The 56,132-nt window shown below is 71.5% G+C and carries 52 protein-coding genes and 2 tRNA genes (2 of these 54 running past the window's edge); 32 read left to right on the top strand and 22 right to left on the bottom strand.

The window, feature by feature from the left end; genetic code table 11:
* On the bottom strand, nt 1–389 hold the 5' portion of the coding sequence (locus tag FS641_RS12515; RefSeq protein WP_144764267.1) for a GNAT family N-acetyltransferase. The gene continues 148 nt to the left of window position 1, outside the view; 389 of the gene's 537 nt are visible here — the first part of the coding sequence; the start codon lies at nt 387–389; its stop codon lies beyond the left edge, outside the window.
* On the opposite strand from FS641_RS12515, the gene FS641_RS12510 reads away from it, so the two are divergent.
* From FS641_RS12510 to FS641_RS12500, 3 genes are read left to right on the top strand one after another with little or no spacing between them, the layout of a single operon-like run.
* Nucleotides 388–1,017 carry an XRE family transcriptional regulator gene (locus FS641_RS12510; RefSeq protein WP_144764266.1) on the top strand — a complete coding sequence of 210 codons (630 nt, stop codon included), beginning with the start codon at nt 388–390 and terminating at the stop codon, nt 1,015–1,017. The two genes, FS641_RS12515 and FS641_RS12510, sit on opposite strands and share 2 nt — an antisense overlap.
* Nucleotides 1,018–1,027: 10 nt before the next feature.
* The gene (locus FS641_RS12505) at nt 1,028–1,525 is read left to right on the top strand and encodes a ribose-5-phosphate isomerase (protein ID WP_144764264.1); all 498 of its coding nucleotides are present in this window, start codon (nt 1,028–1,030) and stop codon (nt 1,523–1,525) included.
* A 9-nt stretch (nt 1,526–1,534) separates the two neighbouring features.
* Nucleotides 1,535–2,464 (top strand): Fpg/Nei family DNA glycosylase, encoded by a 930-nt coding sequence (locus tag FS641_RS12500; protein WP_144764262.1) that lies wholly within the window; start codon nt 1,535–1,537, stop codon nt 2,462–2,464.
* 64 nt (nt 2,465–2,528) lie between these two features.
* On the opposite strand, the gene FS641_RS12495 is transcribed toward FS641_RS12500, so the two are convergent.
* Both FS641_RS12495 and FS641_RS12490 read right to left on the bottom strand, forming a co-directional pair.
* Nucleotides 2,529–4,007 carry an amidohydrolase gene (locus tag FS641_RS12495; RefSeq protein WP_144764260.1) on the bottom strand — a complete coding sequence of 493 codons (1,479 nt, stop codon included), beginning with the start codon at nt 4,005–4,007 and terminating at the stop codon, nt 2,529–2,531.
* Complete coding sequence (locus FS641_RS12490) at nt 4,004–4,630, bottom strand: FMN-binding negative transcriptional regulator (protein WP_144764258.1); 627 nt, start codon at nt 4,628–4,630, stop codon at nt 4,004–4,006. The genes FS641_RS12495 and FS641_RS12490 overlap by 4 nt, the downstream gene beginning before the upstream one ends.
* 183 nt (nt 4,631–4,813) lie before the next feature.
* On the opposite strand from FS641_RS12490, the gene FS641_RS12485 reads away from it, so the two are divergent.
* The 7 genes from FS641_RS12485 to FS641_RS12455 all read left to right on the top strand — a co-directional run bounded on the left by FS641_RS12485 (nt 4,814) and on the right by FS641_RS12455 (nt 13,378).
* Complete coding sequence (locus FS641_RS12485; RefSeq protein ID WP_260855809.1) at nt 4,814–6,406, top strand: ABC transporter substrate-binding protein; 1,593 nt, start codon at nt 4,814–4,816, stop codon at nt 6,404–6,406.
* 16 nt (nt 6,407–6,422) lie between these two features.
* Nucleotides 6,423–7,853 carry a M14 family zinc carboxypeptidase gene (locus tag FS641_RS12480; RefSeq protein WP_144764256.1) on the top strand — a complete coding sequence of 477 codons (1,431 nt, stop codon included), beginning with the start codon at nt 6,423–6,425 and terminating at the stop codon, nt 7,851–7,853.
* Complete coding sequence (locus FS641_RS12475; RefSeq protein ID WP_144764254.1) at nt 7,853–8,794, top strand: ABC transporter permease; 942 nt, start codon at nt 7,853–7,855, stop codon at nt 8,792–8,794. The genes FS641_RS12480 and FS641_RS12475 overlap by 1 nt, the downstream gene beginning before the upstream one ends.
* Nucleotides 8,791–9,681 (top strand): ABC transporter permease, encoded by an 891-nt coding sequence (locus tag FS641_RS12470; RefSeq protein WP_144764252.1) that lies wholly within the window; start codon nt 8,791–8,793, stop codon nt 9,679–9,681. The genes FS641_RS12475 and FS641_RS12470 overlap by 4 nt, the downstream gene beginning before the upstream one ends.
* A gap of 66 nt (nt 9,682–9,747) precedes the next feature.
* Entirely contained in the window at nt 9,748–11,157 is a 1,410-nt protein-coding gene (locus tag FS641_RS12465) for a serine hydrolase (protein WP_260855808.1), read from the top strand.
* Nucleotides 11,154–11,723, top strand: coding sequence for a GbsR/MarR family transcriptional regulator (locus FS641_RS12460; RefSeq protein ID WP_144764250.1), 570 nt, complete (start codon nt 11,154–11,156; stop codon nt 11,721–11,723). Before FS641_RS12465 ends, FS641_RS12460 begins: the two co-directional genes overlap by 4 nt.
* Nucleotides 11,720–13,378, top strand: a complete 1,659-nt coding sequence (locus FS641_RS12455) for an ABC transporter ATP-binding protein (RefSeq protein WP_144764248.1) — start codon at nt 11,720–11,722, stop codon at nt 13,376–13,378. The genes FS641_RS12460 and FS641_RS12455 overlap by 4 nt, the downstream gene beginning before the upstream one ends.
* Nucleotides 13,379–13,496: 118 nt before the next feature.
* On the opposite strand, the gene FS641_RS12450 is transcribed toward FS641_RS12455, so the two are convergent.
* Complete coding sequence (locus FS641_RS12450; RefSeq protein WP_144764246.1) at nt 13,497–14,096, bottom strand: hypothetical protein; 600 nt, start codon at nt 14,094–14,096, stop codon at nt 13,497–13,499.
* An 83-nt stretch (nt 14,097–14,179) separates the two neighbouring features.
* Between FS641_RS12450 and FS641_RS12445 the strand changes: the two genes are divergently transcribed.
* The 3 genes from FS641_RS12445 (at nt 14,180) to FS641_RS12435 (ending at nt 17,311) form a co-directional block, all read left to right on the top strand.
* Entirely contained in the window at nt 14,180–15,616 is a 1,437-nt protein-coding gene (locus FS641_RS12445) for a sensor histidine kinase (protein ID WP_144764244.1), read from the top strand.
* Nucleotides 15,617–15,794: 178 nt separating this feature from the next.
* The gene (locus tag FS641_RS12440) at nt 15,795–16,457 is read left to right on the top strand and encodes a response regulator transcription factor (RefSeq protein WP_144764242.1); all 663 of its coding nucleotides are present in this window, start codon (nt 15,795–15,797) and stop codon (nt 16,455–16,457) included.
* Entirely contained in the window at nt 16,454–17,311 is an 858-nt protein-coding gene (locus FS641_RS12435) for a DMT family transporter (protein ID WP_144764240.1), read from the top strand. The genes FS641_RS12440 and FS641_RS12435 overlap by 4 nt, the downstream gene beginning before the upstream one ends.
* Here the strand turns inward: FS641_RS12435 and FS641_RS18140 are convergent.
* The gene (locus FS641_RS18140; RefSeq protein ID WP_186317740.1) at nt 17,284–17,436 is read right to left on the bottom strand and encodes a hypothetical protein; all 153 of its coding nucleotides are present in this window, start codon (nt 17,434–17,436) and stop codon (nt 17,284–17,286) included. The two genes, FS641_RS12435 and FS641_RS18140, sit on opposite strands and share 28 nt — an antisense overlap.
* Nucleotides 17,437–18,025: 589 nt before the next feature.
* Nucleotides 18,026–18,337: a hypothetical protein gene (locus tag FS641_RS12430; protein WP_144764238.1), complete on the bottom strand. Its 312-nt coding sequence runs from the start codon at nt 18,335–18,337 to the stop codon at nt 18,026–18,028.
* 141 nt (nt 18,338–18,478) lie between these two features.
* Here FS641_RS12430 and FS641_RS12425 point away from each other — a divergent pair, with 141 nt between their 5' ends.
* Nucleotides 18,479–19,327: an aminoglycoside phosphotransferase family protein gene (locus FS641_RS12425; protein ID WP_144764236.1), complete on the top strand. Its 849-nt coding sequence runs from the start codon at nt 18,479–18,481 to the stop codon at nt 19,325–19,327.
* 16 nt (nt 19,328–19,343) lie between these two features.
* On the opposite strand, the gene FS641_RS12420 is transcribed toward FS641_RS12425, so the two are convergent.
* Nucleotides 19,344–19,643 carry a Dabb family protein gene (locus FS641_RS12420; RefSeq protein WP_186317739.1) on the bottom strand — a complete coding sequence of 100 codons (300 nt, stop codon included), beginning with the start codon at nt 19,641–19,643 and terminating at the stop codon, nt 19,344–19,346.
* A gap of 125 nt (nt 19,644–19,768) precedes the next feature.
* A tRNA-Gly gene (locus FS641_RS12415) sits at nt 19,769–19,842 on the bottom strand.
* Between the two features lie 37 nt (nt 19,843–19,879).
* On the opposite strand from FS641_RS12415, the gene FS641_RS12410 reads away from it, so the two are divergent.
* The 5 genes from FS641_RS12410 (at nt 19,880) to FS641_RS12390 (ending at nt 23,148) form a co-directional block, all read left to right on the top strand.
* Complete coding sequence (locus FS641_RS12410) at nt 19,880–20,185, top strand: hypothetical protein (RefSeq protein WP_144764232.1); 306 nt, start codon at nt 19,880–19,882, stop codon at nt 20,183–20,185.
* 56 nt (nt 20,186–20,241) lie between these two features.
* A tRNA-Pro gene (locus FS641_RS12405) sits at nt 20,242–20,318 on the top strand.
* Nucleotides 20,319–20,353: 35 nt separating this feature from the next.
* A complete protein-coding gene (gene tig / locus FS641_RS12400; RefSeq protein WP_144764230.1) occupies nt 20,354–21,664 on the top strand; it encodes a trigger factor in 1,311 nt (436 codons plus the stop codon).
* A 168-nt stretch (nt 21,665–21,832) separates the two neighbouring features.
* Entirely contained in the window at nt 21,833–22,462 is a 630-nt protein-coding gene (locus FS641_RS12395) for an ATP-dependent Clp protease proteolytic subunit (RefSeq protein ID WP_144764229.1), read from the top strand.
* 26 nt (nt 22,463–22,488) lie between these two features.
* Nucleotides 22,489–23,148, top strand: coding sequence for an ATP-dependent Clp protease proteolytic subunit (locus tag FS641_RS12390; protein ID WP_071298779.1), 660 nt, complete (start codon nt 22,489–22,491; stop codon nt 23,146–23,148).
* 432 nt (nt 23,149–23,580) lie between these two features.
* Here FS641_RS12390 and FS641_RS12385 read toward each other — a convergent pair whose 3' ends face one another.
* Together FS641_RS12385 and FS641_RS12380 are read right to left on the bottom strand one after the other, a co-directional pair.
* Nucleotides 23,581–24,195 (bottom strand): copper resistance CopC family protein, encoded by a 615-nt coding sequence (locus tag FS641_RS12385; protein ID WP_144764227.1) that lies wholly within the window; start codon nt 24,193–24,195, stop codon nt 23,581–23,583.
* 44 nt (nt 24,196–24,239) lie between these two features.
* Nucleotides 24,240–24,968, bottom strand: a complete 729-nt coding sequence (locus tag FS641_RS12380; RefSeq protein ID WP_144764226.1) for a YcnI family protein — start codon at nt 24,966–24,968, stop codon at nt 24,240–24,242.
* Nucleotides 24,969–25,165: 197 nt separating this feature from the next.
* On the opposite strand from FS641_RS12380, the gene clpX reads away from it, so the two are divergent.
* Nucleotides 25,166–26,446, top strand: coding sequence for an ATP-dependent Clp protease ATP-binding subunit ClpX (clpX, locus tag FS641_RS12375; protein ID WP_144764224.1), 1,281 nt, complete (start codon nt 25,166–25,168; stop codon nt 26,444–26,446).
* Between the two features lie 79 nt (nt 26,447–26,525).
* Here the strand turns inward: clpX and FS641_RS12370 are convergent, their stop codons facing one another.
* A complete protein-coding gene (locus tag FS641_RS12370) occupies nt 26,526–28,550 on the bottom strand; it encodes a M3 family metallopeptidase (protein WP_144764222.1) in 2,025 nt (674 codons plus the stop codon).
* A 159-nt stretch (nt 28,551–28,709) separates the two neighbouring features.
* Nucleotides 28,710–29,291 carry a TetR/AcrR family transcriptional regulator gene (locus tag FS641_RS12365; RefSeq protein WP_144764220.1) on the bottom strand — a complete coding sequence of 194 codons (582 nt, stop codon included), beginning with the start codon at nt 29,289–29,291 and terminating at the stop codon, nt 28,710–28,712.
* Between the two features lie 125 nt (nt 29,292–29,416).
* Between FS641_RS12365 and FS641_RS12360 the strand changes: the two genes are divergently transcribed.
* Nucleotides 29,417–30,256, top strand: coding sequence for an alpha/beta fold hydrolase (locus tag FS641_RS12360; RefSeq protein WP_144764218.1), 840 nt, complete (start codon nt 29,417–29,419; stop codon nt 30,254–30,256).
* Nucleotides 30,257–30,331: 75 nt separating this feature from the next.
* Here the strand turns inward: FS641_RS12360 and FS641_RS12355 are convergent, their stop codons facing one another.
* A complete protein-coding gene (locus FS641_RS12355) occupies nt 30,332–30,583 on the bottom strand; it encodes a hypothetical protein (RefSeq protein WP_186317738.1) in 252 nt (83 codons plus the stop codon).
* Nucleotides 30,584–30,612: 29 nt separating this feature from the next.
* On the bottom strand, nt 30,613–33,204 hold the full coding sequence (valS, locus tag FS641_RS12350; RefSeq protein ID WP_144764216.1) for a valine--tRNA ligase: 2,592 nt from the start codon (nt 33,202–33,204) through the stop codon (nt 30,613–30,615).
* A gap of 268 nt (nt 33,205–33,472) precedes the next feature.
* Between valS and proP the strand changes: the two genes are divergently transcribed.
* Nucleotides 33,473–35,059: a glycine betaine/L-proline transporter ProP gene (gene proP, locus FS641_RS12345; RefSeq protein WP_144764214.1), complete on the top strand. Its 1,587-nt coding sequence runs from the start codon at nt 33,473–33,475 to the stop codon at nt 35,057–35,059.
* Nucleotides 35,060–35,152: 93 nt separating this feature from the next.
* Here proP and FS641_RS12340 read toward each other — a convergent pair whose 3' ends face one another.
* From FS641_RS12340 to FS641_RS12325, 4 genes are read right to left on the bottom strand one after another with little or no spacing between them, the layout of a single operon-like run.
* On the bottom strand, nt 35,153–36,751 hold the full coding sequence (locus FS641_RS12340; protein ID WP_144764212.1) for an ABC transporter ATP-binding protein: 1,599 nt from the start codon (nt 36,749–36,751) through the stop codon (nt 35,153–35,155).
* Complete coding sequence (locus tag FS641_RS12335; protein ID WP_144764210.1) at nt 36,748–37,593, bottom strand: ABC transporter permease; 846 nt, start codon at nt 37,591–37,593, stop codon at nt 36,748–36,750. The genes FS641_RS12340 and FS641_RS12335 overlap by 4 nt, the downstream gene beginning before the upstream one ends.
* A complete protein-coding gene (locus FS641_RS12330) occupies nt 37,590–38,636 on the bottom strand; it encodes an ABC transporter permease (RefSeq protein WP_313957800.1) in 1,047 nt (348 codons plus the stop codon). Before FS641_RS12330 ends, FS641_RS12335 begins: the two co-directional genes overlap by 4 nt.
* On the bottom strand, nt 38,621–40,252 hold the full coding sequence (locus FS641_RS12325) for an ABC transporter substrate-binding protein (protein WP_144764208.1): 1,632 nt from the start codon (nt 40,250–40,252) through the stop codon (nt 38,621–38,623). The genes FS641_RS12330 and FS641_RS12325 overlap by 16 nt, the downstream gene beginning before the upstream one ends.
* 32 nt (nt 40,253–40,284) lie before the next feature.
* On the opposite strand from FS641_RS12325, the gene FS641_RS12320 reads away from it, so the two are divergent.
* Nucleotides 40,285–40,971: a TetR family transcriptional regulator gene (locus tag FS641_RS12320; protein ID WP_186317737.1), complete on the top strand. Its 687-nt coding sequence runs from the start codon at nt 40,285–40,287 to the stop codon at nt 40,969–40,971.
* Nucleotides 40,972–40,996: 25 nt separating this feature from the next.
* On the opposite strand, the gene FS641_RS12315 is transcribed toward FS641_RS12320, so the two are convergent.
* Nucleotides 40,997–42,028: a cation diffusion facilitator family transporter gene (locus tag FS641_RS12315; protein ID WP_144764203.1), complete on the bottom strand. Its 1,032-nt coding sequence runs from the start codon at nt 42,026–42,028 to the stop codon at nt 40,997–40,999.
* A 243-nt stretch (nt 42,029–42,271) separates the two neighbouring features.
* Between FS641_RS12315 and ileS the strand changes: the two genes are divergently transcribed.
* Genes ileS through ndk form a run of 4 tightly spaced genes read left to right on the top strand, consistent with a single transcriptional unit; the run spans nt 42,272 to nt 47,866 of the window.
* Complete coding sequence (gene ileS, locus FS641_RS12310) at nt 42,272–45,535, top strand: isoleucine--tRNA ligase (RefSeq protein ID WP_144764201.1); 3,264 nt, start codon at nt 42,272–42,274, stop codon at nt 45,533–45,535.
* Nucleotides 45,532–47,001, top strand: coding sequence for a folylpolyglutamate synthase/dihydrofolate synthase family protein (locus FS641_RS12305; RefSeq protein WP_144764199.1), 1,470 nt, complete (start codon nt 45,532–45,534; stop codon nt 46,999–47,001). Before ileS ends, FS641_RS12305 begins: the two co-directional genes overlap by 4 nt.
* Nucleotides 46,998–47,411: a DUF4233 domain-containing protein gene (locus FS641_RS12300; protein WP_144764197.1), complete on the top strand. Its 414-nt coding sequence runs from the start codon at nt 46,998–47,000 to the stop codon at nt 47,409–47,411. The genes FS641_RS12305 and FS641_RS12300 overlap by 4 nt, the downstream gene beginning before the upstream one ends.
* A 35-nt stretch (nt 47,412–47,446) precedes the next feature.
* Nucleotides 47,447–47,866, top strand: coding sequence for a nucleoside-diphosphate kinase (gene ndk / locus FS641_RS12295; RefSeq protein WP_144764195.1), 420 nt, complete (start codon nt 47,447–47,449; stop codon nt 47,864–47,866).
* A 260-nt stretch (nt 47,867–48,126) separates the two neighbouring features.
* Here the strand turns inward: ndk and FS641_RS12290 are convergent, their stop codons facing one another.
* Together FS641_RS12290 and FS641_RS12285 are read right to left on the bottom strand one after the other, a co-directional pair.
* The gene (locus tag FS641_RS12290; RefSeq protein WP_144764193.1) at nt 48,127–48,993 is read right to left on the bottom strand and encodes a thioredoxin domain-containing protein; all 867 of its coding nucleotides are present in this window, start codon (nt 48,991–48,993) and stop codon (nt 48,127–48,129) included.
* Between the two features lie 102 nt (nt 48,994–49,095).
* Nucleotides 49,096–49,695: a vitamin K epoxide reductase family protein gene (locus FS641_RS12285; protein ID WP_260855807.1), complete on the bottom strand. Its 600-nt coding sequence runs from the start codon at nt 49,693–49,695 to the stop codon at nt 49,096–49,098.
* 338 nt (nt 49,696–50,033) lie between these two features.
* Here FS641_RS12285 and FS641_RS12280 point away from each other — a divergent pair, with 338 nt between their 5' ends.
* Both FS641_RS12280 and FS641_RS12275 read left to right on the top strand, forming a co-directional pair.
* Nucleotides 50,034–52,955 (top strand): Rne/Rng family ribonuclease, encoded by a 2,922-nt coding sequence (locus FS641_RS12280; protein WP_144764191.1) that lies wholly within the window; start codon nt 50,034–50,036, stop codon nt 52,953–52,955.
* Between the two features lie 2 nt (nt 52,956–52,957).
* Nucleotides 52,958–53,824: a hypothetical protein gene (locus FS641_RS12275; protein WP_144764189.1), complete on the top strand. Its 867-nt coding sequence runs from the start codon at nt 52,958–52,960 to the stop codon at nt 53,822–53,824.
* A 135-nt stretch (nt 53,825–53,959) separates the two neighbouring features.
* Here the strand turns inward: FS641_RS12275 and FS641_RS12270 are convergent, their stop codons facing one another.
* Entirely contained in the window at nt 53,960–54,232 is a 273-nt protein-coding gene (locus tag FS641_RS12270) for a DUF4031 domain-containing protein (RefSeq protein ID WP_144764187.1), read from the bottom strand.
* A 187-nt stretch (nt 54,233–54,419) separates the two neighbouring features.
* Here FS641_RS12270 and rplU point away from each other — a divergent pair, with 187 nt between their 5' ends.
* The 3 genes from rplU to obgE form a co-directional block, all read left to right on the top strand.
* Nucleotides 54,420–54,728: a 50S ribosomal protein L21 gene (gene rplU / locus FS641_RS12265; protein ID WP_144764185.1), complete on the top strand. Its 309-nt coding sequence runs from the start codon at nt 54,420–54,422 to the stop codon at nt 54,726–54,728.
* 12 nt (nt 54,729–54,740) lie between these two features.
* On the top strand, nt 54,741–54,992 hold the full coding sequence (gene rpmA, locus FS641_RS12260) for a 50S ribosomal protein L27 (RefSeq protein WP_071298800.1): 252 nt from the start codon (nt 54,741–54,743) through the stop codon (nt 54,990–54,992).
* Nucleotides 54,993–55,084: 92 nt separating this feature from the next.
* Nucleotides 55,085–56,132, top strand: the 5' portion of a protein-coding gene (gene obgE / locus FS641_RS12255; RefSeq protein WP_144764183.1) for a GTPase ObgE. Its footprint extends 491 nt past the window's final position; 1,048 of the gene's 1,539 nt are visible here — the first part of the coding sequence; the start codon lies at nt 55,085–55,087; its stop codon lies beyond the right edge, outside the window.

Here is a 56,132-nt window from a genome sequence, read left to right as displayed (position 1 = left end):
ACGTGCAGGTCCCGCTGCCGGGCGTGCTCGACGAGCGCCCGCATGAGGACCGACGCGATCCCGCGACCACGGAACCCCGCCACCACGTAGACGCTGTGCTCGACCGTGTGCCGGTACCCGTCGTGGGGGCGGAACGGGCCGTACGTCACGTACCCGGCGACGACGCCGTCGACCTCGGCCACGAACACCGGGAGTCCGGCTGCCCGCCGGTCGGCCAGCCACGTGTCGAACCACGCGCGCGGGTTCGGGGACTCCTGCCAGACGGCCGTCGTGTGCAGCACCGCGTCGACGTGGAGCGCGTGCACGACGTCGAGGTCGCGCGGCTCGCAGTCGCGCACGAGCACGTCCGCCGCCGGGCCCGCACCGTCCGTCGCATATGCTGTCGCCATGTCGCAGATCGTAGACGATGTCGAGGCGCACGACGAAACCGCGCAGCGCCGGCTCGGCGAGCGGCTCCGGTCGCTCCGGGACGACCGCCGCTGGAGCCTGACCGAACTCGCCGAGGAGTCCGGCGTCTCCCGCGCGATGATCAACCGCGTCGAGCGCGGCGTCTCGAGCCCGACGGCGACGATCCTCGGGCGGCTGTCCGGGGCGTTCGGACTCACGATCTCGCAGCTCCTCGACGACGGTCACCCCGGCGAGGAGGCGGCGTCCGGCAGCGTCGAGGACGCGACCGGCGTCCAGCGCGGCGCGACCGCCGACCACTGGACCGATCCCGAGACCGGGTACCGCCGCCGTCCGGTGACGAGCGCCGACTTCCCCGTGGACGTCACCGAGGTGTGCCTCCCGGCCGGCCGCTCGGTCACCTACCCGGCGTCGGCGTACGCGTTCCTCCGGCACTGCATCTGGGTCGTCGACGGCGAGCTCGTCGTCGACGTCGGCGGCGAGCCGACGACGCTCGCCGCAGGGGACCGGATCGAGCTCGGCGAGCCGGCCGAGGTGACCTACCGGAACGACTCTGCGGACGCCTGCCGGTACGTCGTCGTCGTGGCGAGGGGTGCGCGCGGGCGGGAATAGGATCGATGCCATGCGCATCCACCTCGGAACGGACCACGCCGGCCTCGAGTTCAGCAAGACCCTCGCCTCGCACCTGACCGACGCCGGTCACGAGGTCGTGGACCACGGGCCGACCGAGTACGACGCGCTCGACGACTACCCCTCGTTCTGCATCAACGCCGCCCACGCGGTCGTCGTCGACCAGCGCGCGGGTGTGCAGGCGCTCGGCGTCGTCTTCGGGGGCTCCGGCAACGGCGAGCAGATCGCCGCGAACAAGGTCGAGGGCATCCGGGCCGCGCTGGTGTGGAACGAGTCCACCGCGCTCCTCGCCCGCCAGCACAACGACGCCAACGTGATCTCGATCGGCGCCCGCCAGCACACCGAGGCCGAGGTCATCGACTTCGTCGACCTGTTCATCGCCGAGCCCTTCTCCGGCGAGGAGCGTCACGCCCGCCGCATCGCGCAGCTGGCGGAGTACGAGCAGACGGGGCACATCGCCGGCAAGCAGATCGACGGCTCGGCCGAGTAGACAGGTCGCATGCCCGAGGGTCACTCCGTCCACCGCATCGCCAACCAGTTCACCCGGCACTTCGTCGGCAAACGCTGCGAGGTGTCGAGTCCTCAGGGACGCTTCGCCGCCGGCGCCGCGCAGCTCGACGGCAAGCGCCTGATCGGCTCGCGCGCGGTCGGCAAGCAGCTGTTCCTGGAGTTCGAGGACGACCTGTTCCTCCGCGTGCACCTCGGTCTCTACGGGGCGTGGGACTTCGCCGGCGTGATCTCCACCGCCGAGGCGCTGTCGGACGACGACGACCGCGAGGAGTCGCTGTCGTCCATCGGTGCCCCGCGGCTCGCCCGCTACCGGATGGCCGAGCAGGAGAAGACCGAGGACCCGATCGAGGCGTTCCCGCCGGACCCCGTCGGCCAGGTCCGCGTCCGCCTGCTCACCGAGGACACCGTCGCCGACCTGCGCGGCCCGACCGCCTGTGTCGTCGAGGACCCCGCCGGGGTGCAGCGTGCGCTCGACAAGCTCGGACCCGACCCGGTGAACGACGACGGACCCGAGGCCGAACGGGCCTTCGTCGACAACGTCCGGAAGCGGAACGTCGCGATCGGGCAGCTGCTCATGGACCAGTCCGTGGTGAGCGGCATCGGCAACATCTACCGTTGCGAGCTGCTGTTCCGGCAGCGGATCGACCCGTACAAGGTGGGCAAGAAGATCACCGTCAAGCAGGCGAAGGCGCTGTGGGCGGACTGGTCGAAGCTCCTGCACGACGGGGTCCGCGACGGCCTGATGCTGACGATGGACGGTCTGTCCGAGGCCGACCACAAGAAGGCGCTGCGCTCGCGGAAGGACCGCCACTGGGTGTACCACCGCCAGGGCGAGCCCTGCCGGGTCTGCGGGACCGAGATCCGGATGGCGGACATGGCCGGACGGAAGCTCTACTGGTGCCCGAAGGACCAGAAGTAGTCGTCTGGAGCACTGCGGCGTCGCCAGTCCGGGGCGTCTCGGCTCACGAGCGCGTCGCCACCCGTCACAGCTCGCGGTGGGTGAACCGCCCCTCGATCGCCGTGGCGAGCACCTGCGTCCCGCGCAGTGCCGACGACGTCGCGCCGGGCGCCAGCGGGTTCGCGGCCAGGAGCACGACGTCCGCGACGTCGCCGACGCCCACGCCGACGCGACCGCCCTCGGTCGAGCCCCGCCACGCGGTCAGCGCGGTGAGCCGTTCGGCCGGGTGCCACGGCTCGCGGCCGTCGCGGTCGCGCCCGACGGCCGCCGCCATCGACACCCACGGGTCGAGCGGCGCGACGGGAGCGTCGGAACCGAGCAGCAGGGTGGCCCCGGCACGATCGAGCGACGCGAACGCGAACGCCCGGTCGGTCCGTCCCGCCCAGTGCAGCTCGGCGATGTCCCGGTCGTCCATCGCGTGCTCGGGCTGCACCGAGGCGGCCACCCCGAGCCGCGCGAACCGTTCGACGTCGGCGCCGTCGAGGAGTTGTGCGTGCTCGATGGTGCCGCGGGCGCCGACGGCCTCGAACACGTCGAGTGCGACGCTGTTCGCACGGTCCCCGATGGCGTGGACAGCGGGGGTCAGGCCCGCCGCGACGGCGCGTCGCGTCATCGACACGAGGTCGTCGAAGGGCCACGCGAGCACGCCCTCGCCGGAGTGCAGCGCCGCGGTCCGCGTGCCGAGGGACCCGTCGGTGATGACCTTGAACGGGCCCATCCGGACGAGTCCCCGCGTGCCGCCGACCACGTCGCCGGTGCGCAGGCCGCGGGCGATGACAGCGTCGAGCTCACCCGGGTACACGCCGGAGCCGACCCGGAGGCCGTCGGTACCGGCCCGGACGCGTCGGGTCCAGCGGTCCAGGCCGAACACCATCTCGAGGTCGACCACGCGGGTCACCCCGCGGGCGCTCGCCGCGTCGACGGCATCGGCGACCCAGCCGTCGAGCACGTCGTCGGTCACGCGCGACAGTGCGCCGGTCACGTCGAATGCGTCCTGCTCGCGCAGGACACCGTCGTCGCCCGCCGCGAGCGGGCGGCCGACGGCCTGCGAGAAGAGTGCGAGGGCGAGTGCGTTGCACCAGACCGCGTGCAGGTCCCCGCTGATGACGACGACCGGGAGGCCCGGTACGGCCTGGTCGAGCAGCTCGCGTCGCGCGGGACGCGGCCACAACCCGTCGCGGTAGCCGTGTCCGACCAGCACGCGGTCCGCCACGCCGGTCCGTGTCACGTCCGCCAGGAGGGTGGCGGTGGCCTCGGCGGAGTCGCAGGCGGAGACGTCGACCCGGCGGCGGACGAGCGCCCACTGGTCGAAGTGCACGTGGTGGTCGACGAGACCAGGACCGAGCCACGCGCCGTCCGTCTCGACGACGTCGGTGTCGCGGCCGGCGGGGTCGAGCGTGCCGGCGGGGGCGATCGCGGCGACGCGCCCGCCGACGACGTGCACGTCGCACGGGGCGCCGGACGTGCCCACGCGCCGGACGGTCCGGAGCAAGACGTCCGTCATCGCGCCTCCCGGCCGTGCACCCGGGCCATCTCGTCGGCGAGCGCCGTCGACGCGTAGGGGCCGTCCCCGCGCAGCCCCGCGATGATCCGTTCGACCACCTCGGGCGACTTGTTCTGCGACAGCTTCGCGCGGGCGTCGAACCGGGTCACGCGGAGGCGGATGCCGACGGTGCCCTTCGCCATCCGGCGGGCGGTGTCCTCGTCGACCTCGAGGGAGACGGGCGACGGCATGACCCGCTCGAAGTGGTCGACGAGCTCACCGAGGACGCGGAAGTTCTCCTCCTCGGACAGGATCTCCGGCGTGCCCCACAGGTGCGCCGTGACGTGGTTCCACGTCGGCACGAACTGTTCGGGCGGGTACCAGGCGGGGGAGACGTACCCGTGCGGCCCCTGCACGACGACGAGCACCTCGTGCCGTCCGAGCTCGTGCGCCTGCTCGTCCGGACGCCCGACGTGCGAGACGAGGACGATCGCGTCGTCGTCCGCCTCCTCGAGCAGGAACGGGTAGTGCGAGGCGACCAGACCGGCTTCCGTGTGGGAGACGATCGTCGCCCACGGGTTGTCCCTGACGAGGCGCCGCACCTCGTCGACGTCGGTCATCAGGAAGTGCGGAGTGTGACGCATGGGTCGAGCGTGGCACAGGTCGCGGAGCACGCGCGACAGGTGTCGTTTCGAGCCTGTTTCTGACGGGTAAAGGTTTCAGAGATCACTGAAAGAAGTCTTGTGCTCGGAATTGCGCCGCCCCTACCGTCTCGGACAACGACGACCGGTCCCGAACCGGACGCGCTTCGACTCGAGGAGCTCACAATGCGACGCAGGACGATCGCCGCGGTGGCCGCAGCGGCCACGCTGGCGCTGGTGGCCACCGGCTGTTCCGCCACCGGCACGGCGGACAGTCAGTCCGGTTCGGGCGGGAGCCTGGTCTACGCGACCGGCGAACCGGACCACCTGACGCCCGGCCGCCAGACGGTTGCCTTCACCCAGACGATGAGCCTCTTCGCGCCGCTCACCGAGACCGACGCGAAGGGCGACCTGCACGACGTCGCCGCGAAGAGCGTCGAGTCGAGCGACAACACCACCTGGACGATCACCCTCCGCGACGGCTGGACGTTCCAGAACGGCGAGGCCGTCACGCCCGAGAGCTACGTGAAGGCCTGGAACCACACGGCGTACGGCCCGAACGCGTGGGAGAACAGCGGCGAGCTCGCCGCGATCGTCGGGTACGAGGACCTCAACCCGACGTCGGGCACCCCGAAGACGAAGGAGATGTCGGGACTCAAGGTGACCGGGAAGGACACCTTCACGGTCACGCTCGACCACGCGGACAGTCAGTTCCCGCTCCAGCTCAGCCAGGCGCAGACCGCCTTCTACCCGATGCCCGAGGCGGCCTACGCCGACCTCAAGGCCTACGACGCGAAACCGATCGGGAACGGTCCGTACGAGATGGAGGGCGCCTGGAAGGCCGATCAGCCCTTCACGGTCACCGCGTGGAAGGACTACCGCGGCACGAAGGCGAAGACGAAGGACATCACCTTCAAGAGCTACGCGGACCAGAACACCGCCTACACCGACGTGCTCGCCGGCAACGCCGACGTCCTGTTCCTGCCCACCGACAAGATGACGAGCGCCGCGGCCGACTTCGGTGACCGGCTGCACTCCTTCGACGCCCCGGGGATCGACTACCTCGGCTTCCCGCTCTGGGACGACCGCTACTCGAACCCCGACGTCCGTCGTGCGATCTCGATGTCGATCAACCGCGGGCAGGTCAACAAGGCGATCTACGGCGGCCTGTACGAGCCCGCGACCGCACTCACCCCGCCCGGCATGTCCGGCACGCAGGAGGGCATCTGCGGCGACGCGTGCGAGTTCTCCCCGTCGAAGGCCAAGGCGCTCCTCGCGAAGGCCGGCGGCTTCGACGGCACGATCACGCTCGTCTACCCGGGCGGCAACGGCCTCGACTCGCTGTACCAGGCCTACGCGAACCAGATCCGGCAGAACCTCGGCGTCGACACCGAGGCGAAGGCCACGACCGACTGGGCGTCGTACTACTCGGAGCTCACCGACAAGAAGATCGAGGGACCGCACTTCGGCCACTGGGGTGCGCTGTACGCCAGCCAGCAGAACACGCTCCGGGCACTCTTCACCAGCGCCGGCGGCTGCGCACCGTGCACCGGCTACTACCAGTCCGACGAGGTCGACTCGCTGCTCGCGAAGGCCGACTCCGCCGGCTCGCAGGACGAGGCGAACGAGTACTACGCCCAGACCCAGAAGGCGGTGCTCGAGGACTTCCCGGTCGTCCCGACCTTCTTCGACAAGTACTCGTACGTCGTGAGCGACAAGATCGCCTCGCTGCCCGCCGTCGACGGCAGCCCGGTCGTGCCCGCGATCACCGTCAAGTAGCGGCGTGCAGCACCGCATGGACCAGCGCACCGTCCTCCGCCTCGTCGCGGCGGTCCCCGACCGCGACGGCTTCCCCCTCGTCGACGACCTGCACGCCCGGTTCGACGCACTCGCCGCGGCACACCCCGAGCAGGTCACGGTCACCCGGATCGGCACCAGCAGGCTCGGGGAACCGCTCCACAGCTACCGCATCGGTTCCGGGTCGCACGCCGCCGTCGTCGTCGGCGGCGTGCACCCGAACGAACCGATCGGGTCGTGGACGGCCCTGCACCTCGCCTCCTGGCTGCTGAGCACCGACCAGGACGACATCGCGGCGGCTGCGTCGCTCGACACGACGTGGCACATCGTCCCGACGATCGACCCGGACGGCATGCGGCTGAACGAGGCGTGGTTCCACGACCCGCACGACCGGGTCCACTACGCGCGGCACTTCTACCGGCCGGCCCCGGACAGCCAGGTCGAGTGGACGTTCCCGAACGCCCACAAGTCGGTGTACTTCGACCAGGTCCTGCCGGAGACCCTCGCCTTCATGCGGCTCATCGACGACACCCGTCCGGAGCTGCTCGTGTCGCTGCACAACGGCGAGATGGGCGGGGTGTACTACTACCTCTCCGAGGACCTGCCCGACGTGATCGACGTCCTGCACGCCGTCCCGCAGGCGCTCGGGCTGCCGCTCGACACCGGGGAGCCGGAGTCGCCCCACCTGCGGGCGTTCGCACCGGCCGTGTTCGCGTTGGACGGCATCGAGACCGCCTACGACTACCTCGAGAGCCTCGGCGTCGACCCCGGCGAGCACATCCACGGGGCCTCGAGCGCGGCGTGGGCGGCCCGGTACGGCGCGCTCTGCCTGGTCGCCGAGCTGCCGTACTGGAGCCACCCTGACGCCGACGACCAGAGCGTCACCACGGAGTCCTACCCGGACCTGCTCCGGCGGTGCGCGGACGACCTCGCGGCCTCGGGCGCCGAGCTGCAGGAGATCCTCGACGCCGCGACGCCGATGCTCACCGTCGAGACGCCGTTCCTCGAGGGCTCGCGGGCGTTCGTCCCGATGATCGGTGGGATGACCGAGACGGACCGTGCGCGTGCCGACCGTGAGCCCGCCGACCGGATGGCAACCGTCGCCGAACGCTTCGGGTGCGAGGACCTGGTCCGCTGCTTCCGGCTCCGGTACGGCGGCATGCTGCTCCGTGCGCTCGAGGCGGAGACGACCGCCGGCACGGCGCCCGCCCCGCTGCGGCGCCTCCGTGACCGCCTCGCGGAGCTGTACGCGACGTGGCAGGCGGACGTCCTGCCGGACGCGGCGCCGATCCCGATCGCGAAGCTGGTGGGGGTGCAGTTCGGCGCGGTCCTCGCCTGCGCGAGTCACGTGGCGGACCCGGCCCGCGCCTCCCGGCCGTCCTCGGTGACCGCAGGCCGGTCGACCGTGCCGACCGGGGGAGGCGACTGATGCGTGCGGCGCTCACGGTCAGCCGCCGCGTCGGCGGCCTGCTCGTCGTCTTCCTCGGCGTGACCTTCCTCATCTACGCGATGACGTTCGCCCTCCCGGGCGACCCGATCAAGGCGCTCGGCGGCGACCGGCCGCTCACCGAGTCGGTGGTGCGGGCGTTGCGCGCCGAGTACCACCTCGACCAGCCGCTCTGGGCGCAGTACCTGCAGTACCTCGGCGGCCTGCTCCGCGGCGACTTCGGGACCGACTTCAACGGCCAGTCGGTGGGGGAGCAGATGGCCTCGCGCTGGCCGGTCACGATCACGCTCGCGCTCACCGCGTGGGCGGTGGAGATCGTCCTCGGCATCGGACTCGGCGTCGTGTCGGCACTCCGCCGCGGGACCGTCCTCGACAAGACGGTCCTGGTCGCGACGATCGTCGTCGGCGCCGTCCCCGTCTTCGTGCTCGGCGTCGCCCTGCAGCTGGTGTTCTCCGTCCGCCTGCACTGGTTCCCGGTGGCCGGTGCGACCGCGGGGTGGCCCACCGCCTACCTGCTGCCGGCGTTCGTGATCGCCCTGTTCGGCCTCGCGGCGGTGTCGCGGTTGACCCGGACCTCGATGATCGAGACCCTCGACGCCGACTTCGTGCGGACCGCCCGTGCGAAGGGCCTCGCCCCCGGGCGCATCGTCGGCGTCCACGTGATGCGCAACTCGCTCATCCCCACCGCGACCTACCTCGCCACGGACCTCGGGTACCTGATGGGCGGGACCGTGATCGTCGAGGGCATCTTCAACCTGCCCGGCGTCGGGAACCTGCTGTTCCAGGGGATCCGGTCGCACGAGGGCGCGGTGGTCGTCGGGATCTCGACCGCGCTCATCCTGGTGTTCCTCGTCACGAGCGTGCTCGTCGACCTGCTGCACGCCGCCCTCGACCCGCGTGTCCGGACAGGAGTCTCCGCATGACCACCTCTGCCATCGGCGCGACCGTCCCGCAGTCCGTCGTCACGAAGCGTCGGCCGCTGCGGTCCGCGGTCCGGCGCCCGGGGTTCTGGCTCCCCGCCGGGGTCCTCGCCGTCGTGCTGCTCGTCGCCTGCTTCCCGTCCGTCTTCGCCGGCTTCTTCGGCCACGGCGACCCGCGCGCCTGCGACCTCGGCCGGAGCGGGGCGTCGGCGACCGCCGGACATCCGTTCGGCTTCGACCTGCAGGGCTGTGACGTGTACGCGAACGTCGTCTACGGCACGCGGTCCTCGATCGCGGTCGCGGTGCTCACCACGGTGCTCGCCGGCGTCGTGGCCGTCGTCGTCGGGACCGTCGCCGGCATGGTCGGCGGGTGGGTGGACGCCGTGCTCGCACGCCTCACCGACGTGTTCCTCGGCTTCCCGTTCCTGCTCGGCGCCGTCGTCGTGCTGAACAGCGTCGGGCAGCGCTCGGTCGTCACCGTCTCGCTCGTCCTCGCCCTGTTCGGCTGGCCGACGATGGCGCGGCTCGTGCGGTCCAGCGTCCGGAGCGTCCGGAACGCCGAGTTCGTCCTCGCCGCCCGCACGATGGGGCTCTCGACGTGGCGGATCACCACCCGCTACGTCCTGCCCGCGTCGATCTCGCCGCTGCTCGTCCTCGCCACGATCACCGTCGGCGGCGTCATCGTGTCCGAGTCGTCGCTGACGTACCTCGGCATCGGGCTCGAGAGCCCGGCGATCTCCTGGGGACTGCAGCTGTCCGCCGCGACGAGCCAGTTCCTCCGGGCCCCGCACATGCTCGTCGCTCCCGCGACGTTCCTCGCGGTGACGGTGCTGTCCGTCATCGCACTCGGGGACACGCTGCGCGCCGCCCTCGACCCGCGTCGCCGGTGATCCGCCAGACTCGTCACCACAGGCCGTACGCCCCACTGACCCACGCCGTCCCGGAAGGACCCCCAAGTGACCGACACCCTCGACGCGTACCGGAAGACCCTGCCCTACATCCGCGACTGGGTGTCCTACAAGGTGTGGCAGCTGCGCGTGCCCGGCGTGCAGGTCGCGATCGGGCACGGAGGCGAGGTGCTCCTCGACGAGGCCTGGGGCTACGCCGACGTCGAGGCCGGCCGCCGGCTGACGACGACCGATCTGTTCCGCATCGCCTCGCACTCGAAGACGTTCACCGCGACGGCGCTCCTGCAGCTCGTCGAGCGGGGGTCGCTCCGGCTCGACGACACCGTCGGCACGTACGTGCCCGCCCTCGTCGAGGCCGGCTCCCCGCTCGCCGACGCCACGGTCCGCGAACTCATGGAGATGGGCGCAGGGGTCATCCGCGACGGCCACGACGGTGACTACTGGTCGCTGAAGCACCCCTTCCCCGACGAGCAGGAACTCCTCGCGCTGGTCCTCGACCGCGGCCAGAAGGTCCCGGCGGGGTCCTCGTTCAACTACTCGAACCTCGGGTACTCGCTGCTCGGGCTCGTCATCGCCGCGGTGTCCGGACAGTCCTACAACGACTTCGTCCGTGCGTCGATCACCGAGCCGCTGGGCCTGCAGAACACCGGCCCGGACTGGGACCCGAGCCGCGCCGACGACTTCGTGGTCGGCTACACCGGGTTCCACGTCGCCCGGACCCGTCGCCGGATCGACCACGTCGACACCCGCGCGATGGCGGCCGCCACGGGCTTCCACGGCACCGCGTCCGACCTGGTTCGGTACTTCTCGCAGCACGTCATCGGACAGGGCACGCTGCTCAGCGACCACTCGAAGCGCCTCGCGCAGCGGAAGGCGTGGAGCGCCACCGACGACGACGCCGAGCGCGGCTACGGCGCCGGGTTCGTCGTCGACCGCATCGGCGGGCGGGACATCCGCGGGCACTCCGGCGGGTTCCCCGGACACATCACGCAGTCGATGTTCGACCCCGCGTCGGGGCTCGTCGTGTCGGTGCTCACCAGCGCCGCGGCCGGGCCCGCGACGCTCATCGCGACGGCCATCATCACCCTCCTCGACGCAGCCGCGGCGGACGACGCCCCGGGCGCGGCCGTGCCGGACGACGTCGACGCGGCGACCTTCACCGGGCGTTTCGCGAACCCGTGGGGCGTCACCGACGTCGCTCGCATCGGCGACCGCCTCGTCGAGATCGACCCGTCCGCGCCGGCGCCGCTCGAGTCACCGACGCGGCTCGAGGTGGTCGACGCGGACACGCTGCGCATGACGCACGGCAACCGGTTCGGTTCGGTGGACGAGGACATCACGTACGAGCGGGACGGGGACGGTACCGTTCGGGCGATCCGGGCCGGCGGCGGCATGACCCAGGAACCGTGGACGATCCCGACCGAGTCGCCAGCGGTCGCGGCTGGCCTCGAGGCATGAGCGCCGGGACGGGCCCTTCGGTGCGCGATCACGCGCGCGACGACGTCGTCCTCGAGCCGGAACGTCAGGCGTTCGTCGAGGAGTTCGCGCTGATGTTCAGTGACATGGCGGGGATGCCCCTCACCGACGCGCGGGTGCTCGGCTACCTCATGGTGACCCGGGCGCCGCACTCGTCCTCGTCCGACCTGCAGGTCGCACTCGGGGCCAGTTCCGGCGCGATCTCGATGGCGGCCCGGCGCCTCGTGGACAGCGGTTTCGTGAAACGGCACACCGTGCCGGGGGAGCGCAGCCACTACTTCCGCGCCGAGGCCGACGTGTGGGGGTCCTGGCTCGCCGGTGAGCGGCGCTACCTGGACCGGCAGCGCGACCTCATCGGGCGTGGGCTCGCCATCGTCGAGGCCGGCGGCCACGCCGGCGACGGCGACGTCGACGCCGAGGTCCGTGAGCGCCTCCGCAACGGACGCGACTACATGCAGTGGCTACGCGGCCACCACTTCAAGATGCTCGAGGAGTGGGAGGCCTTCAAGGCGGCCCGCGACGAGACCGACCCAGCGGAGACCCCATGAACGACGTCCTCACCGTCGACCACCTCAGCGTCACGTTCGACGTGGACGGCGAGGTCGTGCACGCCGTCCACGACGCCTCGTTCACGGTCGGCCCCGGCGAGGTGGTCGCGGTCGTCGGCGAGTCCGGCTCGGGCAAGAGCATGACCGCGATGACCGCGATGGGCATCGCTCCCGACGGAGCACGTGCCGACGGCAGCATCCGGATCTGCGACCTCGACGTGCTCGGCGCCGACGAACGCACGCTCCGCGAGGTGCGCGGCCGCCGCGTCTCGATGATCTTCCAGGACCCCTCCGCGGCGTTGAACCCCGTGTACGCGATCGGGTTCCAACTGGCCGAGGCCGTCCGCCGCGCCGACGGCTCCCTGGACCGTGCCGCCGTCCGCGAACGCGCGCTCGACCTCCTCCGTGCCGTCGAGGTCCCGGAGCCCGAGCGCCGCCTCGGCCAGTACCCCCACGAGCTCTCCGGTGGGCAGTGCCAGCGCGTCATGATCGCGATGGCGCTCGCCGCCGACCCAGACCTGCTCATCGCGGACGAGCCGACGACCGCCCTCGACGTGACGGTCCAGGCCGAGGTCCTCGACGTGCTCCGCGCCCTCCGCGAGCGCACCGGGACGTCGATCCTGCTCATCACGCACGACATGGGCGTGGTCGCCGACATCGCCGACCGCGTGGTCGTGATGCGCCGCGGGCGGGTCGTCGAGACCGGCACCGTCCACGAGGTGCTCGGTGCGCCGTCCGCCGACTACACGCGCGAACTGCTCGCCGCCGTCCCGCGGATGGGCACCGGGACCGACCGGGGGCGGGACGCGGTCGACCTCGCCGTCCAGACACCGTCCGTCGTCCTGGACGTCCGGCACCTCGTGGTCGAGTACGGCGGAGCGTTGCGCGGGCGGTTCCGGGCCGTCGACGACGTGTCGTTCACCGTCGGTCGCGGGGAGATCGTCGGTCTGGTCGGGGAGTCCGGCAGCGGGAAGACGACCATCGGGCGGGCCGCGATCGGTCTCGCGCCGATCACCGGCGGGACCGTCGTCGTCGAGGGGACCGATGTGGCGCGGGCGAGCCGCGCCTCCCGGAAGGCGATGCGGCGACGCGTCGGCGTCGTCTTCCAGAACCCGCTACGGTCCTTGAACCCGCGGTACTCGGTCGGCCAGACCGTCGCCGAGCCGCTGCGGCAGATCCTCCGGCTGCCGACGGCCGAGGTGGAGGCGCGCGTCGAGCGACTGCTCGGTGACGTCGGGCTCGACGGCGGCTTCCGCGAGCGGTACCCGCACGAGCTGTCCGGTGGGCAGCGGCAGCGGGTCGCCATCGCGCGCGCCGTCGCCCTCGATCCGGCACTCCTCATCGCGGACGAACCGACGAGTGCACTCGACGTGTCGGTGCAGGCGCGCGTGCTCGACGTCTTCCGGGAACTCCAGGAGCGGCTCGGCTTCGCGTGCCTGTTCGTGACGCACGACCTCGCCGTCGTGGACACGCTGTGTGACAGAGTCGTCGTGCTGCACCAGGGCCGCGTCGCCGAGGAGGGGACGTGCGACGCGATCCTCCGCGCCCCGCAGGACCCGTACACGCGGCGACTCGTGCAGGCGGCGCCGGTCCCCGATCCCGAGGAACAGGCCGTCCGTCGCGCGGTCCGTCTGGCCGGGGCCGCCGCCGTGTGAACGTGCCGGGAGCGACCCGGTGCCGCCCCGGGTGATCCGTCAGGACGTGCGGCGCGCGTCGGGGCGGGACGAGCCTCCAGTCCGACCCGCCGGTGAGCCGGCCCGGTCGGTCAGCCCGTCAGCGGACGTCGGCGGTCGACCAGAGGTACCGCGCGCCTGTGTGCACCGGGCGGACGAGCGGCCCGACGAACAGCGCGGCGGCCGCGGCGAACGCGACCAGCTGCCCGAGCGCCGGGACCGTGAACAGGACCACGAGCGTGGTCTCCGTCGCCCGCGGGAGGGTGCCGATCCACACGGCGAGCCCGCCGAGCAGCCACAGCGTCCCGCCGACCGTGACCACCCAGCCCGCGACCCGGACCCAGCCGGTCTCCCGACGCAGCAGGAGGACGCCGAAGGCGATCAGCAGGGCCTCCGCGGCGATGCCGACGATGGTCGAGACCGGGAAGGAGAGGGGGCCGAGCGGGACCCACGCGAGCGCCGCGCACAGGCAGGCCAGGGCGAAGCCCAGGGTCACGCGGTCGCCGCGTCGCCAGGCGACCGCGCCGACGACGACCGCGGCGATCCCGCCGAGGACCACGGCGACCCGCAGCGTCACCGTCCCGGGGTCCCACTGCGTGAGCGTGACGAGGCCCGCGGTGGCAGCGAGTGCCGGAGCGAGGGCGGCCACCACCCCCGCCAGCGCGATCCATCGTTCCCGTGCCGTCGTCGAAGTCCCCATGCGTCCAGGGTAGGGGTAACCCCACCCCCGGTCCGGGAGAGGGCAGGATGTCGTGGAGAGCCCGCGATCGCGAGGCTTGACCCATGACCGACACCGACCGTCTCGACCAGGCCGCCACCGTGCCGCTCGACGACGCCATCGCCGCACCGTCCGGAGACCCGCAGCCGATGCCCACCAAGCCGCCGCAGCCGCCGCAGCCCTCCGCCGGCTCGTTCTACCGCGAGGCCTGGCGGCGTGTCCCGCGCGACTTCGGGTACATGGCGCTCACGGCGGTGCTCCTCTGCACGCTGTACGCCGTGTTCCCCACGGCGGTCTTCGGCGGCGGCTTCCACGACCTGTTCAACCCGTTCGTGCTGCTCATGTTCTTCATCGCGCTCTTCGTCGCACGGTGGCTCGGGCAGTTCGAACGGCTCCGCATCTCGTGGGCCGACCCCCGGCCGATCCGCCCGGTGGACTGGACGCCACGCTGGCAGCAGAACTGGTGGACACGCACGGGGTCCGCGGTCGCGAACCCGCACTACTGGCTCTACCTGCTGCACGCGGCCGTCGTGTACCCGCTGACCGCCCTCGTCACGGTCGGTGCCGGCGCGCTGCTCGTCGTCGGCTTCTTCGGGCCGGTCTTCGCCGGGTTCACCGCGCTCCGCTGGGGCTGGCAGATCAACGACTGGCTCCTGCGCAACAGCATGGACCAGAGCTGGGCCTGGATCCTCGGGGCCCTGGCTTGTGCCCTCAGCATGGCGGCCTCGGTCGTGCTGTTCCCGCTCTGGTCGCGCGGATCGGTCCTGGCGCACTACTGGATCGACTTCGGGTTGCTCGGTGGGTTCCGCGCCGAGGTGCTCGAGCGCCGCGTCGCCGGCCTGCAGGCTTCCCGCGCCGGTGCCGTCACGGCGGAGGGGCAGGCGCTCCGACAGATCGAGCGCGACCTGCACGACGGACCCCAGCAGCGCCTGGTCCGGCTGCGGATGGACCTGTCCGCCGCCGAGCGCGCCTTCGACAAGGACCCGGACAAGGCGAAGCAGCTCATCGGCGAGGCGTCCGAGCACGCCAAGGACGCCCTCGACGAACTCCGCGCGCTGTCCCGCGGGTTCGCGCCGCCGATCCTCCTCGACCGCGGGCTCGTCGCGGCGCTCGAGGCACTCGTCGCTCGGACCCCGATCCCCGTCGGCCTCGAGGTCCGACTGCCGGACGGACTGGAGCTCGCCAGCGAGATCCAGCGGAACGTGTACTTCACGGTGTCCGAGCTCCTGACGAACACGACCAAGCACGCCGGCGCGTCGACGGCGGGCGTGTACCTCGGGCTCGTCGTGGACGCCTCGTCGGTCTGGTACCTGACGGTGAGCGTCACGGACGACGGTGTCGGCGGGGCGAGCGTGCAGGAGGGCCACGGGATCGAGGGGCTGATGGGACGGATGCGGGCCCTCGACGGGGAGCTGACCGTGTCGAGCCCGGAGGGTGGTCCGACGGAGGCGACGGCGCGGATCCCGCTCGGGGCGCTGAACGGGGTGCCCGTCGCCAGCTGAGGTGGCGGTCGCCGGGGCGGGCGTCTCCTGGGGACGCGTCTCCTGGGGACGCGTCGCCCGGGCGGCGGTGTCCTGGGGACGCGTCTCCCGGGTGGTGATCTCCCGGGGATACGTCTCCCGGGTGGCGGTCTCCCGGGGACACGTCTCCCGGGTGGCGGTCTCCCGCTAGGGTTGGGGCATGACCGACGGCCCGGATGCAGCACGCATCCGGGCCGTCGTCGTCGACGACGCGGTCCTCCTCCGCGAGGGGCTGTCCCGCGTGCTCGACGAGGCGGGCATCGACGTCGTCGGACAGTACTCCGACGCCGACTCGTTCCTCGCGACCCTCCCGCAGGGCGCTCCCGACGTCGTCGTGATGGACGTCCGGATGCCGCCGACCTTCACCGACGAGGGCGTGCGCGCCGCCGTCGAGACCCGACGGCTCGCGCCGGCGACCGGTGTGCTGCTGCTGTCCCAGTACGTCGAGGCCACCTACGCCGAGGACGTCCTGGCCTCCGGCACCTCCGGCATCGGCTACCTCCTGAAGGACCGCGTCACCCGGCTCGAGGAGATCGACGACGCCGTCCGCCGCGTGGCCTCCGGCGGTACCGTGCTCGACCCCGAGGTCGTCACGCAGCTGATGAGCCGCCGCCGCGACCCGATCGCGGCCCTCACCCCGCGCGAGCGCGACGTCCTCGGGCTCATGGCCGAGGGACGGACCAACGCGGCCATCGCCCGCGCGCTCGTCATCGGCACCGGCGCCGTCGAGAAGCACGTGTCGAGCATCTTCGCCAAGCTCGCGCTCGAGGACACCGGCGAGGACCACCGTCGCGTCCTCGCCGTGCTCGCCTACCTCGGATGACCGGGCCCGCGCGGCTCCCCGCTCCGGTGCTGGCCTTCGCCGCCATCGTCTCCGTGCAGCTCGGTGCCGCGATCGCGAAGACCCGCTTCGACGAGGTCGGGTCCGTCGGCGCCGCCACGCTCCGGCTCGTGATCGGCGCGGTCGTCCTCGCGCTCGTCGTCCGTCCGCGCGTGCGGCACTGGACCCGCGCGCAGTGGCTCGGCGCCGTCGGGCTCGGGCTGGCGCTCGGCGGGATGAACGTCTTCATCTACCTGGCGTTCGCGAGCATCCCGATCGGTGTCGCCGTGACGATCGAGTTCCTCGGACCCCTCACTCTGTCGCTCGTGCACACCCGACGCTGGCGCGACGTGCTCTGGGCAGCCCTCGCGCTCGCCGGGGTCGTGCTGCTCGGCGTGGGACCGTCCGCCGTGACCGAGGTCGGGGGCGTCGCGGCCGCGGTGGCCGCCGCCGCGTGCTGGGCCGGGTACATCGTGATGAACCGGCACGTCGGGTCGATCATCCCGGGTGTCGACGGACTGGCGGTCTCGATGGTCGTGGCGATGCTCGTGTCGCTGCCGTTCGGCCTCGGATCGGCCGTCGCCGGCGTCACCCGCGACCCGTCGCTGCTCGTCGTGTTCGGCGCCGTCGCCGTGCTGTCGAGCGTGCTGCCCTACGCCCTCGAGATGCTCGCGCTCCGGCGCATGCCGACGCGGGTCTTCGGCGTCCTGCAGAGCCTCGGGCCGGCCGTCGCGGCCCTCGCCGGGCTCCTCGTGCTCCGCGAGGCGCTCTCGTTCGTGGAACTGCTCGCGCTCGCCTGCGTCACCGCGGCGAGCGTCGGCGTGACGGTCTACTCGTCGCGGAGGAAGTCCGCGTAGGTGGGTTCGTGCTGGTCACCCGACAGGAGCGCCGGGTCGTTGACCCGCCGCTCGACGTAGGCGGCGATGACCTCGGGTGGCGTGAGGACGTGTGCCACCCAGGACGGCACCTCGCTGCGTTTCATGGTGCCTCCTTCCGGTGGTGCGTTCGCGATCGATACCTCGATGATCGAGTTTCTTTGCGTACCGGTACTGCGTAAACGATCCCGCCCGGTCCGGGGGTGTGTCAATCGAGTGCGTCATACGGACCTTTCGCGGGATGGTGAGGCGGGGTGTGGGGGTGGGGTGCGGGGGTGGGGTGTGCGAGCGGGGCGTGCGGGGGCGGTGCGCGGGCGGGGCAGCACGGTGCGAGGTTGTTCGCGGCGCGGTCGGGTGGTGCCCGGTTAGTCGCCCCGTGCAGGGCGCTGACGTCGCACCACGCGTGCAACCTCGCACCGGCCGCCAACCTCGCACGGTGCGCCCGCGGATCGCCCGGCAACCTCGCACCGTGCGCCGCGGCATCGTCCGGTACTCGCGCAACCTCGCACCGTGCGCCGCGGCATCGTCCGGTACTCGCGCAACCTCGCACCGTGCGACCTTGCCCCGCACGGCGCCCACCCGCCGCCCGCCATCCCCGCACCGTGCGACCTCGCCCCGCACGGCGCCCGCCCGCCGCCCGCCAACCACGCACCGTGCGCCCCCGCGCACCGTGCGATCCCCGCACCTCGCCCCTCGTCACCGCTGCGGTCCGTGTTCCCGGTCGACCCGCAGCGTGCGGTGCTTCACCGCGGACCGCCACACCCACGCCTCGGCCTGCTGCCCGAACTGCGCCCACTCGACGAGCACCGCATCACGCGTCCAGCTCTTCGCGAACGCCTTCACCCGCACGTGGAACGTCGGGAACTGGATCCACGCCCACACCGGCATCGGCGTCACCGCGTGGCACGCGTCCTGACCGCGCGCGTCGTCCGACAGCGAGTAGGCGCGCGGGCGTTCGACCTCCGGGTGTTCCGGGGGCTGCCACCGGTTCTCGCGACGCCGTCCCACGACCGCTATTCGAACGTGTGTTCGAATGCTCCGTCAAGTCCGGCGCAGCGTAGTGCGGGTCGTGTCCACCCGCTTCGCGTGTCGCCCTCCACCCGGACTGGAGGCACGGCTCGCCCCCGACGGGTGCCGTACGGTGACGGGATGGATGCGGTGACGTGGGCCCGGTCGGCCCTGGCGGAGCAGGGACGGGAGGTCCGCGACGTCGTGGAGGTGCGCCGTCGCGCGTGGAGCACCATCTGGCGTGTCGGGACCGACGACGGCGACCTGTACCTGAAGACCGCGCCGGAGGTGATCGGCGTCGAGCCGGCCCTGCTCGAGGTGCTCGCGCTCCACGGCGTCCCGCACGTCCAGCGGCCGGTCGCCGCGGAGGGTCCCCACGTCCTGCTCCCTGACGGCGGCCCGGTCGTCCGGGAGGTCGACGAGCGCGACACCGTCTGGCACGAGGTGCTGCGCCACTACGCCGAGCTCCAGTGGGCCACCGAGCCCGCCGCTGCCGAGGACCTGGTCCGCGCCGGGGTGCCTGACCTGCGCCTGTCGGTGCTGCCCGAGGTGGCGGCCGAGCTCGTCGAGCGTTGGGCTCCGGAGCACCGGTCGGTCCTCGCGGTGCTCCGCGACGCCGCCGCCGAGCTCGACGAGCTGATGCCGATGGCCACCGTCGACCACGGCGACCTGCACACCGGGAACGCGTTCGCGCGCGACGCCGTGCCGTTCGACTGGGGAGACGCCTGCGTCTCGCACCCGTTCGCGAGCCTGCTCGTCGCCGGTCGCGAGGAGGTCCCGGGCGCGGTGGACGCCTACCTCGAGACGTTCTTCGGCGAGCCCGGCGTGGGGGAGGACCCGGACGTCCAGCACATCGTGCAGCTCGGCACGACCCTCGGCGTCGTTCCGCGGGTGCTCAGCTGGCAGCGGGCGATCGACGCCGCGGGGGATGCCATGCCGGTGGAGTGGCGAGCGTCACCCCGGACGTGGCTGGCGACCCTCGTCGAGTAACAGCGGTGTCGCGGCGCTACCGACCCTCGACGTCGAACACGACCACCTGTGCGCTGTTCGCACCGATGTGTTCGGCGACCGGGCGGTGCTCGTCGTGCGGGAGGTAGCCGGCCAGGGCCTCGCGGTCGCGGAACCCGACCACGAGCATCCAGTCGAAGTCACCTTCCTTGCCCTCGCTGCTGATGCTCGGGCCGGACTCGACGGAGAGCACCCCGTCGATCCGCGGGAGGTGCTCCTGGGCGATCGCGTCGGCAGTGGCGGCGGCGTCGGTGCCGTCCGCCCACTGGACCAGGACCACGTGTGTGACTGCGGGCATGCTGACTCCTTCGACATCGGGCAACTCGTGCAGCCTGCCACGGCGGCACGCGTCCGCTACCAGACACCGGGCCAGTGGTCGCAGGGCGACGACGGGGATCGAGCATCGGCGCAGTGCCGACTTCATGGAGGGGATGACGGGAATCGAACCCGCGTAGCCAGTTTGGAAGACTGGGGCTCTACCATTGAGCTACATCCCCGCACTACGCATGCTGCGTAGCGCCACCACTGTACCGGATGAACGACGCCCCCATGGTCCTCCTGCCGCCCGACGAGTCCTCCGCGCGGACGATCAAGCGCTTCCGGGTCCTGTCCTACGTGCTGGTCCTCCTCGCCGCCGTGGCGTTCTCCCTCCGCCCGGACCTCTTCGGCGACCCGCAGGCTCAGCCGTGGCATGCGCTCCTGCACGTCTGGCGGATCGTCGTCGGCGTCGTGCTGGCGCTCGCCGCCCTCGGGGTACAGGTCCTCGTCGGCGTCCGGTGGCGGCGGAGTTTGCACACACCCGACGAACCTCCCGGGAACCGGACACCGGCGGACCGCTAGACTCATCGGCGTCGCATGCGCCCCTCGGGTGTGCGCGAGCACCTGGCCCAGCGAAACGGGGCGTAGCTCAGCTTGGTAGAGCGCCCGCTTTGGGAGCGGGAGGTCGCAGGTTCAAATCCTGTCGCCCCGACCAGGACACACCACCGCCAACCATCAGGAGAACCCCCCTTGGCCAACAGCACCGTCGACAAGGTGAGCGAGACCCGCGTCAAGCTCACGGTGAACGTGACGCCGGAAGAGCTCAAGCCGAGCATCGACCACGCGTACAAGCACATCGCCGAGCAGATCAACATCCCCGGCTTCCGCAAGGGCAAGGTCCCGCCGGCGATCGTCGACCAGCGTGTCGGCCGCGGCGAGGTCCTGAACCACGCCGTCGGCGACGCGATCGACACCTTCTACCGCCAGGCGGTCGAAGAGCAGGAGCTCCGCATCCTCGGCCGTGCCGAGGCCGACGTGGCCGAGCTCCCGAACGTCAAGGACTTCACGGGCGACCTCGTCCTCACCTTCGAGGTGGACGTCCGTCCCGAGTTCGACCTGCCCGACTACAGCTCCTACGAGCTGACGGTCGACGCGGTGGAGGTCTCCGACGAGGAGATCGAGGAGGAGCTGCAGAACCTGCGCACCCGCTTCGGCACGCTCGTCACGGTCGACCGTCCGGCGACCAAGGGCGACTTCGCGCAGATCGACCTCACCGCCACCATCGGTGACGACGAGGTCGACTCGGCCACCGGCGTCTCCTACGAGATCGGCTCCGGCGACCTGCTCGAGGGCATCGACGAGGCACTCGAGTCCCTCACCGCCGGTGAGTCCACCACCTTCGAGTCCAAGCTCGTCGGCGGCGACCGCGAGGGCGAGACCGCGCAGATCGCCGTGACCGTCACCGCCGTCAAGGAGCGCGAGCTCCCCGAGGCCGACGACGAGTTCGCGCAGATCGCCAGCCAGTTCGACACGATCGACGAGCTCAAGGGCGACCTCAAGGAGCAGATCAAGAAGTCGAAGACCTTCGGTCAGGGTGCTGCTGCCCGCGACAAGCTCGTCGAGAAGCTCCTCGAGGACGTCGAGATCCCGATCTCCGAGAAGCTCATCGAGGACGAGGTCCACCGTCACCTCGAGCAGGAGAACCGTCTCGAGGACGACGAGCACCGCAAGGAGGTCGCCGAGTCCAGCGAGACCGCCTTCCGCTCGCAGATCCTCCTCGACTCCATCGCCGAGAAGGAGTCGATCCAGGTCTCGCAGGAGGAACTGACCCAGTACCTCATCCAGGCCGCTGCGCAGTACGGCATGGAGCCCGGCGAGTTCATCAAGGTGATCGACCAGAACGGCCAGATCCCCGGCATGGTCGGCGAGGTCGCCCGCTCGAAGGCCATCGCGACCGTCCTCGCCAAGGTGACCGTCAAGGACACCGAGGGCAACGACGTCGACCTCTCCGCGTTCACCGCGGGTGTCGCCCAGGAGCCCGTCACGGCGGACGCCGAGTAGTCCGGCTCCCGACGCGACCAGCGTCATGAACAGGAGGCGCGGTGCCAGCTGGCACCGCGCCTCCTGTGCGTTTCCGGGCGCGCGCATTGCCGACAGCGAACAGGCGCGAAGTGGTGCGTTGCAACCGATAAGTTCGACATCAAGCGACAACTGAACGGGAGCTTTTCCATGGCCGAAGCAACACTGAACCCCAGTGTTTTTGACCGCCTTCTGAGAGACCGGATCGTGTGGCTCGGCTCCGAGGTCCGCGACGACAACTCGAACGAGATCGCAGCCAAGCTGCTGCTGCTCGCCGCCGAGGACCCTGAGAAGGACATCTACCTCTACATCAACTCGCCCGGTGGTTCGATCACCGCCGGCATGGCGATCTACGACACGATGCAGTTCGTGCCGAACGACATCGTCACGGTGGGCATCGGCCTCGCCGCCTCGATGGGGCAGTTCCTGCTCTCGTCCGGCACGCCGGGCAAGCGCTACATCACCCCGAACGCGCGTGTGCTGCTGCACCAGCCGTCCGGCGGGTTCGGTGGCACCGCTGCCGACATCCAGACGCAGGCCAAGGTCATCCTCGACATGAAGCAGCGGATGGCCGAACTGACCGCCGAGCAGACCGGCAAGACGGTCGAGCAGGTGCTCAAGGACAACGACCGCGACAACTGGTTCACGGCGCAGGAAGCGCTCGAGTACGGCTTCGTCGACCACCTCCGTGCGTCCAGCGCCGAGGTCATCGGCGGCGGCGGCACCGTCAGCGACGGCGAAGCCCCGACCGCGGCAGCCGAGCCCGACGCCCAGTCCTGACCACCACCGAAGAAAAGGAAACGAGAATGCATCTCCCCATGCTCGGTGGCGCGCAGAACGTCCCGGCTCCCACCGATCGGTACATCCTCCCGAGCTTCGAGGAGCGCACGGCCTACGGCTACAAGCGGCAGGACCCGTACGCGAAGCTGTTCGAGGACCGCATCGTGTTCCTCGGCGTCCAGGTCGACGACGCGTCGGCCGACGACGTCATGGCCCAGCTGCTCGTGCTCGAGTCGATGGACCCGGACCGCGACATCGTGATGTACATCAACTCGCCCGGTGGCTCGTTCACCGCGATGACGGCGATCTACGACACGATGCAGTACATCCGCCCGCAGATCCAGACGGTCTGCCTCGGCCAGGCTGCCTCGGCTGCGTCGGTGCTCCTCGCCGCCGGTACCCCCGGCAAGCGGCTCGCACTGCCGAACGCCCGCGTGCTCATCCACCAGCCCGCGACCCAGCAGGGCGGCGGCCAGGCGTCCGACATCGAGATCCAGGCGGCGGAGATCCTCCGCATGCGCACCTGGCTCGAGGAGACGCTGTCGAAGCACTCGAACAAGACGGCCGAGCAGGTCAACCACGACATCGAGCGCGACAAGATCATGTCCGCGGCCGAGGCCGTCGAGTACGGCCTGATCGACCAGGTGCTGACGAGCCGGAAGAACCTCCCGGCACTCGTCAAGTAGCACGCCACGAAGGGCCCCGCACCGACTGGTGCGGGGCCCTTCGTCGTGCGCCGCGCGGCCGCCCGCCCGAGGTTCCGGAATTCTGGCATCTCGAGGGGACGGACGAGCGTGTTGCGGAACCTCGGGAGAACGCGCACGGCAAGTCGTGGAACCCGGGGGAGCGTGCAACATCACGGGGCGAGGGCACCGGCCTGGAGGCTCGGATCACGTCCGCCCCGCCGCCTCGGCCTGCCCGGTGGCCGCGTCCGCCCGCCTGGAGGCCGCCGCCGCCCGCCCACTGGTCACGACACACCGCGGGGTGCGACTCGAGCGGTCGCATCCTGTCGCTGTGCGACGAACCCGGCGACGAGTCCCGACCGCTCGGCGGACGTGAGCGGGGTGTCGTGACCACTCGACGTGACGGGACGCGGGCGCGGGCGCTGGCGTCAGGCGTCAGGCGTCGGTGTCGTCCTCGGGGTCGGGGGAGGGCGCCGGACGTCGACGGACGAGGAGCAGCACGGCGACGACCGCCGCGACGAGGACGAGGCCGCCCGCACCGATGAAGAGCGCGTCCGACGCCGTGGAGTCGCCGCCGCCCGAAGCCGTGCCCGTCGTTGCGTCGGGCGACGACGACGAGCCCGCCGCGGCGCAGGTCGGGGGCGTCGCGGAGCCCTTCGCGGGGGAGAAGCCCGCCGGCGCCTTCCACGTGAAGGCGTACTCGTCGGACACGGTGTGCCCGTCGGCCGAGACGATCTGCCACTCGACCTCGTACCGGCCGGAGGCACCGAGCGCGGCCTTCGTCGTCATCGAGGGGCCGTCGATCGCGACGCAGCCGTCCTCGTAGTACCGCTTGTCCGGTCCGACGATGCGGTAGGCGAAGCCGGAGCCGGTGCCGCCGATGTCGAGGAGCTTGTCGTTCGTGGTGATCTCGAACGCCTTCGGCAGGGACGTCAGCGTGCCGTCGACCTTCGGGGTCGAGGCGATCATGTAGTTGTGCGCACTCGCGGGACCCGCGAGCCCGAGGACCGCACCGCCCGCGATCGCGACGGTCGCGGCGGACGCGGCCACGAGCCTCCAGGCCCGTGACCGCGCGCGCGTCGGCGTCCTGGTCGTCACTTGGTGCTGCGGCGTCTGGTCGCGGCGACCGCGACGACCAGGCCGGCCGCTCCGAGGACGAGGCCACCGAGGCCGAGGAAACGGCCGACGAGGTCGGGCTGGGTGCTGGTCGTCGCGGCGTCGTCGGAGGACTGTGCTGCGGCCGTCGTCGCGTGGGAGTCGTCGTCGGCGGTGCCGGTGCTCGCGGCGGTCAGGGTGATCGACGGCGCCGGGTGCTCGGGCTCGGCCTGCCCGGCCTTCTGCGCCTGGTCCCACTCGGTGGAGCCCTGCTCGCACGTCTGGGTGACGGGCAGCTCGACCACGTCGCCGGCCTTGCCGTCGGGGAGCGAGAAGGACAGGGAGAACGTGTCGCGCTCGTCGGCGGGGAGCGGGGTCTTCGCCGTGTAGGTGACGCTCGTGACGCGTTCGCCGGCGTCGGCCTGGGACTCGTCGTCGGCCGAGGCGGACGGGCTCGTGTACGGCTCGGTCGTCTTCGTGATGTCCCAGTTCGGGTTCACGGTGGGCGTGACCTCGATCACCGAGGACGGGACGTGGAACTGCAGCTTCGTGGTGGGCGAGCCGTTGCAGCCGTGCGGCACGGAGAACGTCGCGGTCGTGTACGAGCCGGCAGCGGTCGACGTGCTGGTCGCCTCGACGTGGGCGCTGGCGGATGCCGCGGTGCCGAGGACGATCGCGGCTGCGACACCGAGGGTGGCGACGCCGCCGACGGCGAGGCGCTTCTGCATGGGGTTCCCTTCACGACGGTTCTACATGTTGTAGAGACTACGAGGACACCGTAGCAGGGCCGAACGCCCTCGGCGAACGCGGGTTGGGAAACGCGCACGGCGTCGCAGTCGGTGTCGGAGGATGCGGTTAGGCTCGTCATCACGACGACCTCGTGCACGGTGGGAACGGTGCACGGCGACCAGGGAAGGCTGCGAGCATGGCACGCATCGGAGAGAGCGGGGACCTCCTCAAGTGCTCCTTCTGTGGCAAGAGCCAGAAGCAGGTACAGCAGCTGATCGCCGGTCCCGGCGTGTACATCTGCGACGAATGCGTCGAGCTCTGCAACGAGATCATCGAGGAGCGCCTGGCCGAGGCCAGCGACGAGACCGGCAGCGGTGAGTTCGAGCTCCCGAAGCCGCGCGAGATCTTCGACTTCCTGCAGGAGTACGTCATCGGGCAGGACCCGGCCAAGCGTGCCCTCGCCGTCGCCGTCTACAACCACTACAAGCGCATCCGCGCACAGGGGCAGATCACGGCCGCCGAGGACCGCGACGACGTCGAGATCGCGAAGTCGAACATCCTGCTGATCGGCCCGACGGGCTGCGGCAAGACCTACCTCGCGCAGACCCTGGCCAAGCGCCTCAACGTCCCGTTCGCCGTGGCCGACGCCACCGCGTTGACGGAGGCCGGGTACGTCGGCGAAGACGTCGAGAACATCCTGCTCAAGCTCATCCAGGCGGCCGACTACGACGTCAAGCGCGCCGAGACCGGCATCATCTACATCGACGAGGTCGACAAGATCGCGCGCAAGGCCGAGAACCCGTCGATCACACGCGACGTCTCGGGCGAGGGCGTGCAGCAGGCGCTGCTCAAGATCCTCGAGGGCACGGTCGCCTCGGTGCCGCCGCAGGGCGGTCGGAAGCACCCGCACCAGGAGTTCATCCAGATCGACACGACGAACGTCCTGTTCATCGTCGCCGGGGCGTTCGCGGGGCTCGAGGAGATCGTGTCCTCCCGTGTCGGCAAGCGCGGCATCGGCTTCGGTGCGCCGCTGCACAGCCCGCTCGACCAGCAGGACCTCTTCGCCGACGTGCTGCCGGAGGACCTCCACAAGTTCGGGCTGATCCCGGAGTTCATCGGCCGCCTCCCCGTCGTCACCACGGTCTCGCAGCTCGACCAGGCCGCCCTCATGCAGATCCTGACCGAGCCGAAGAACGCCCTCGTGCGGCAGTACCAGCGGATGTTCCAGATCGACGGCGTCGAGCTGGAGTTCGACCAGGGAGCGCTCGAGGCGATCGCCGACCTCGCCGTGCTGCGCCAGACCGGTGCTCGCGGCCTCCGCGCGATCATGGAGGAAGTGCTCGGGCCGATCATGTTCGACGTGCCGTCCGACGACGACGTCGCCCGGGTCGTCGTGACCCGTGCGTCGGTGCTCGAGAACGCGGCGCCGACCATCGTCCCACGGGCGCGGGCGAAGCGCGTCGAGAAGTCCGCGTAGCGCGAGCGAACCGCAGAACGGACACAGCACCGAGGAAGTCCTCGGTGCTGTGTCCGTTCCGCAGTGCGTCGCCGCCCGCCTACTCGAGCCCGCGGCGACGCAGCAGGGGGCCGACCTCGGCGTCGCGACCGCGGAACGCGCGGAACGCCTCGATCGGGTCCTGCGAGCCGCCGACACCGAGGAGCATCGTGGCGAAGCGGCGACCGGCAGCGCGGTCGAGCCCGCCGTGGTCACGGAACCACTCCACCGTGTCGGCGTCGAGCACCTCGCTCCAGATGTAGCCGTAGTACCCGGCGTCGTACCCGCCGGAGAACGTGTGCGCGAAGTACGTCGACGAGTACCGCGGCGGCACCGCGTGGACGTCCACCCCCGCGTCCGCCAGGGCTTGGCGCTCGAACGCCTCGACGTCGGTGACCGCGTCCGCCTCGGCCTTCGACAGCCGGTGCCACGCCTGGTCGAGGAGCGCCGCGGCGAGGTACTCGGTCGTGGCGAAGCCCTCGTTGAAGCCGGCCGAGTCGCTCAGGCCCAGCACGAGCTCCGGCGGCATCGGCTGCCCGGTCTCGTGGTGCTTGGCGTAGTTGGCCAGCACCTCGGGCCAGGAGACCCACATCTCGTTCACCTGACTCGGGAACTCCACGAAGTCGCGCTCGACGTTCGTCCCGGAGAACCGCGGGTAGGTGGTCCGGGCGATGAGGCCGTGCAGCGCGTGGCCGAACTCGTGGAACAGGGTCTCGACCTCGTCCTGGACGAGGAGCGTCGGGGACCCGGCAGCGGGCTTGGCGACGTTGAGGTTGTTCACGACGACGGGCAGCGTGCCGAGCAGCGCGGACTGCTCGACGACGGGGTTCATCCACGCGCCACCGCGCTTGCCGTCCCGCGTGTACAGGTCGAGCAGGTACAGCCCGACGGGCTCGTCGTCCTCGTCGGTGACCTCGAACACGCGGACGTCGGCGTTGTAGCCGTGCAGGTCGGGGCGCTCGTTGAACTTCAGGCCGTACAGCGCCGTGGCGGCGAAGAACACACCGTCGTGCAGGACACGGTCGGCCTCGAGGTAGGGGCGCAGCGCCGAGCTGTCCGCGGCGAACTGCTCACCGCGCAGGATCTCCGTCGCGTACGCCCAGTCCCACGACTCGATGTCGAACCCGACCGCGCGCGACCGCACCGCGCGCTCGTCGTCCGCGTTCTTCGCCGCGGCGGGCGTGAGCGAGGAGAGCAGCCCGGCGACGGCCTCCGGGTCGCCAGCGGTCTCGTCGGCGGTGACGACCGAGGCGTGGTCGGGGAAGCCCAGGAGCTCGGCACGCTCGGCGCGGAGGCGGACGATCCGGAGGAGCACGTCGCGGTTGTCGTGCTCGTTCCCGCGGCGACCGCGGGCGAGGGAGGCGCGCATGATGCGCTCGCGGAGGCCGCGGTCGGTGAGCGAGGCGAGCCACGGGTGCCCGGTGTAGAGCGGCAGCGTGATGAGCCAGCCATCGAGTCCGCGGTCGGCCGCGGCGCCGGCGGCGGCGGACTTCGCGCCGTCGTCGAGCCCGGCGAGCTCGCCCTCGTCGGTGACGTGCACCGCCGAGTCGTTGGTGTCCTCGAGCAGGTTCCGCTCGAACGTGGTGGTCAGCGTCGAGAGCTCCTGGTTGATCGCGGTGAGCCGCTCCTTGCCCGCGTCGTCGAGCCCGGCGCCGGCGAGGGTCATCTCCGTGGAGGTCCGCTCGACGAGCCGGAGGTCCTCGCCGGTGAGACCGTCGACGACCGCGGTGTCCCGGACGGCCCGGACCCGGTCGTACAGCCGCGTGTCGAGGGTGATCGCGTCGCGGTGGGCGGCGAGCAGCGGGGACACCGCGGCCTCGATGTCGTGCAGCTCCGGCGTGGAGTCCGCCGACGTCAGGGTGAAGAACACCATGCTCACCCGGGCCAGCAGCTGGCCGCTGCGCTCCAGCTTGACGAGGGTGTTGTCGAACGTGGGCGGCTCGGGGTTCGTGGCGATCGCCTCGACCTCCGCGCGCTGTTCGGCCATGCCGGCCTCGAACGCGGGGCGGTGGTGCTCCGGACGGACCGCCGCGAACGGGGGGAGTGCGTACGGCAGGGGACTCGGTTCGTCGAACGGCGTCGTCATCACCCCACCCTACGGGGCGGTGTCCGGCGTGCCCCGACCGCGCGGATGCGGGGCGGCGCCCGCCGGACCACGACCGCCCGCCGGACCACGACCGCCCGCCGTGTCCCGACCGCCCGCCGCGCCGAGGCCGCCCGACGCTCCCGACCGCCCGGCGTGCCCCTACCGCGTGGCGGCGTCGATGAGCGTCGCCGCGGCCCGTCGCGCGTGGCGGGCCGGCGCGGTGTCGCCCGCGATCGCCGCCGTCGTCTGCGCCCCCTCGGCGAGGAGCGCCAGCTGCGCGGCGAGCTCGTCGGCGGTCGTGGGATCGGACACCGCCGACGCGGTCAGTGCGGCGACGTAGCGCTGGAACGACTCCTTGTGTGCCCGGGCGATCTCGGCCACGGCCGGTGAGGTCGCGCCGAGCTCCCCGAAGGCGTTGATGAACCCGCACCCGCGGAACGTCGCGTCGCCGAACCAGGACTCCAGGAAGTCGTACATCGCGAGGAGCTTGTCCCGTGGTGATCCCGCGGCGTCCACGGCCTGCTCGATGCCCCGCTCCCAGACGTCGTGGCGTCCGGCGAGGACCGCCGCCACGAGGTGGTCCTTGCCCGGGAAGGCGGCGTAGAGCTTCTTCAGGGAGACCCCTGCGCTCGTCCGGATCTCGTCCATCCCGACGGACTGGATGCCGCGGGAGTAGAAGAGGTCATCGGCGACGTCGACGATGTGGGCCTTCGTGTCGGCCTCGATCGCACTCGCACTCATCGTCCGTACCCCGTTCGCTGCGTGTTCACCGTCACCGAGTTGCAGTGGGAACGGTCGTTCTCTACTGTAGGCCACATCGACAGAGAACGACCGTTCTCTGCAGAACCGCCAGGGAAGGACCGCTCATGGGTGAGATCACCGTCGGGACCGAGAACAGCGCCGACATCCGTCTGCACTACGAGGACAAGGGGACCGGCCAGCCGATCGTGCTGATCCACGGCTTCCCCCTGGACGGCAACTCCTGGGAAGGGCAGATCCCGCCGCTGCTCGACGCCGGGTACCGCGTCGTGACGTACGACCGCCGCGGCTTCGGCCAGTCGTCGCAGCCGGCCACCGGGTACGACTACGACACCTTCGCGGACGACCTGCACACCGTGCTCGAGACGCTCGACCTGCGCGACGTCATCCTGGTCGGCTTCTCGATGGGCACCGGCGAGATCGCCCGGTACATCGGCCGCCACGGCGAGGACCGCATCGCCAAGGTGGCGTTCCTGGCCTCGCTCGAGCCCTACCTCGCGATCACCGACGACAACCCCGACGGCGCCGGCCCGATGTCGTTCTTCGAGGGCATCGCCGCCGACGTGAAGAAGGACCGGTACGCGTACTTCACGAACTTCTACCAGGACTTCTTCAACCTCGACGAGAACCTCGGCTCGCGCATCTCCGAGGAGGCCGTGCGCAACGCCTGGAACGTCGCCGCCGGGTCCGGTTCGATCGCCAGCGCGGCCGCACCGCTGACCTGGCCGACCGACTTCCGCGAGGACATCCCGAAGGTCACCGTCCCCGCGCTCATCGTGCACGGCACGGCGGACAACATCCTGCCGATCGACGCCACCGGTCGCCGCTTCACCACGGCCCTGCCGCACGCCGAGTACGTCGAGATCGAGGGTGCTCCGCACGGCCTCCTCACGACGCACACCGCCGAGGTGAACGAGGTCCTGCTCGGCTGGCTCGCGAAGGCCTGACCCGTCAGAAGGCCTGACCCCGTCATGACGAACGCCCCGTGCTGCAGCAGCAGCACGGGGCGTTCGTCGTCGCGCTCAGTCCTCTTCGGGAGCGTCGTCCGGGTCGGTCACCTGGGCGTGGCCGAGCGCGTCGAGGTGGATCGACGTGCCGTCGTCCAGCTCGACCCGCGGCTTGCCCTCGAGGTACGTGAGCGTCCAGCCCCACCCGGCCGTGTCCACCGACTGGTCGACCAGCTCGGTCTCGACCTGCCGCACCGCGACCACCAGGGCCTCGTCGAGTCGTGCCGGCGCCACAGCGCCGACGTTCCATCGCGTTCCCAGCTGCATCCGAGCCTCCTGTCCGTGCCGTCGCGACCCTAGGCGGGCTGCTCGGCCAGCTCGATCTCGGTGACGGCGAGCTCCGGCCCGTCCACGAACGACAGGTCCTGGATGCGGCCGACGGCCGCCAGGTCGACCGCCGCGCGCTCGACGAGCGCGCGCGTCTCGGCGGGCGCAGCCACGACCGCGCGGGTCACCGGCGTCTTCTGGGACGCCTTCGCAGCGGTCTTCGCGCCGCGGATGCCGATGAGGGCCTGCCCGACGGCGGCGAGGAGTCCGGTCTCGGCCGCGTCGACCGGCAGGTCGGCGACGGTCGGCCAGGAGGCCCGGTGCACGCTGGTGTCGTGGGTCCAGGCCCAGACCTCCTCCGTGGCGAAGGGCAGGAACGGCGCGAGCAGACGGAGCTGCACGTCGATCGCGGCGCGGAGCGCCAGGACGGCGCTCGCCTGGGTCTCGTGGGTCGCGTCCGGTGCGGTGCCGTAGGCACGCTCCTTGACCAGCTCGAGGTAGTCGTCGCAGAACGTCCAGAAGAAGCGCTCGGTGACCTCGAGGGCACGGGCGTGGTCGAAGCCCTCGAACGCCGCGGTCGCCTGCTCCACCGTCGTGCGGAGTGCGGCGAGCATGTCGACGTCGAGCGCCTCGGTCACGGCGTGCGCGCCGGTGGGCAGCTCGAACCCGTAGACGAACTTCGCCGCGTTGAGGACCTTGATCGCCAGACGCCGGCCGACCTTGATCTGCTTCGGGTTCTGCGGGTCGAAGGCCGCGTCGGTGCCGAGCTTCGAGGACGCTGCCCAGTAGCGCACCGCGTCGGCTCCGTGCTGCTCGAGGATCGAGAGCGGGGTGACGACGTTGCCCTTGGACTTCGACATCTTCTTGCGGTCGGGGTCGACGATGAAGCCGGAGATCGACGCGTGCTTCCACGGCACGGTGTCGGCCTCGAGCTGGCTGCGGAGCACCGTCGTGAACAGCCAGGTGCGGATGATGTCCTGCGCCTGCGGGCGGACGTCGTACGGGTACACCAGGTCGTACAGCGCCGGGTCGGACTCCCACTTGCCCGCGAGCTGCGGGGTGAGCGACGAGGTGGCCCAGGTGTCCATGACGTCGAGCTCGCCCTGGAACCCGCCGGGGACACCGCGCTGGTCCTCGGTGAAGCCGGGGGCCGGCTCGGCGGCCGGATCGACGGGGAGCTGCGCCTCGGACGGGACGATCGGCTGGTCGTACACCGGGTTGCCGTCGGCGTCGAGCGGGTACCAGACCGGCAGCGGCACGCCGAAGAAGCGCTGGCGGGAGATGAGCCAGTCGCCGGAGAGGCCGCCGACCCAGTTGTCGTAGCGGACGCGCATGAAGTCCGGGTGGAACGCGATCTCCTCGCCGCGTTGCCGGAGCGTCGCCTTCAGCGACTCGTCGCGCGCGCCGTTGACGATGTACCACTGCCGGGTCGAGACGATCTCGAGCGGCTTGTCGCCCTTCTCGAAGAACTTCACCGGGTGCTGGATCGTCCGCACCTCACCGATGAGGTCACCGGACTCGGTCAGCGCGTCCACGACGACCTTCTTCGCCGAGAACACGGTCTTGCCGGCCATCTCGGCGTAGAGCGCACGACCGCGCTCGGACTCGATCCAGGCGGGCTCGTCGGACCGGACCCGGCCGTCGAAGCCGATCACCGCACGGTTCGGCAGCTGCAGCTCGCGCCACCAGACGACGTCGGTGGTGTCACCGAAGGTGCAGACCATCGCGATGCCGGCGCCCTTGTCCTGCTGTGCGAGGTGGTGGGCGAGGACCGGGACCTCGACGTCGAACAGCGGGGAGCGAACGGTCGTGCCGAAGAGGTCCTGGAAGCGCTCGTCGTCCGGGTGTGCGACGAGGGCGACGCACGCGGGGAGGAGCTCGGGACGGGTGGTCTGGATGACGACGTCGCCCTCGCCGTCCGTGCGGTGGAACGCGATGCCGTGGTACGCGCCCGGCATGTCGCGGTCCTCGAGCTCGGCTTGCGCCACCGCGGTGCGGAAGGTGACGTCCCACAGGGTGGGGGCGTCGGCCTGGTACGCCTCGCCGCGGTCGAGGTTGCGGAGGAAGGCCCGCTGCGCGCTCGCGCGGGAGGTGTCGTCGATGGTGCGGTACGACTGCGTCCAGTCCACCGACAGGCCGAGCGTGCGGAACAGGTGCTCGAACTGCTGCTCGTCCTCGACGGTCAGCCGCTCGCACAGCTCGATGAAGTTGCGGCGGGACACCGGCACCTGGTCGGCGGCCTTGCTCGACTTGCCGTCGCCGCCCTCGAACGGCGGGACGAACATCGGGTCGTAGGGGAGCTGCGGGTCGCAGCGGACGCCGTAGTAGTTCTGCACGCGGCGCTCGGTGGGCAGGCCGTTGTCGTCCCAGCCCATCGGGTAGAAGACGTGCTTGCCGCGCATGCGCTCGAACCGGGCCTTGAGGTCGGTGTGCGTGTACGAGAACACGTGCCCGATGTGCAGCGACCCGGATGCCGTCGGCGGCGGGGTGTCGATCGAGTACACGGCGTCCTTCGTCGCGCTGTCGCGGTCGAACCGGTACGTGCCGTCCTGCTCCCAGGCGGGCCCCCAGACGTCCTCGAGACCGTCCACTGTGGGCTTCTCGGGCATGGGCTTCGACATGGCTGCGCCTTTCGATCGGTATGGGCGGCACCGAGTCCGTGGTGAGGTGCCTGACGTGTCCGCGCTCGCGCGCGGTGCACCAATCGTACCGGGGCCCGGCGACCTCCCGTCCGCATCGCTCGACCGGTGCTACCACACCCCCACTTCGAGATCGCCGAACCGACCTGGTAGGCTTCCGGAGTTTGTTCGGCGAGCGTCAGGCGTTCGCGGTCGCGACGTCGCTTGCTCGTCGGACTCCCGAAGGCAGCCACAGCAACCGGAGGACGATTTGGCACCGAACGACACAACCGCACCGCACGAGGGGCGCCACCACGGCGACCGCCCCGTCCGGTCCAAGGGCGCCGCGAAGCGCGCTCGGCGCAAGCTCACCTCGGACGACGTCACCGTCGTCGAGGAGTCGCTGCTGAAGCGAGCCGTCGCCGCCGCGGCACTCGGCAACGCGATGGAGTGGTTCGACTTCGGCGTGTTCGCCTACCTCGCGACCACCATCGGCCAGGTGTTCTTCCCGTCGGACAACCCGGCCGCGTCGACGATCTCCGCGTTCGCGACGTTCACCGCGGCGTTCCTGGTCCGCCCCATCGGTGGAGCGTTCTTCGGCCCGCTCGGCGACCGGATCGGTCGGCAGAAGGTCCTCGCGCTGACGATGATCCTGATGGCCGCCGGCACGTTCGCGATCGGTCTGCTGCCCGGCTTCACCCAGATCGGCATCTGGGCAGCGGTGCTGCTCCTGCTCGCCCGACTCCTGCAGGGCTTCTCGACCGGTGGTGAGTACGGCGGCGCCGCGACGTTCATCGCGGAGTTCGCGCCGGACCGTCGACGGGGGTTCATGGGCTCCTGGCTGGAGTTCGGCACGCTCGCCGGCTACGCGCTCGGTGCCTCGCTCGTCACCGGTCTGCAGTTCTGGCTCCCGGAGTCGGAGATGCTCAGCTGGGGCTGGCGCATCCCGTTCCTCGTCGCCGGGCCGCTCGGCCTCATCGGGCTCTACCTGCGGCTCAAGCTCGAGGAGACCCCGGCGTTCCAGAAGCAGCAGGAGGCCGCCGCCGAGCGGGAACAGCAGAAGACCCCCGTGCTGCGGCTCTTCGCCGAGCACTGGCGGTCGCTCCTGGTCTGCATCGGCCTGGTCCTGGTCTTCAACGTGACCGACTACATGCTGCTGTCGTACATGCCGACCTACCTCGAGCAGAACCTCGGCGGGAACGCGACGACGGGGCTGCTCCTCATCGTGATCGTGATGATCATCATGATGGTCGTCATCACGTTCGGTGGACGGCTGTCCGACCGGTTCGGCCGTCGCCCGGTGCTCTTCGCGGGCTGCATCGGCTTCTTCGTGTTCTCCTGGCCGGCCGTCAAGCTCCTGCAGGCCGGCACCGGGTGGTCGGTCTTCGCGGGCCTGCTCATCCTCGGCGTCCTGCTGGTGACGTTCACCTCGACGATGCCCTCGACGCTCCCGGCGCTGTTCCCGACGATCATCCGGTACGGCGCACTGGCGATCGCGTTCAACGTGTCGGTGTCGCTCTTCGGTGGCACGACGCCGCTCGCGACCGAGGCGCTCGTCGCCGCCGCGAAGGGCGCAGGTGTGCCGTGGGCGCTCGACATCCCGGCGTTCTACCTGATGGCGGCCGCCGTGATCGGGTTCGTCGCGGTGCTGTTCACCAAGGAGACCGCGGCCACACCGCTGATGGGCTCCGGCCCGACCGTGACGAGCGAGGAGGAAGCCGCCGCGATCATCGAGGAGTACAACGACCCCTCGTCGGAGTTCGCGCAGTCGGACTGGGCGAAGGAGTTCTCCACGAGCGAGATCCCGATCGTCTCCGGCGACGGCCCCGCACCCGATCGCGCGCCGACGGGGTCCTGACCGTCCGGCCCGCCGCGACCGGCCCGCCGCGTCCGGCCCGGCGGGTTCGCGCTGAGCGACGGTCCACGCGCCGCGGTGCGCGTGGACTGTCGCTCAGCGCGTGCGGTCGGGGCGACCCGGACCGGAGGCCAGCTGCTCGGCGGCGCGCACCAGCCGCGCGGTGACGGCGTGCGTCGGGCGGAGGAGCACCTCGTCGGCGGGACCGTGCTCGACGGCGACGCCGTCGTGCACGACGAGCACGTCGTCGGCCATCCGCCGCACCGCGCGCAGGTCGTGCGACACGACGACCATCGCCACACCGGTCTCGTCGCGCAGTCGCTCGAGGAGGCCCAGGACCGCGTGCTGGACCGTCGCGTCGAGCGCCGTGACCGGTTCGTCGAGCACGAGCACGTCGGGTGTGGTCGCCAACGCCCGCGCGATCGCCAGGCGCTGTCGCTGCCCGCCGGAGAGCGTCAGCGGCGACCGTGCCCGCAGCACCGGGTCGAGGTCGACCTGGCGGAGCGCCGCGTCGACCCGCGTCCCGAGCGCCCCGGTGGCCCGTCGAGCGGCGCCGTCGGTCATGGCGTCCGCGAGCACCCGCTCGACGCTCCACCGTTCGTCGAACGTCGCCCCGGGGTCCTGCACGACGGCGGCCATCCGTCCTCGTCGTCCACGTCGGTGCCGTTCCGGGAGCGGTGCCCACGGGGACCCGTCGAGGGTGACCGTGCCGCTGTCCGGCTCCGCGAGCCCGAGCAGCATCCGGACGAGGGTGGTCTTCCCCGAGCCGGACGCCCCGACCACGCCGAGCACCTGCCCACGGCGCAGGGCGAACGAGATCCCGGCGACGGCCTCCACGCCGTCGTACGTCTTCCGCAGGTCCGTCGCGGCGAGCACGGTCTCGCGTCCGTGCGCCGCACTGTCGTCGGAGCGGGTCGGTGTCGAGTCGATCCCGAGACCGGCGGCCGCGACGAGCGCCCGGGTCACGTCGGAGTTCGGCGTGCGGAGGACGTCGGCGACCGGGCCCTGCTCGACGACCCGGCCCCCGTCCATCACGACCACCCGGTCGGCCCACCCGGCGACGAGCCCCAGGTCGTGCGTCACGACGAGCAGCCCGGCACCGCGCTGCTGCGCCGCCCGGAGCTGTTCCATCACCCGGACGGCGACGCCGGCGTCGAGCGCGGTCGTCGGCTCGTCGGCGACCACGACGGCCGGCGCGCCGATCGTCGCGGCGGCGATGAGCGCGCGCTGCCGCATGCCCCCGGAGAGCGTCCCGGCGAGCCGTCCGTCCGCCGCGATCGCGGGATCGAGGTCGACCGCGGCGAGCGCATCGCGCACCGCGTCCGCCCGCTCACGGGCGGTCATCTCGGTGTGCAGCCGCAGGACGTCGCCGACCTCGCGGCCGACTGGGCGCAGCGGGTCCAACGCGCCGAGGGCCTCCTGGCCGACGTAGCCGACCCGGGAACCGCGCACCGTGCGCCACCGCCGGTCCGAGAACGACCGCGTGTCGAGGCCGGCCACCTCGAGTCGGTCGGCGCGCATGACGGAGCCGGGTGCGGCGAGGCCGAGCAGCGCCCTGATGGTGACCGTCTTGCCAGAGCCGGACGCGCCGACGAGTGCGACGCACTCGCCTGCCTCGACCCGGAGCGACACGTCGTGGACCACGGGGGTACCGCCGATCGCGACGGACAGCCCGTCGACGGCCAGCACGCTCATCGGGCGGCTCCTGATCGTCGGACGGCGCGACCGAGCACCGTGACGGCGGTCGCGAGGACGACGATCGCCAGACCGGGGAAGGTGCTCATCCACGGCGCCGTGGTGAGGTAGGTGCGGCCGTCGGCGAGCATCGCACCCCACTCCGGGGCGGGTGGCGGCGTCCCCACGCCGAGGTAGCTGAGCGCGGAGGCCCAGACGACGGCCTGGCCGATGCCGAGGGTGCCGACGGCCACGACCGGCCAGAGCGCCGCGGGGAGCACGTGCCGGACGACGATGCGGGCGGGGGACCGGCCGGCGAGGACGGCGGTCTCGACGACCTGGGACGACCGCGCCGTGCGGACGAGCCCGCGGACGATGCGGGCGTACCCGGGGGCGGTCGCGAACCCGACGGCGAGCGTCGCGGGGACGGGACCCGGTCCGGTCACGGCGATGACGACCAGGGCGACCAGGAGCAGGGGGAGCGCGAAGGCGACCTCGGTGACGCGTCCGATCACGGCGTCGAGGAGCCGGCCGCCGAGTCCCGCCGCGACGCCGAGCAGCACGCCGACGCCACCGCCGACGAGGGTCGCGACGACGCCGACGACGAGGCTCGCGCGCGTGCCGGCGACGATCCGGGCGAGGACGTCGCGTCCGGACTCGTCGGTGCCGAGGAGGTGCCCGGCGCCCGGGGGCAGGAGCGCCTCGGCCGGGTGCACGGCGAGCGGGTCGCCGCCGCCGAGGACCGTCGGCCACACGGCGGCGACCACGGCCACCGCGAGGAACGCGGCGGCGACGGCCCCGGCCGGTCGGAGCCGCACCGTGCTGCCCCGCACCGTGCTGTCCCGCCCCGTGTTGCCCCTCACCGTGCTGTCCTGCTTCGTGCTGTCCTGCCTCGTGCGGCTCCGTCCCGGGTGGCTCCGCGCGGGTCCACGACCCGCTCGACGACGTCCGCGACCGCGAGCACGACGACGTAGGCGGCGGCGGACACCATGGCGATGCCGACGACGAGGGGCATGTCCCGCTGGGTGACGGCGGTCACGAGGGCGCGGCCGATGCCCGGCAACGCGAACACCGACTCGACGACGACCGCGCCGGACACGAGCGATCCGAATGCCCAGGCGGACAGGGCGATCCCGGGCAGCGCGGCGTGCCGGAGCAGGTGCCGACCGAACAGCCCGGCGCGGGTCTCCCCGCGGCCGAGCGCGGCGAGTGCGAACGCCGACCGCTGCGCGTCGACCACGCCGTCGCGGACCGTCTCGGCGAGGTACCCGGCCACCGGGACGGCGACCGTCACGACGGGCAGGACCCAGCCGCGCACGGTGCCGTCGCTGACGGCGGGGAACCACCCGAGGGAGCTCGCGAAGACGACGATGAGGACGCTGCCGAGCCAGAAGTGCGGGGTCACGCTCGCGGTGACGCTGATCGCCGAGGTCAGGCCGGCGGCGAACCGACCGCGCTGCGTCGACCACCACGCGGCGACGACGGCGAGCACCCAGGCGACGGCGAGTCCGGCGACCGCGAGGGTCAGCGTGACCGGGAGCTGCTGCGCGAGCAGCGTCGTCACGGGGGTGCGGAACGCGTACGAGTCGCCGAGGTGTCCGGAGGCGAGGCGCCCGAGGAACACCGCGTACTGGACCACGAGGGGGCGGTCGAAGCCGTAGTCGTGGCGGACCTCGGCGACCGCGGCCGCGGAGGCCTGCGAGCCGGGGCCGCCGAGGATCGCGAGCGCGGGGTCGCCGGGGATGAGCCGGATCGCGACGAAGACGACCGTCGCGACCGCCCAGAGCACGAGGACCCCGCCCAGCGCGCGCCGGATGACCCAGTGCGACCAGCGCAGCGGGACGGGACCGTCGCGGCGGCCGGGTCCGGCGTCCGGTGCTCCTCCGTGCGTCAGCGGTCGATCCACGCGGTGCCGAACCACGGCGTCGAGACCGGGGTGGTCTCGATGCCGTGCACGCTCGAGCGGTACAGGAAGTGGTTCTGCTGGTCGTACAGGGGGAGCACCGTGCGGCTCTCGAGGATCGTCTTCTGCGCCTGCCGGTAGAGGTCGGCACGGGTGCTGCTGTCCGAGGTCTGCGCGGCCTGCTGCAGCAGGGTGTCGAGGGCCGGGTCGTCGAGCTGGGCGAGGTTCGCGAAGTAGCCGGACGGTGCCGGGGTGATGCTCGCGGAGTCGTAGAGGATCCGGAGGACGTCGGGGCCGACCTTCGTGTACGGCGCGCTCACGACGTCGTACTGGTTCTTCGCGAGGGCGGCGTACCAGCTCGACAGGTCGAGTTCCTCGAGCTTGACCGTGAAGCCCACCTCGGCTTCGGACGCCTGGATCTGCTGGAAGAGACTGCGTTCAGCGGGGACCGACTGGTTGGTCGACACCGGGAACGTCACGGTCAGCTGCCGGCCGTCCTTCTCACGGACGCCGCCCGCGCCGACCTTCCAGCCGGCGTCGTCCAGGAGCCGCTTCGCCGTCGCCGGGTCGTACTGGAACAGGCGCTTGTCGGAGTACGCGAGGGGCTCGACGCTCGACAGCACCGAGTACGAGCGCTTCGCCGTGCCGAGGAACAGGGAGCGGATGCCCGGCTCGACCTGCGCACCGGCGATGAACGCCTTCCGCACGGCCTCGTCCTGGAACACGCCGTGGCCGGAGTTCAGCTCGAGCCGGTTCGATGCACCGGGTCGGGGAGCGTCGAGGTCCCGGATCGTCCCCTTCACCGAGGCCGCCTTCAGCTGGTCGGGCTGGGCGTTGTCGATGACGTCGACCTGGCCGGACTGCAGCGCCGCGTAGCGGGAGGTGGAGTCGGGGATGAAGCGCCAGTCGAGCCCGGCGAGCCGGGGCTTCGTCGAACCCCAGTAGTCGTCGTTCTTCGTCAGCGTGACGCGGTCGCCGTGCTTCCAGTCGGTGATCCGGAACGGGCCGGTGCCCACGGGCGACTCGCAGTTCGTCTGCTGCGGCCGGTCGAGCGCCTTCGGGGACTCCATGCCGACCCAGGCCTGCGAGAACGACTCGAGCAGGGCGCTGTCCGGACGGCTGAGTGCCAGCGTGACGGTGTGGTCGTCGGTCGCGGTGGCCTTCTCGATGGACTGCAGGGCGAGGTATCCCGTGCTCGACGCCGTGGCCGGGTCCTGCACGTGCTCGATGTTGCGGACCACGGCGGCGGCGTCGAACGGGGTGCCGTCGGTGAAGTGCACGCCGTCACGGAGTGTGAACGTGAGCGTCTTGCCGTCGTCGCTCGTGGCCCACTTCGTCGCCAGGGACGGCGTCGGCTTGCCGTCGTGGAGCCCGACGAGTTCCTCGATGTACTGGCTCGCGAGGAGTGCCTGCGGGTAGTTGCCGCCGACGTGCGGGTCGAGGCAGGTCGGCTCGGCGTCCCCGGAGGCATAGGTGAGCGTGCCGCCGGACTGCGGGGTGCTCGACGCGGAACTCGGGCCGCTGCCGGTGCACGCCGCGAGGGTGACGAGGAGCGCCGTCGCGCCGGCGATGCTGCCCGCGACACAGGCGCGGCGTTTCTGTACTCGGTCCAAGATCATGGCTGGTCGAGTCTAGCGGTTCAATGGGGTGCATGGACGCACCCATCCGCCGCGGGGGACGGCCCCGACGCTCGAGCGCCGAGGTGCTCGCGGACGCCGCCGCCGAGCTGTTCCTGGAGCAGGGGTACGGCCGCACCACCGTGGACCAGATCGCCGCCCGCGCGGGGGTGAGCCGCGCGACGTTCTTCAACTACTTCCCGGCGAAGTCCGACGTGATGTGGCTCGAGCTCGACGCCGCCGTCGGGGCGCTGCCCGCGCTGCTGGCCGCCGCGCCCGAGGGGTCGGCGGTCCGGGCCGTCGAGCACGCGCTCCTCGCCGCCGCCCGCGCGCACGACCCAGAGCGGGTGCCGTGGGCGGTCGCGCAGGCCGAGGTGATGGGCATCGGGGCGGAGCTCGTCTCGAGCGTGGCCGCCCGGGTGCTGGCGCAGCACGGCGCCGTCGCCGCGTTCGTGGCACGCCGTACCGACTCCGACGCGCGGGCGCTGTGGCCGCAGACGGTCGCGGGCGCGATGCTCGGGGCGGCTGCTGCGGCGTTCGGGGTCTGGGTGGCGGAGGGCGTCGGACGGCGACCGCTCGTGGAGTACGTGGCCGCAGCGCTCGGGCCGGTGGCGGCCGGGTTGGACACGGGCGCGCCGGGCGGGTCGGGTGGGTCTCCGGGGTCAGGCGGATCTCCGGGGTCAGGCGGATCTCCGGTGTCAGGCGGCGCCGCTCCGCGCTGAGCGACACCCCACGCGCTCGCCCGTCTCAGTCGGCTCGGAGGGCCCCGGCCCCGCCCGACGCCACGTCCTCCACGGTGCCGTCCCGGACCACCTCCGGCACGTCGGTGTCGGTCGGGTGCAGGGACGCATCGTCCGGCAGGCTCAGGGTGAGGACGGCCTCCTCGATGTACTGGCTGTCCTCCAGGGACCGCTCGACCTCCCGCAGCCGGACGGCCACGTGCGACTCGTCCTCGTTGCCGACCAGGTCGATCGCCGCGACGAGGTACACCCGCGACGGCCCGACGAACTCCAGGTGCAGGTACGTCACCCGTTCGATCTGCTCGCGTTTCAGCAGCTCGACCAGCACGGCGTCCTCGAGCTCCGGTGACGTGCTCTCCCCGAGCAGGAAGCGCCGGTTGCGGTCGATGAGGACGATCGCCACGACCCCGAGCAGCACCCCGATGAGGATGGAGCCGACGGCGTCGAAGACCGCCAGGCCGGTGATCTGGTGCAGGAGCACGCCGAGGAACGCCACGACCAGGCCGACGAGGGCCGCCGCGTCCTCGGCGAACACCGCGCGGAGCGTCGGGTTCGACGACTGCAGCACGTGCCGGAGCACCGGGACCTTCCGCTTCGTCGCCGCCCCGTGCGCCTGCCGGTACGCCTGCAGGAAGCTCGTGCCCTCCAGGCAGAACGACACCGCGAGCACGACGTAGTTGAGCAGGACGTCCTCGGCGGGACCGGTCTCCCCGAGCTCCGAGATGCCGTGGTAGATGGACACGATGGCGCCGGCGGTGAAGAGCCCGAACGCGGCGAACATCGACCAGATGTAGGTCTCGCGGCCGTACCCGAGCGGGTGGGCCGTGTCCCGCTTCCGGCCGCCGCGCCGTTCGGCGACGAGCAGGAAGACCTCGTTGCCGGTGTCCGCCCACGAGTGCGCGGCCTCGGCCACCATCGACGCCGACCCGGACAGCAGCGAGGCGACCGTCTTCGCGATCGCGACGAGCAGGTTCGCCCCGAACGCGATGACGACGGTGAGCAACGACTCGGGGCGGTCCTGTGATTCTGAGGAGGGCATCACTCCAGCATGCTCCGCTCGGGTAAACTCGGGCAGCAAGAGCGTCGATCCGGCCATCACCGGGGAGCTTCCGGAAGAACGCGGCACGCTCGCCGAGCGGGTCGTCACTAGAACCGGGCGGGTTCGGGACCGTCACCATCCCCGACGACGAGCGGCCGTGCGGATCTCGCACGGCAAGCGAGGTGGTACCGCGGAGCCGTGCTCCGTCCTCGTGGAGACGAACCGAACCCACAGGAGCAACCGGTGCGATACCCACTGAACCGCGATGACGACGCCGCTGCCGGCGTCTCGCCGTCCCCGAGCTTCCCCGCCGTCGAGCAGGGCATCCTCGCCTTCTGGAAGGGCGACGACACCTTCCGCGCGTCGATCGACCAGCGCGACGGGTGCGACGAGTGGGTCTTCTACGACGGCCCGCCGTTCGCGAACGGCCTGCCGCACTACGGGCACCTGCTGACCGGGTACGCCAAGGACGTCTTCCCGCGCTACCAGACCATGCGCGGCAAGCAGGTGCACCGCCGCTTCGGGTGGGACACGCACGGCCTCCCCGCCGAGCTCGAGGCGATGCGCCAGCTCGGCATCACCGAGAAGCACGAGATCGACGCGATGGGCATCGACGTCTTCAACGCCGCCGCGAAGAAGTCCGTGCTGCAGTACACCGACGAGTGGCAGCAGTACGTCACGCGACAGGCCCGCTGGGTCGACTTCGACGACGACTACAAGACCCTCGACGTCACCTACATGGAGAGCGTCCTCTGGGCGTGGAAGCAGCTCTGGGACAAGGGCCTGGCGTACGAGGGCTTCCGCGTCCTGCCGTACTGCTGGAACGACCAGACCCCGCTGTCCAACCACGAGCTGCGGATGGACGACGACGTCTACCAGATGCGCCAGGACCAGTCGGTGACGGTGTCCTTCCCGCTGCACGGCGACCGCGCGACCGAGCTCGGCCTGGACGGGGTGCGGGCGCTCGCATGGACGACGACCCCGTGGACGCTGCCGACGAACGCGGCGCTCGCCGTCGGTCCCGACATCGCCTACGCGGTCGTCCCCGCAGGGCCGGGAGGCTCGGCTGACGGCGCCGACGCCGGTTCCGTCTCGTACCTCCTCGCGTCCGACACCGTGGGTGCGCACGCGAAGGAGCTCGGCTACGAGTCCGCCGAGGCCGCTGTCGCAGCCGTCAGCCGTGAACTCCAGGGCAGCGAGCTCGACGGCGTCGCGTACGAGCGCCTGTTCGACTTCCTCGCCGACCAGGAGGGCTACGAGAACGCGTGGCGCATCCTCGTCGCCGAGTACGTCGAGACCGGTGAGGGCACCGGCATCGTGCACCAGGCCCCGGCCTACGGCGCCGACGACCAGCAGGTGTGCGAGGCCGCCGGCATCCCCGTCGTGCTCTCCCTCGACGAGGGCGGCGTCTTCACCTCCCGCTTCGGCGAGGTCGCGGGGATGCTGTGGTCGGACGCGAACAAGCCGCTCACCAAGGCCGTCCGTGACGCCGGGCGTCTGCTGCGCCAGGCGTCCTACGAGCACAGCTACCCGCACTGCTGGCGCTGCCGCAAGCCCCTGATCTACAAGGCGGTGTCGAGCTGGTTCGTCCGTGTCACCGAGTTCCGCGACCGCATGGGCGAGCTCAACCAGGACATCAACTGGGTGCCGGACAACGTCAAGGACGGACAGTTCGGCAAGTGGGTCGGGAACGCGATCGACTGGTCGGTGTCCCGCAACCGCTACTTCGGCACGCCGATCCCGGTCTGGGTCTCCGACGACCCCGAGCACCCGCGACAGGACGTGTACGGCTCGCTCGAGGAGCTCGAGCGCGACTTCGGTCGCCTGCCCCGGGGCGCCGAGGGCGAGGTCGACCTGCACCGCCCGTTCATCGACGAGCTGACCCGCCCGAACCCCGACGACCCCACGGGGCAGTCGACGATGCGCCGCATCACCGACGTGTTCGACGTGTGGTTCGACTCCGGGTCGATGCCGTACGCGCAGGTGCACTACCCCTTCGAGAACCGCGAGTGGTTCGACACCCACAACCCGGCCGACTTCATCGTCGAGTACATCGGGCAGACCCGCGGCTGGTTCTACGTCATGCACGCGCTGTCGACGGCGCTGTTCGACCGGCCGGCGTTCACCAACGTCGTCAGCCACGGCATCGTGCTCGGCTCCGACGGCCAGAAGATGTCCAAGAGCCTGCGGAACTACCCGGACGTGTCCGAGGTGTTCGACCGCGACGGCGCCGACGCGATGCGCTGGTTCCTGATGTCCTCGTCGGTGATCCGCGGCGGCAACCTCGTGGTCACGGAAGAGGGGATCCGGCAGGGCGTCCGCGAGTTCCTGCTGCCGTTCTGGTCGACGTACTACTTCTTCACCCTGTACGCGAACGCGTCGGGCGACGAGGGGTACCAGGCGTCGCGCAGCACCACGAGCACGGACGTCCTCGACCGCTACCTCCTCGCGAAGACCCGTGTGCTCGTCACCGACGTGACCGCGCACCTCGACGCGCTCGACACCCCGCTCGCCGCGCAGGCCATCCGCGACTTCGCCGACGTGCTCACGAACTGGTACGTCCGCCGATCGCGGGACAAGTTCTGGCTCGGCGCCGCGTCGAGCGACGCAGCACGGGCCGCGTTCGACACGCTGTACACCGTGCTCGAGACGCTCGCCCGGGTGGCCGCGCCGCTCGCGCCCCTGGTGTCCGAGGAGATCTGGAAGGGCCTGACCGGTGGTCGCAGCGTGCACCTGACCGACTGGCCCGAGCCGGGAGAGTTCCCCGCGGACGACGACCTCGTGCGCGCAATGGACCGCGTGCGGGACGTCGCGTCGAAGGGCCTCGCACTCCGCAAGGCGACGGGCAGGCGCGTCCGGCTGCCGCTCGCGACGCTCACGCTCGTCGTACCGGACCCCGCGTCGGTCGAGCCGTTCGCGGACATCCTCCGCGACGAGCTCAACGTCAAGCGGGTCGTCCTCGAGTCCCAGGCCGAGGAGTCCCTCGCCCAGTACGGCATCGAGCGGAAGCTCACCGTGAACGCCCGCGCCGCCGGTCCCCGCATCGGCAAGCAGGTGCAGCAGGTCATCCCGGCCGCCAAGCAGGGCGACTGGGTGGCGACGGAGACCGGCGTGAGGGTCGGTGGCGTCGACCTGGTCGAGGGCGAGTACACGCTCGACCTCACCGTCGCCGACGCCGCGCGCGCGGTGGCCTTCCTCGACGACGGCGGCTTCGTGGTGCTCGACACCGAGACCACTCCCGAGCTCGAGGCCGAGGGACTCGCACGCGACGTCGTCCGCGCCGTGCAGCAGGCCCGTCGCGACGCCGACCTCGACGTCAGCGACCGCATCGTGCTGACCCTCGGCGCCGACAGCGCGGCAGCAGCGGCGATCGGCACCCACCGGGAACTCATCGCGGGGGAGACCCTCGCGACCACCGTCCACGTGACGGAGCGGACGTTCGGCAAGGACGAGGGCACCGCCGTCGGCGACGCGGCGACGGTGTCCGTGGAGGTGACACGCGCATGAGCGACAGCAACGAGCACGACGACGACCGCCCGACGGACGGGTACGACGCCGACGGCATCGCGATCCCGGTCGGACCGCCCGCCGACACCGACCCGATCGAGGCGGTCCCGTACGGCGGGGACGACGACGAGGTCCGACGCGTCGAGGCGGCCCTGTACGCCCGCATCGGCGAACAGGCCCCGGAGCGCCGACTGACCGCGACGCGTCGCGCCGTCGAGCTCCTCGGCGACCCGCACCTGGCCTACCCGGTGATCCACATCACGGGGACGAACGGCAAGACCTCGACGGCCCGGATGACGGAGAGCATCGTCCGCGCCCACGGGCTGCGGACCGGGCTCATGACGAGCCCGCACCTGGTGTCGATCCGGGAGCGCATCGTCGTCGACGGCGCCCCGATCGCCCCCGACCGCTTCGTGGAGAACTGGGACGACATCACCCCGATCCTCGAGATGACCGACGCCGAGCTCACCGCGAAGGGCGAGCTCCCGCTGACGTTCTTCGAGGCGCTCACCGTCCTCGCCCTGGCGTGCTTCGCCGAGGCGCCGGTCGACGTCGCCGTGATCGAGGTCGGCATGGGCGGCGAGTGGGACTCCACCAACGTCGTGCAGAGCCAGGTGCAGGTGTTCACCCCGATCGCGATCGACCACGCCAAGCAGCTCGGCAACACCGTCGCCGAGATCGCCCGCACCAAGTCCGGGATCGTCAAGCCGTCCTCGGCCGTCGTGTCGAGTGCGCAGGTCCCGGAGGCGCTCGCGGAGCTCGAGCGCGCCGCCGAACTCACCGAGTCCACGCTCGCGGTCGAGGGGGACGGCTTCCGGGTCGTCGACGTCACGCCGGCGGTGGGCGGTCAGCTCGTCACCGTGCAGGGGGTCGCCGGCCGCTACGACGACCTGTTCGTGCCGCTGCACGGTGCGTACCAGGCCCACAACGCCGCGGTCGCGATCGCCGCGGTCGAGTCGTTCATCGGTCGTGGGACGCAGCCCCTCGACGAGGACGTCCTGAGCGAGGGCCTCGCGGGAGCCACGAGCCCCGGCCGACTGCAGCCCATCGCCCAGGACCCGCGCGTGGTGGTCGACGCCGCCCACAACCCCCACGGTGCGAAGGCGCTGGCGGAGGCGCTGCCCGTCGCGTTCCCCTCCGAGCACGTCGTCGGGGTCGTCGGCATCCTCGCCGACAAGGACACCCGCGGCTTCGTGCGGGCGCTCAAGGACACCGTCGCGACGTTCGTCGTGACGCAGCCGCCGGGGGAGCGGGCGCTCGACGCGGACGCCTTCGCCCGGGTCGTCGTCGACGAGGTCGGCGACGAGCGCGTGGTGGTCGAGCCGTCGCTCGCCCAGGCGCTGCAGGAGGCGCGTGACCTGGCGGACGAGGCGGACGCCGAGGACGCCATGGTGCTCGTCGCGGGGTCCATCGTCATGGTGGGCGCGGTCATGGACCTGGTGCACCGAGAGGGTGAGACGAAGTGACGGACGCGAACCGAGCCTCCAGGCCGGGACGGACCCCGAGGACCCGCCGAGCGCGACGTGAGCGCGGCGCGCAGGAGAGCCTGACCTCGATCGCCCTGGTCCTCGAGGCGATCATGTTCTTCTTCCCGATGCTCGTCGTCTTCGGCAAGCACACGCTCGCCCCCGGTTGGGCGTTCGGCGGCGGCATCGGAGCGATGATCGTCCTGGCGCTCGCGTCGCGCCTGACCGGGTCACGGGCCGGTGTATGGTTCGGGTGGCTGCTCCAGGCGGCCATCCTCGCCACCGGCTTCATCGAACCGTTCATGTTCGTCGTGGGCCTGGTGTTCCTCGTGTTGTGGGTGTTCTGCGTCGTCAAGGGCGGACAGCTCGACCGCCAGAACGCCGCCCGCCGCGCCGCTGCCGGGGACTGACCACATCCACCCTCGCCAACCACAGGGAGTACTGCGTGTCCGACTTCGAAGAGACCCTCGTCCTCGTCAAGCCCGACGGTGTCGCCCGCCAGCTGACCGGTGAGATCCTCCGCCGGATCGAGGCCAAGGGCTACGAGATCGTCGACCTGAAGATGCTGACCGCCCCGCGGGACCTGCTCGACGCCCACTACGAGGAGCACCAGGGCAAGCCGTTCTTCGAGCCGCTCGTGGAGTTCATGCAGTCCGGTCCGGTCGTCGCCGTGCGCGTCGCCGGGAACGCCGCGATCGCCGGGTTCCGGTCGCTCGCCGGCACCACCGACCCCACCTCCGCCGCGCCCGGGACGATCCGTGGCGACCTCGGCCGGGACTGGGGCCTGAAGGTGCAGCAGAACCTGGTGCACGGCTCGGACAGCCCCGAGTCCGCCGCGCGCGAGCTCGCGCTCTGGTTCGCCTGAGCCGCTGACGCCGCGGCGGCCGCTGGCGGCTGCTGTCCGCTGGCAGGCCGCCCTTCGCACGACCGAACGCACTCCGCACCACGGAACCACGTGGCGCGGAGTGCGTTCGCTCGTGCAGCCGGTGCCGGGACCGCCTGGAGGCCCGGCGCGCGTCCGGCGGACCGGCACCGGGCCTCCAGGCCATTGCGGCACGCGCCCGTCAATGGAACAGCCCCCGCACGCCGAGCGTGCGGGGGCTGTTCCGTCGTTGCGGGGTGGGCCTACTTGACGGCGCCACCGTTCTGCTCGACGAACGCGGCGAAGGCGTCGGTGTCGCTCCAGGCGCTGGTGCCCTGGGCGTTGTACTGCTTGCCGTTCACGATGACGGTCGGGGTACCGGTGAGCTTCGGGATGTCCGAGTTCGCGAGCGGCTGCGTCAGCACCCGGTTCGTGGCGTCGGCCACCCACCCGGCGAACTTCTGGTCGGTGATGCAGGACGCGACGTTGTCGTTCGTGGCGCCGACGCTCTTCGCGATGGACGCGAGCTTGTCGTTGGTCAGCCCTCGCGTGCCCTCGGACGGCTGGTTCTCGTACAGCGCGGAGTTGTAGTCGAGGAACGCGTCGGGGTCGTAGTTCGCCACGCAGGCGGCCGCGGCGGCCGAACGGGTCGAGTACTTGGAGCCGAGCGACGAACGGTCGAGCAGGTTGAAGGGGTGGACCTCGAGCGTGGCGGAGCCGTTCTCGACCCACTTCTTGATCTGCGCCATGTTGCCGGTCTCGAACTGGTTGCAGATCGGGCACATGTAGTCCTCGTACACGGTGATGTTCGCGACCGAGTCGTCCTGCTTCGTGGCCGTGGGCTTCCCGCCGTCGGGGATGCCCTTCGTGGTCACCGGCACGATCTTGCCGTTCTGCCCGTGCAGCACGATGCCGTCGCTCGCCATGTTCTTCGGCCCGGGGCCGGCGGGCTGCACCGAGTTGGCGATGACCAGCACGACGACGGCGACGACGGCGAGGGCACCGACGATGATGCCGCTGATCGTCAGCGTCTTGTTGCGGCGCCTGCGGGCCTTGTCCTTCGCGCGCTGGGCGGCGGCGCGCTCGCGGGCCGCGTTCCGGCGAGCCTTCTTGCTCTCGTTGTCGCTCATCGACACCGAGCGTAACGGCTGCCCGGACCCGGCAGGGTCGCCCTGGCTGGGAAGAGTCCAGGAATACGGTGACGTGTCACCGAGTCTCGGCACGCAGCGGCGTCAGAGCGTGGACAGCACCGTCGGGAACTCGATGAGGATCACCACGGCGATGAACAGGTAGTTCGCCAGTGGGATCGCCCAGCAGAAGGGCAGCAGCGTGCGACCGAGCCGCTCGGCGCGGGGACCGAAGGTGCCGCGGGACATGTTCCAGATCGTGAAGACCCAGAACAACGGGATCGTCATGGACCAGACGAGCATGCACCACGGGCAGAGGTAGCCGATGAACCAGACGGTCTGCGTGAACAGCCACGTCACGAAGACCCACGCCAGGAAGAGTCCGGCGTTGAAGGCCAGCCAGAACCACTTCGCGCCGCGGATGCCCGCGAGGAGTGCGACACCGACGGCGATCGGTGCGACGAAGCCCATCAGGCCGAGCAGCGGGTTCGGGAAGCCGAACAGGTGCCCCTGGGCGCTGGCCATCACGTTCGAGCAGTTCACGAACGGGCTGACGTCGCAGGAGAGCACCGCCTTCGGGTTCTCGTACTTCGCGAACTCGTCGAGCACCAGTCGGAACGCGGCGTAGAGCCCCACGGCCCCGGTGACGAGCAGCAGGATCGCGATCGCGACGGGACGACGGGTGGTGGGTGCTGTCGTGGTCACGCCGACATCATGACATGACGGTCTGCGCCTTCCTCGGCCTCGCGTGCGATGATGGAGCAGTCACGCGGCCGATCCGCGCGACGACGAGAGCTTTCCGGGCGCATGCCCGGACGATCAGGCGCGGTGAGAGCGCGCCGTGACCGGACGACGCGTCACTCCGACGCCGAGCCGAGCGGAGCCGGGTGCTCCGCACGGAACGTGCGCGGACCACATGAAGATGTCGACGCCGGACGGTCACGAAACCAGCGAGAGCGGGCGGCGTGGTCGCCGTCCGCCACAACGACAGAATTCCCGCCGCCCCCCAGGGGTGCGGGCGGGGCCGAGGAGTGCACCAGTCCATGGTGGAGCAGAACGAGAACACGAACCCGAACAACGACGACACCGCACCGAAGCGACGGGGGCGCCTCTTCGGCGGCCGTCGCGCCCGGTCCGCCGGCAGCCTGGAGGCCCGTGGCGGCGGCGCACCGTCGACCGACGCGGTCGAGACGGTCGCCTCGCCCGACGCGACACCGGTCGACCAGACCGGCGCCGGTTCCGCGACGGACACCGCGGCGTCGGCGACGCCCGTGACGGAGGCGAGCGGCGCCTCCCGTCCGGACGCAGCCGACGGTGCGACCGACGTGACCACGGCCGTCTCGGTCGAGGTCGCCGTCACGACCGGGGCGCCGGCGGCGCACGACGTCAGCACCGTGACGGGTGCCCTGCCCGTCGTCGCGACCGAGGCCGAGGTGGCAGCGGTGGCGGACTCGGAGGCGGACGACGCATCCGAGCCGGTCGCCGAGCAGCCGGACGAGCCCGTCGCACGCGCGGCGGAGCAGCCGGCCCAGCCCGCGACCGAGGCGCCCACCGAGCCCGTCGTGCCGAAGGCCACGTCGACGCTCAGCCTGATCTTCCACGCCCCGGTCCTGCCGGAGCTGCCGGCCCGGTCCGCGCGCTCCGAGCGGTCTGACCGGTCCGAGCGCGCTGAGCGGTCCGAGCGCGACGACCGCTGGGACGACGAGGACGACCGCGACGAGCAGGGCGGCAGCCGCCGTCGCACCCGTCGCCGCGGCAGCAGCGCCGACCGTGAGCCGCGCGAGCCGCGTGACCACCAGGAGCCGCGCCGCCGCGAGGTCGAGTGCATCACCGAGCCGCAGAAGGTGAAGGGCTCGACCCGGCTCGAGGCGAAGAAGCAGCGCCGCCGTGACGGTCGCGACGCCGGCCGCCGCCGCCAGGTCGTCACCGAGGACGAGTTCCTCGCGCGCCGCGAGAGCGTCGACCGGCAGATGATCGTCCGCTCGAGCGCGCAGAAGATCGAGATCGGCGTCATCGAGGACAACGTGCTCGCCGAGCACTACGTGACGAAGTCGCACAACGTGTCGCTCATCGGCAACGTGTACCTCGGCAAGGTCCAGAACGTGCTCCCCTCGATGGAGGCGGCCTTCGTCGACATCGGCCGCGGCCGGAACGCCGTGCTCTACGCCGGTGAGGTCGACTGGAACTCCGTCGAGACCGGCAACCACGGCCGTCGCATCGAGGCCGCGCTCAAGCCGGGCGACAAGGTCCTCGTTCAGGTCACGAAGGACCCCGTCGGCCACAAGGGCGCTCGCCTGACCAGCCAGGTCTCGCTGCCGGGCCGCTACCTGGTCTACGTGCCGAACGGCTCGATGAACGGCATCTCCCGCAAGCTGCCGGACACCGAGCGTGCGCGCCTGAAGAAGATCCTCAAGGAGGTGCTCCCGGAGCACGCCGGCGTGATCGTCCGCACCGCGGCCGAGGGCGCCACGGAGGAGCAGCTGACGCGCGACGTGCAGCGCCTCACCGCGCAGTGGGAGGCCATCCAGAAGAAGGTCGAGCACGGCACCGCCCCCGTCATGCTCCACTCGGAGCCCGACCTGCTCGTGAAGATCGTCCGTGACGTCTTCAACGAGGACTTCACGAAGCTGGTCATCGACGGCGACGCCGCCCGCGGCACGATCGAGGAGTACCTCGACGCCGTCGCGCCGGACCTGAAGGACCGTGTCGAGATCTACGACGGCCCGGACTCCTTCGAGGAGTACCGCCTCAACGAGCAGATCGAGAAGGCGCTCGACCGCAAGGTCTGGCTGCCCTCCGGAGGCTCGCTCGTCATCGACCGCACCGAGGCCATGACGGTCGTCGACGTCAACACGGGGAAGTTCGTCGGCTCCGGCGGCAACCTCGAGGAGACCGTCACGAAGAACAACCTCGAGGCCGCCGAGGAGATCGTCCGCCAGCTCCGCCTGCGGGACATCGGCGGGATCATCGTCGTCGACTTCATCGACATGGTGCTCGAGTCGAACCGCGACCTCGTCCTCCGTCGCCTGATGGAGTGCCTCAGCCGCGACCGGACGAAGCACCAGGTCGCCGAGGTCACCTCGCTCGGCCTCGTGCAGATGACCCGCAAGAAGATCGGCGTCGGGCTCCGCGAGTCCCTCGACGAGGTCAACGCCAAGGTGAACGACAACAACGCGGACCCCGGGCCCACGAAGGGCCGCCGGAAGGCCCGTGGTGGGTCGGGCACCGGTGCGAACGGTGGCGGGAACGGCTCCGGCTCCGGCTCGCAGGAACAGAAGTCGTCCCAGGCGCACCAGATCACCGACGACGTGAAGAACGCCCTGTCGCGCATCGCCGCCTCGACGCTCGCGCACGAGGAAGCCGCGGCGACGGGTGCTGCGTCGTCCGCCTCTCCGGCATCCGCTCCGGCGTCGGCCGGGTTCCCGGCGGCGGCCTCGACCGGGTCCCCGGCGACGCCGACCTCGGCGCCCGCCGGTGAGTCCGGCGAGGGGGAGTCCTCCGGCGGCTCGAAGCGTCGCCGTCGTCGCGGCGGTCGGGCGAGCTCGGAGCAGTCCGCGCCGACATCGACCGACGGCGTGCTGACCGTGCCGGCCGCGTCCGCCGACGCACCCGCTGCGTCCGCTCCTGCTGCTGCGGCGACGTCCGCGTCCGTCGAACCGGCTCCGGTGGAGTCGCCGAAGGAGAGCGCGCCGGCCCGCCGCCGCGTGTCGTCGTCGGCACCCGTCACCCCGGCGGACACCACCGTGGCGATCCTCGACATCCCCGTCGCGGTGACGAAGCGCGAGCCGCGCAAGGCTCCCGACGCCGACTCGCTCCTCGACTCGGTGCTGCAGGCGCTCCCAGAGCCGAAGCAGCCGGGTCAGGGCCGCAGCCGGTCCCGTCGGGTCTCGTCGGGCAGCATCAGCGCCCCGGCGACCACCGAGCAGGGAACGACCGACGACGGCACCGTGATCCTGGGGAGCTGACGGTGACGAACCCCGAGCAGCGCCCGCAGCACGACCGGGGGTACTACGGTGCCGGGTGGCAGCAGCAGCCACAGCAGCCGCCGCAGTACGGTTCCGCTCCCTTCGCCCCGCCGCGGCCTCCGCGGCGGGCGGGGGACCCGACGCGGGCGTTCGCCCCGGGGGCCTCGGCGGCCGCGGTCGTCGGGGCCGCGATCGCGGTGATCGGGCTCGTCGCGATCCAGGCCGTGTCCGGACTCGTCGGCATGATCGGCACGAGCGTGTCGGTCAGCCCCTTCGCGTCGTACGGCGGCCAGACCGTGCTGCTGAGCTTCGCGACCGCGGTGTTCGTGAGTCCGTTCCCGTTCTACGCGGGGGCGTTCCTCGCCCTGGCGTTCCTGACCCCGGTCACGCGCCGGAGCCCGCTGCCGGTGGTGCTCCTCCGGGCCGTGCTCGCCGGGGCAGCGGGGACGGTCGTCCTCGCCCTCGTCGGTGTCTTCACGGGCGCGTACGCGGCGGTCGACGCCGGACCCGGCCGACTCGTCGTCGACGTCGTCACCACGCCGCTGCAGCGCGGCGTTCCGCTGACCGCCATGCTCCTCGCCACGGCGACCGTCACGTGGCTCTGGCTCGGCCGTCCCCGCGCCGGGACCGGCCGCCGTGCAGCCGGGCTGCCCGGGTCCGTCCGGCCCGCTGACGCCGTCCCGCCGGCGACGGTGGCGTCCCTCGCGCCACAGCAGCAGCAGCCGGGCCAGCCGCAGCCGGGCCAGCCGCAGCAGCCGGGTCAGCCGCAGCCGGGGCAGCCGCGGTCGTCGTTCGCGCCGCCGCCACAGCAGTACGGCCAGCCGCAGCAGCCCCCGTCGAACCCGTGGGGGCCGCCGCCCGGGCGCTGAGCCCCGCCGGACCCGCGTCAGGCCCGGGCCTGCGTACTCTCGCGCTCACCGACACTCCACGCGCCGCCGAGCGCGTGGAGCGTCGCTCGGCGCGAGGACTCGCCCGGCGACGGTCCGGCGGTCCGACCGTTGCGCTCAGCCCGCGCGCTTGTCGCGCTGCGCCACCCGCAGCCCGCTCCGGATCAGCCGCAGCACGAGCTCGCGACCCGTGACGGGGAGCGCTCCGAGCGCCACGAGCTCCTCGTAGCGCGCGAGCGGGACGTCGTAGTGGTCGTGGTCGAACGCCCGCGGCGGGATGTCGGCACGCGCGGCGAACGCGTGGAGCTCCGCGTACGATGTGTCACTGACGAGGTGCGACCACACGGTCTCGTGTGCGGGCCACGTCGGCGGGTCGATCAACACGGTCACTCCGACAGACTACGTGTGTCGTGCGTTTGACCGGACCCCTGGGCATCGAGTATTCTCGATCCCTGGTGTCACTGTGCCGTTCGGTCAGCTGGCCGTTCCGCCTGTGGCTGGTCATCGGTTCCGACCGTCATGATCGTGCCTGGGCACCCGAGACTTCCCTCAAGCAGAGTTACGTAAGGATTTCCACGTGGTTTACGCAGTAGTGCGCGCCGGCGGCCGTCAGGAGAAGGTCGAGGTCGGCACGATCATCACCATCGATCGTGCAAAGGCCGATGACCAGGGCAACATCGAGCTCGCGCCCGTGCTCCTCGTGGACGGTGACTCCATCACCTCCGCCGCGACCGACCTGGCCAAGGTGACCGTCACCGCCGAGGTGCTCGAGGACCTCCGCGGCAAGAAGGTCATCATCCAGAAGTTCAAGAACAAGACCGGGTACAAGAAGCGCCAGGGTTTCCGCGCTGAGCTGACCCGCGTCAAGATCACCAAGATCGCGTAAGGGAGTCATCTCATGGCACACAAGAAGGGTGCGAGTTCCACTCGCAACGGTCGCGACTCGAACGCACAGCGCCTCGGCGTGAAGCGCTTCGGTGGCGAGGTCGTCAACGCCGGCGAGATCATCGTCCGCCAGCGCGGCACGCACTTCCACCCGGGCGCCAACGTCGGCCGCGGTGGCGACGACACGCTGTTCGCCCTGGCCGCCGGCTCGGTCGAGTTCGGCACCAAGGGTGGCCGCAAGGTCATCAACATCGTCAACGCCTAGCACCAGGCGCAACCGACGACGCAAGTCTCAGGAGGAGGGGCAGGCCGCGTGCCTGCCCCTCCTTCCCATTTCTACGAAAGTGTGAACACCCCATGGCGACGTTCGTCGACGACGTGATCCTGCACCTGCGGGCAGGGAACGGCGGCAACGGCTGCGTGTCCGTCCGCCGTGAGAAGTTCAAGCCGCTCGCCGGCCCGGACGGCGGCAACGGTGGCGACGGTGGCGACATCGTGCTCGTCGCCGACCCGCAGGTCACGACGCTGCTCGGTTACCACCGGTCCCCGCACCGCTCGAGCCGCAACGGCCAGCCCGGGATGGGCGACATGCGCAGCGGTGTCTCGGGCGAGGTCCTCGAGCTCCCCGTGCCGGTCGGCACCGTCGTCTTCGCCGAGGACGGCGACCTGATCGCCGACATGACCGAGCCCGGCATGCGCGTCGTCGTGGCGCAGGGCGGCCAGGGCGGTCTCGGCAACGCGGCCCTCGCCACGACCAAGCGCAAGGCCCCCGGGTTCGCGCTCCTCGGCACCGAGGGGGAGTCCGGTGACGTCCGCCTCGAGCTCAAGACGATCGCCGACGTCGCCCTGGTCGGCTACCCGAGCGCCGGCAAGTCCTCGCTCATCGCCGCGGTGTCCGCCGCCAAGCCGAAGATCGCCGACTACCCGTTCACCACCCTCACCCCGAACCTCGGCGTCGTCGAGTCCGGCGAGGTCCGCTTCACCGTGGCCGACGTCCCCGGACTGATCGAGGGTGCGTCCGAGGGCAAGGGCCTCGGTCTCGAGTTCCTCCGCCACGTGGAGCGCTGCGAGGTGCTGCTGCACGTCATCGACTGCGCGACGCTCGACCCCGGCCGTGACCCGGTGAGCGACCTCGACGTCCTGCTCCGCGAACTCGAGCGCTACCCGGTGCCGGAGGGGCAGATCCCGCTCGCCGAGCGCCCGCAGCTCATCGCGCTCAACAAGATCGACGTCCCGGACGCCGCCGAGCTCGCCGCGTTCGTGACGCCCGAGCTCGAGGCCCGCGGCTACCGCGTGTTCCCGATCTCCACCGCCTCCCACGCGGGCCTCCGCGAGCTGACCTTCGCGCTCGCCGACATCGTCGAGCAGGCCAGGGCCACGGCCGCCGCCGAGCCGGTCCAGGAGC

This window comes from Curtobacterium sp. 9128 (assembly GCF_007673775.1).
GTDB lineage: Bacteria > Actinomycetota > Actinomycetes > Actinomycetales > Microbacteriaceae > Curtobacterium.
This window is presented reverse-complemented; position numbering and strand designations above follow the sequence as displayed.

What these genes read in the sequence shown, in the direction of transcription:
- FS641_RS12510 (WP_144764266.1), top strand. Translation starts at nt 388, where the DNA reads ATGTCGCAGATCGTAGACGATGTCGAGGCGCACGACGAAACCGCGCAG.
- FS641_RS12505 (WP_144764264.1), top strand. Translation starts at nt 1,028, where the DNA reads ATGCGCATCCACCTCGGAACGGACCACGCCGGCCTCGAGTTCAGCAAG.
- FS641_RS12500 (WP_144764262.1), top strand. Translation starts at nt 1,535, where the DNA reads ATGCCCGAGGGTCACTCCGTCCACCGCATCGCCAACCAGTTCACCCGG.
- FS641_RS12495 (WP_144764260.1), bottom strand. Translation starts at nt 4,007, where the DNA reads ATGACGGACGTCTTGCTCCGGACCGTCCGGCGCGTGGGCACGTCCGGC.
- FS641_RS12490 (WP_144764258.1), bottom strand. Translation starts at nt 4,630, where the DNA reads ATGCGTCACACTCCGCACTTCCTGATGACCGACGTCGACGAGGTGCGG.
- FS641_RS12485 (WP_260855809.1), top strand. Translation starts at nt 4,814, where the DNA reads ATGCGACGCAGGACGATCGCCGCGGTGGCCGCAGCGGCCACGCTGGCG.
- FS641_RS12480 (WP_144764256.1), top strand. Translation starts at nt 6,423, where the DNA reads ATGGACCAGCGCACCGTCCTCCGCCTCGTCGCGGCGGTCCCCGACCGC.
- FS641_RS12475 (WP_144764254.1), top strand. Translation starts at nt 7,853, where the DNA reads ATGCGTGCGGCGCTCACGGTCAGCCGCCGCGTCGGCGGCCTGCTCGTC.
- FS641_RS12470 (WP_144764252.1), top strand. Translation starts at nt 8,791, where the DNA reads ATGACCACCTCTGCCATCGGCGCGACCGTCCCGCAGTCCGTCGTCACG.
- FS641_RS12460 (WP_144764250.1), top strand. Translation starts at nt 11,154, where the DNA reads ATGAGCGCCGGGACGGGCCCTTCGGTGCGCGATCACGCGCGCGACGAC.
- FS641_RS12455 (WP_144764248.1), top strand. Translation starts at nt 11,720, where the DNA reads ATGAACGACGTCCTCACCGTCGACCACCTCAGCGTCACGTTCGACGTG.
- FS641_RS12450 (WP_144764246.1), bottom strand. Translation starts at nt 14,096, where the DNA reads ATGGGGACTTCGACGACGGCACGGGAACGATGGATCGCGCTGGCGGGG.
- FS641_RS12445 (WP_144764244.1), top strand. Translation starts at nt 14,180, where the DNA reads ATGACCGACACCGACCGTCTCGACCAGGCCGCCACCGTGCCGCTCGAC.
- FS641_RS12440 (WP_144764242.1), top strand. Translation starts at nt 15,795, where the DNA reads ATGACCGACGGCCCGGATGCAGCACGCATCCGGGCCGTCGTCGTCGAC.
- FS641_RS12435 (WP_144764240.1), top strand. Translation starts at nt 16,454, where the DNA reads ATGACCGGGCCCGCGCGGCTCCCCGCTCCGGTGCTGGCCTTCGCCGCC.
- FS641_RS18140 (WP_186317740.1), bottom strand. Translation starts at nt 17,436, where the DNA reads ATGAAACGCAGCGAGGTGCCGTCCTGGGTGGCACACGTCCTCACGCCA.
- FS641_RS12425 (WP_144764236.1), top strand. Translation starts at nt 18,479, where the DNA reads ATGGATGCGGTGACGTGGGCCCGGTCGGCCCTGGCGGAGCAGGGACGG.
- FS641_RS12420 (WP_186317739.1), bottom strand. Translation starts at nt 19,643, where the DNA reads ATGCCCGCAGTCACACACGTGGTCCTGGTCCAGTGGGCGGACGGCACC.
- FS641_RS12410 (WP_144764232.1), top strand. Translation starts at nt 19,880, where the DNA reads ATGAACGACGCCCCCATGGTCCTCCTGCCGCCCGACGAGTCCTCCGCG.
- FS641_RS12395 (WP_144764229.1), top strand. Translation starts at nt 21,833, where the DNA reads ATGGCCGAAGCAACACTGAACCCCAGTGTTTTTGACCGCCTTCTGAGA.
- FS641_RS12390 (WP_071298779.1), top strand. Translation starts at nt 22,489, where the DNA reads ATGCATCTCCCCATGCTCGGTGGCGCGCAGAACGTCCCGGCTCCCACC.
- FS641_RS12380 (WP_144764226.1), bottom strand. Translation starts at nt 24,968, where the DNA reads ATGCAGAAGCGCCTCGCCGTCGGCGGCGTCGCCACCCTCGGTGTCGCA.
- clpX (WP_144764224.1), top strand. Translation starts at nt 25,166, where the DNA reads ATGGCACGCATCGGAGAGAGCGGGGACCTCCTCAAGTGCTCCTTCTGT.
- FS641_RS12370 (WP_144764222.1), bottom strand. Translation starts at nt 28,550, where the DNA reads ATGACGACGCCGTTCGACGAACCGAGTCCCCTGCCGTACGCACTCCCC.
- FS641_RS12365 (WP_144764220.1), bottom strand. Translation starts at nt 29,291, where the DNA reads ATGAGTGCGAGTGCGATCGAGGCCGACACGAAGGCCCACATCGTCGAC.
- FS641_RS12360 (WP_144764218.1), top strand. Translation starts at nt 29,417, where the DNA reads ATGGGTGAGATCACCGTCGGGACCGAGAACAGCGCCGACATCCGTCTG.
- FS641_RS12355 (WP_186317738.1), bottom strand. Translation starts at nt 30,583, where the DNA reads ATGCAGCTGGGAACGCGATGGAACGTCGGCGCTGTGGCGCCGGCACGA.
- valS (WP_144764216.1), bottom strand. Translation starts at nt 33,204, where the DNA reads ATGTCGAAGCCCATGCCCGAGAAGCCCACAGTGGACGGTCTCGAGGAC.
- FS641_RS12340 (WP_144764212.1), bottom strand. Translation starts at nt 36,751, where the DNA reads ATGAGCGTGCTGGCCGTCGACGGGCTGTCCGTCGCGATCGGCGGTACC.
- FS641_RS12325 (WP_144764208.1), bottom strand. Translation starts at nt 40,252, where the DNA reads ATGATCTTGGACCGAGTACAGAAACGCCGCGCCTGTGTCGCGGGCAGC.
- FS641_RS12320 (WP_186317737.1), top strand. Translation starts at nt 40,285, where the DNA reads ATGGACGCACCCATCCGCCGCGGGGGACGGCCCCGACGCTCGAGCGCC.
- FS641_RS12315 (WP_144764203.1), bottom strand. Translation starts at nt 42,028, where the DNA reads ATGCCCTCCTCAGAATCACAGGACCGCCCCGAGTCGTTGCTCACCGTC.
- FS641_RS12305 (WP_144764199.1), top strand. Translation starts at nt 45,532, where the DNA reads ATGAGCGACAGCAACGAGCACGACGACGACCGCCCGACGGACGGGTAC.
- FS641_RS12290 (WP_144764193.1), bottom strand. Translation starts at nt 48,993, where the DNA reads ATGAGCGACAACGAGAGCAAGAAGGCTCGCCGGAACGCGGCCCGCGAG.
- FS641_RS12280 (WP_144764191.1), top strand. Translation starts at nt 50,034, where the DNA reads ATGGTGGAGCAGAACGAGAACACGAACCCGAACAACGACGACACCGCA.
- rpmA (WP_071298800.1), top strand. Translation starts at nt 54,741, where the DNA reads ATGGCACACAAGAAGGGTGCGAGTTCCACTCGCAACGGTCGCGACTCG.